The sequence below is a fragment of the Cupriavidus sp. FW305-F7 genome, from assembly GCF_058782875.1.
Genome location: NZ_JBYSYC010000048.1, coordinates 1 through 54,829, shown reverse-complemented (window position 1 = coordinate 54,829; position 54,829 = coordinate 1). Strand labels below are relative to the sequence as shown.

57 protein-coding genes and 4 pseudogenes (1 of these 61 cut by a window edge) are annotated in these 54,829 nt (G+C 66.1%); 19 read left to right on the top strand and 42 right to left on the bottom strand.

Going from position 1 to position 54,829, the window contains the following annotated elements:
* The 3 genes from prpF to AC3WL8_RS32610 form a co-directional block, all read left to right on the top strand.
* Nucleotides 1-61, top strand: partial view of a 2-methylaconitate cis-trans isomerase PrpF gene (gene prpF / locus AC3WL8_RS32620; RefSeq protein ID WP_013956857.1) — the 3' end only. It extends 1,130 nt beyond the left edge of the window; only the last 61 of its 1,191 coding nucleotides appear in the window; its start codon lies off the left edge, out of view; it ends in the stop codon at nt 59-61.
* A gap of 26 nt (nt 62-87) precedes the next feature.
* Entirely contained in the window at nt 88-1,542 is a 1,455-nt protein-coding gene (locus AC3WL8_RS32615) for a bifunctional 2-methylcitrate dehydratase/aconitate hydratase (protein WP_153955944.1), read from the top strand.
* A 226-nt stretch (nt 1,543-1,768) separates the two neighbouring features.
* Nucleotides 1,769-2,893: an asparaginase gene (locus AC3WL8_RS32610; RefSeq protein WP_013956859.1), complete on the top strand. Its 1,125-nt coding sequence runs from the start codon at nt 1,769-1,771 to the stop codon at nt 2,891-2,893.
* 28 nt (nt 2,894-2,921) lie between these two features.
* On the opposite strand, the pseudogene AC3WL8_RS32605 reads toward AC3WL8_RS32610, so the two are convergent.
* The 3 genes and pseudogenes from AC3WL8_RS32605 to AC3WL8_RS32595 form a co-directional block, all read right to left on the bottom strand.
* Nucleotides 2,922-3,359: pseudogene (locus tag AC3WL8_RS32605) on the bottom strand (helix-turn-helix transcriptional regulator); the annotation flags it as partial.
* A 67-nt stretch (nt 3,360-3,426) separates the two neighbouring features.
* Nucleotides 3,427-3,705, bottom strand: a complete 279-nt coding sequence (locus tag AC3WL8_RS32600; RefSeq protein WP_153955946.1) for a cation diffusion facilitator family transporter — start codon at nt 3,703-3,705, stop codon at nt 3,427-3,429.
* A 225-nt stretch (nt 3,706-3,930) separates the two neighbouring features.
* Nucleotides 3,931-4,401, bottom strand: coding sequence for a PaaI family thioesterase (locus AC3WL8_RS32595; protein WP_013956862.1), 471 nt, complete (start codon nt 4,399-4,401; stop codon nt 3,931-3,933).
* A 211-nt stretch (nt 4,402-4,612) separates the two neighbouring features.
* Here AC3WL8_RS32595 and AC3WL8_RS32590 point away from each other — a divergent pair, with 211 nt between their 5' ends.
* The gene (locus AC3WL8_RS32590; protein ID WP_013956863.1) at nt 4,613-4,864 is read left to right on the top strand and encodes a DUF1289 domain-containing protein; all 252 of its coding nucleotides are present in this window, start codon (nt 4,613-4,615) and stop codon (nt 4,862-4,864) included.
* An 11-nt stretch (nt 4,865-4,875) separates the two neighbouring features.
* Here the strand turns inward: AC3WL8_RS32590 and AC3WL8_RS32585 are convergent, their stop codons facing one another.
* The 4 genes from AC3WL8_RS32585 to AC3WL8_RS32570 form a co-directional block, all read right to left on the bottom strand.
* Nucleotides 4,876-5,595, bottom strand: coding sequence for an MOSC domain-containing protein (locus AC3WL8_RS32585; protein ID WP_492379696.1), 720 nt, complete (start codon nt 5,593-5,595; stop codon nt 4,876-4,878).
* Nucleotides 5,592-6,299 (bottom strand): glutamine amidotransferase, encoded by a 708-nt coding sequence (locus AC3WL8_RS32580; RefSeq protein WP_153955948.1) that lies wholly within the window; start codon nt 6,297-6,299, stop codon nt 5,592-5,594. The genes AC3WL8_RS32585 and AC3WL8_RS32580 overlap by 4 nt, the downstream gene beginning before the upstream one ends.
* A 121-nt stretch (nt 6,300-6,420) precedes the next feature.
* A complete protein-coding gene (locus tag AC3WL8_RS32575; RefSeq protein WP_492379695.1) occupies nt 6,421-8,883 on the bottom strand; it encodes a penicillin acylase family protein in 2,463 nt (820 codons plus the stop codon).
* A gap of 122 nt (nt 8,884-9,005) precedes the next feature.
* Nucleotides 9,006-10,439 carry an aldehyde dehydrogenase family protein gene (locus AC3WL8_RS32570; protein ID WP_153955949.1) on the bottom strand — a complete coding sequence of 478 codons (1,434 nt, stop codon included), beginning with the start codon at nt 10,437-10,439 and terminating at the stop codon, nt 9,006-9,008.
* A gap of 206 nt (nt 10,440-10,645) precedes the next feature.
* Here AC3WL8_RS32570 and AC3WL8_RS32565 point away from each other — a divergent pair, with 206 nt between their 5' ends.
* A complete protein-coding gene (locus AC3WL8_RS32565) occupies nt 10,646-11,275 on the top strand; it encodes a hypothetical protein (RefSeq protein WP_211979760.1) in 630 nt (209 codons plus the stop codon).
* A gap of 46 nt (nt 11,276-11,321) precedes the next feature.
* Here AC3WL8_RS32565 and AC3WL8_RS32560 read toward each other — a convergent pair whose 3' ends face one another.
* The 6 genes and pseudogenes from AC3WL8_RS32560 to AC3WL8_RS32535 all read right to left on the bottom strand — a co-directional run.
* Nucleotides 11,322-12,944, bottom strand: coding sequence for an ABC-F family ATPase (locus AC3WL8_RS32560; protein ID WP_013956869.1), 1,623 nt, complete (start codon nt 12,942-12,944; stop codon nt 11,322-11,324).
* Between the two features lie 274 nt (nt 12,945-13,218).
* Nucleotides 13,219-14,178, bottom strand: coding sequence for a muramoyltetrapeptide carboxypeptidase (gene ldcA / locus AC3WL8_RS32555; RefSeq protein ID WP_013956870.1), 960 nt, complete (start codon nt 14,176-14,178; stop codon nt 13,219-13,221).
* Nucleotides 14,175-14,777 (bottom strand): tRNA adenosine(34) deaminase TadA, encoded by a 603-nt coding sequence (gene tadA / locus AC3WL8_RS32550; RefSeq protein WP_013956871.1) that lies wholly within the window; start codon nt 14,775-14,777, stop codon nt 14,175-14,177. Before tadA ends, ldcA begins: the two co-directional genes overlap by 4 nt.
* 9 nt (nt 14,778-14,786) lie before the next feature.
* Nucleotides 14,787-15,263 carry a 6-pyruvoyl trahydropterin synthase family protein gene (locus tag AC3WL8_RS32545; protein ID WP_013956872.1) on the bottom strand — a complete coding sequence of 159 codons (477 nt, stop codon included), beginning with the start codon at nt 15,261-15,263 and terminating at the stop codon, nt 14,787-14,789.
* A 123-nt stretch (nt 15,264-15,386) separates the two neighbouring features.
* Nucleotides 15,387-16,022 carry a 7-carboxy-7-deazaguanine synthase gene (gene queE / locus AC3WL8_RS32540; RefSeq protein WP_013956873.1) on the bottom strand — a complete coding sequence of 212 codons (636 nt, stop codon included), beginning with the start codon at nt 16,020-16,022 and terminating at the stop codon, nt 15,387-15,389.
* 286 nt (nt 16,023-16,308) lie between these two features.
* Nucleotides 16,309-16,547, bottom strand: a pseudogene (locus AC3WL8_RS32535) (hypothetical protein); the annotation flags it as partial.
* Between the two features lie 137 nt (nt 16,548-16,684).
* On the opposite strand from AC3WL8_RS32535, the gene AC3WL8_RS32530 reads away from it, so the two are divergent.
* From AC3WL8_RS32530 to AC3WL8_RS32520, 3 genes and pseudogenes are all read left to right on the top strand, one after another.
* On the top strand, nt 16,685-17,893 hold the full coding sequence (locus tag AC3WL8_RS32530) for an MFS transporter (protein ID WP_013956875.1): 1,209 nt from the start codon (nt 16,685-16,687) through the stop codon (nt 17,891-17,893).
* A 3-nt stretch (nt 17,894-17,896) separates the two neighbouring features.
* A pseudogene (locus AC3WL8_RS32525) lies at nt 17,897-18,136 on the top strand (aldo/keto reductase); the annotation flags it as partial.
* A 289-nt stretch (nt 18,137-18,425) separates the two neighbouring features.
* On the top strand, nt 18,426-18,653 hold the full coding sequence (locus tag AC3WL8_RS32520; RefSeq protein ID WP_080569570.1) for a hypothetical protein: 228 nt from the start codon (nt 18,426-18,428) through the stop codon (nt 18,651-18,653).
* 517 nt (nt 18,654-19,170) lie between these two features.
* Here AC3WL8_RS32520 and AC3WL8_RS32515 read toward each other — a convergent pair.
* The 7 genes from AC3WL8_RS32515 to AC3WL8_RS32485 all read right to left on the bottom strand — a co-directional run bounded on the left by AC3WL8_RS32515 (nt 19,171) and on the right by AC3WL8_RS32485 (nt 23,043).
* Nucleotides 19,171-19,656, bottom strand: a complete 486-nt coding sequence (locus AC3WL8_RS32515; RefSeq protein ID WP_013956877.1) for a hypothetical protein — start codon at nt 19,654-19,656, stop codon at nt 19,171-19,173.
* 135 nt (nt 19,657-19,791) lie between these two features.
* Nucleotides 19,792-20,565, bottom strand: coding sequence for an anti-sigma factor family protein (locus AC3WL8_RS32510; RefSeq protein ID WP_211979764.1), 774 nt, complete (start codon nt 20,563-20,565; stop codon nt 19,792-19,794).
* Complete coding sequence (locus AC3WL8_RS32505) at nt 20,562-21,083, bottom strand: sigma-70 family RNA polymerase sigma factor (protein ID WP_013956879.1); 522 nt, start codon at nt 21,081-21,083, stop codon at nt 20,562-20,564. The genes AC3WL8_RS32510 and AC3WL8_RS32505 overlap by 4 nt, the downstream gene beginning before the upstream one ends.
* Before the next feature lie 37 nt (nt 21,084-21,120).
* Nucleotides 21,121-21,279 (bottom strand): hypothetical protein, encoded by a 159-nt coding sequence (locus tag AC3WL8_RS32500; RefSeq protein ID WP_153955951.1) that lies wholly within the window; start codon nt 21,277-21,279, stop codon nt 21,121-21,123.
* Between the two features lie 211 nt (nt 21,280-21,490).
* Nucleotides 21,491-21,997: a DUF1993 domain-containing protein gene (locus tag AC3WL8_RS32495; RefSeq protein WP_013956880.1), complete on the bottom strand. Its 507-nt coding sequence runs from the start codon at nt 21,995-21,997 to the stop codon at nt 21,491-21,493.
* Nucleotides 21,998-22,100: 103 nt separating this feature from the next.
* Nucleotides 22,101-22,844, bottom strand: a complete 744-nt coding sequence (locus tag AC3WL8_RS32490) for a LysR substrate-binding domain-containing protein (RefSeq protein WP_319609857.1) — start codon at nt 22,842-22,844, stop codon at nt 22,101-22,103.
* Nucleotides 22,831-23,043, bottom strand: coding sequence for a LysR family transcriptional regulator (locus AC3WL8_RS32485; RefSeq protein WP_319609856.1), 213 nt, complete (start codon nt 23,041-23,043; stop codon nt 22,831-22,833). Before AC3WL8_RS32485 ends, AC3WL8_RS32490 begins: the two co-directional genes overlap by 14 nt.
* Before the next feature lie 93 nt (nt 23,044-23,136).
* Here AC3WL8_RS32485 and AC3WL8_RS32480 point away from each other — a divergent pair, with 93 nt between their 5' ends.
* Both AC3WL8_RS32480 and AC3WL8_RS32475 read left to right on the top strand, forming a co-directional pair.
* On the top strand, nt 23,137-23,271 hold the full coding sequence (locus AC3WL8_RS32480; protein WP_492379694.1) for a hypothetical protein: 135 nt from the start codon (nt 23,137-23,139) through the stop codon (nt 23,269-23,271).
* A 168-nt stretch (nt 23,272-23,439) separates the two neighbouring features.
* Nucleotides 23,440-23,841 carry a hypothetical protein gene (locus AC3WL8_RS32475; RefSeq protein ID WP_013956882.1) on the top strand — a complete coding sequence of 134 codons (402 nt, stop codon included), beginning with the start codon at nt 23,440-23,442 and terminating at the stop codon, nt 23,839-23,841.
* Nucleotides 23,842-23,859: 18 nt separating this feature from the next.
* On the opposite strand, the gene AC3WL8_RS32470 is transcribed toward AC3WL8_RS32475, so the two are convergent.
* The 6 genes and pseudogenes from AC3WL8_RS32470 to AC3WL8_RS32445 form a co-directional block, all read right to left on the bottom strand.
* Nucleotides 23,860-24,480: a DUF2239 family protein gene (locus tag AC3WL8_RS32470; RefSeq protein ID WP_211979765.1), complete on the bottom strand. Its 621-nt coding sequence runs from the start codon at nt 24,478-24,480 to the stop codon at nt 23,860-23,862.
* Between the two features lie 94 nt (nt 24,481-24,574).
* A complete protein-coding gene (locus AC3WL8_RS32465; protein WP_153955954.1) occupies nt 24,575-26,188 on the bottom strand; it encodes an ABC-F family ATP-binding cassette domain-containing protein in 1,614 nt (537 codons plus the stop codon).
* 182 nt (nt 26,189-26,370) lie between these two features.
* The gene (locus tag AC3WL8_RS32460) at nt 26,371-28,143 is read right to left on the bottom strand and encodes an alkaline phosphatase D family protein (protein ID WP_013956885.1); all 1,773 of its coding nucleotides are present in this window, start codon (nt 28,141-28,143) and stop codon (nt 26,371-26,373) included.
* Nucleotides 28,144-28,322: 179 nt separating this feature from the next.
* Complete coding sequence (locus AC3WL8_RS32455) at nt 28,323-29,264, bottom strand: nucleotidyl transferase AbiEii/AbiGii toxin family protein (RefSeq protein WP_013956886.1); 942 nt, start codon at nt 29,262-29,264, stop codon at nt 28,323-28,325.
* The gene (locus tag AC3WL8_RS32450; RefSeq protein ID WP_013956887.1) at nt 29,248-30,069 is read right to left on the bottom strand and encodes a type IV toxin-antitoxin system AbiEi family antitoxin domain-containing protein; all 822 of its coding nucleotides are present in this window, start codon (nt 30,067-30,069) and stop codon (nt 29,248-29,250) included. Before AC3WL8_RS32450 ends, AC3WL8_RS32455 begins: the two co-directional genes overlap by 17 nt.
* A 117-nt stretch (nt 30,070-30,186) precedes the next feature.
* A pseudogene (locus AC3WL8_RS32445) lies at nt 30,187-30,378 on the bottom strand (Zn-dependent oxidoreductase); the annotation flags it as partial.
* 19 nt (nt 30,379-30,397) lie between these two features.
* On the opposite strand from AC3WL8_RS32445, the gene AC3WL8_RS32440 reads away from it, so the two are divergent.
* Entirely contained in the window at nt 30,398-30,979 is a 582-nt protein-coding gene (locus AC3WL8_RS32440; RefSeq protein ID WP_371827372.1) for a TRAP transporter substrate-binding protein, read from the top strand.
* 137 nt (nt 30,980-31,116) lie between these two features.
* Here AC3WL8_RS32440 and scpA read toward each other — a convergent pair whose 3' ends face one another.
* The 9 genes from scpA to AC3WL8_RS32395 are packed head-to-tail and all read right to left on the bottom strand — an operon-like array spanning nt 31,117 to nt 39,821.
* Nucleotides 31,117-33,210 (bottom strand): methylmalonyl-CoA mutase, encoded by a 2,094-nt coding sequence (gene scpA, locus AC3WL8_RS32435; protein ID WP_153955955.1) that lies wholly within the window; start codon nt 33,208-33,210, stop codon nt 31,117-31,119.
* Entirely contained in the window at nt 33,207-34,043 is an 837-nt protein-coding gene (locus AC3WL8_RS32430) for a Pnap_2097 family protein (RefSeq protein ID WP_153955956.1), read from the bottom strand. Before AC3WL8_RS32430 ends, scpA begins: the two co-directional genes overlap by 4 nt.
* A 1-nt stretch (nt 34,044) precedes the next feature.
* Entirely contained in the window at nt 34,045-35,331 is a 1,287-nt protein-coding gene (locus AC3WL8_RS32425; RefSeq protein ID WP_153955957.1) for an MSMEG_0569 family flavin-dependent oxidoreductase, read from the bottom strand.
* A gap of 35 nt (nt 35,332-35,366) precedes the next feature.
* The gene (locus tag AC3WL8_RS32420; RefSeq protein WP_153955958.1) at nt 35,367-35,654 is read right to left on the bottom strand and encodes an MSMEG_0570 family nitrogen starvation response protein; all 288 of its coding nucleotides are present in this window, start codon (nt 35,652-35,654) and stop codon (nt 35,367-35,369) included.
* Nucleotides 35,655-35,662: 8 nt separating this feature from the next.
* On the bottom strand, nt 35,663-36,658 hold the full coding sequence (locus tag AC3WL8_RS32415) for a sll0787 family AIR synthase-like protein (protein ID WP_211979767.1): 996 nt from the start codon (nt 36,656-36,658) through the stop codon (nt 35,663-35,665).
* Entirely contained in the window at nt 36,655-37,209 is a 555-nt protein-coding gene (locus AC3WL8_RS32410) for an MSMEG_0567/Sll0786 family nitrogen starvation N-acetyltransferase (protein ID WP_211979768.1), read from the bottom strand. Before AC3WL8_RS32410 ends, AC3WL8_RS32415 begins: the two co-directional genes overlap by 4 nt.
* Nucleotides 37,206-38,309 carry an MSMEG_0568 family radical SAM protein gene (locus AC3WL8_RS32405; protein WP_013956895.1) on the bottom strand — a complete coding sequence of 368 codons (1,104 nt, stop codon included), beginning with the start codon at nt 38,307-38,309 and terminating at the stop codon, nt 37,206-37,208. The genes AC3WL8_RS32410 and AC3WL8_RS32405 overlap by 4 nt, the downstream gene beginning before the upstream one ends.
* Nucleotides 38,302-39,318, bottom strand: a complete 1,017-nt coding sequence (locus AC3WL8_RS32400) for a Nit6803 family nitrilase (RefSeq protein WP_013956896.1) — start codon at nt 39,316-39,318, stop codon at nt 38,302-38,304. The genes AC3WL8_RS32405 and AC3WL8_RS32400 overlap by 8 nt, the downstream gene beginning before the upstream one ends.
* A gap of 20 nt (nt 39,319-39,338) precedes the next feature.
* On the bottom strand, nt 39,339-39,821 hold the full coding sequence (locus AC3WL8_RS32395) for an MSMEG_0572/Sll0783 family nitrogen starvation response protein (protein WP_013956897.1): 483 nt from the start codon (nt 39,819-39,821) through the stop codon (nt 39,339-39,341).
* A 414-nt stretch (nt 39,822-40,235) separates the two neighbouring features.
* Between AC3WL8_RS32395 and AC3WL8_RS32390 the strand changes: the two genes are divergently transcribed.
* Nucleotides 40,236-41,627, top strand: coding sequence for an aminotransferase-like domain-containing protein (locus tag AC3WL8_RS32390; protein WP_492379693.1), 1,392 nt, complete (start codon nt 40,236-40,238; stop codon nt 41,625-41,627).
* Between the two features lie 87 nt (nt 41,628-41,714).
* On the opposite strand, the gene AC3WL8_RS32385 is transcribed toward AC3WL8_RS32390, so the two are convergent.
* The 6 genes from AC3WL8_RS32385 to catA all read right to left on the bottom strand — a co-directional run bounded on the left by AC3WL8_RS32385 (nt 41,715) and on the right by catA (nt 47,314).
* Entirely contained in the window at nt 41,715-42,410 is a 696-nt protein-coding gene (locus AC3WL8_RS32385; protein WP_013956899.1) for an alpha/beta hydrolase, read from the bottom strand.
* A 96-nt stretch (nt 42,411-42,506) separates the two neighbouring features.
* Complete coding sequence (locus tag AC3WL8_RS32380; protein WP_211979770.1) at nt 42,507-43,292, bottom strand: 1,6-dihydroxycyclohexa-2,4-diene-1-carboxylate dehydrogenase; 786 nt, start codon at nt 43,290-43,292, stop codon at nt 42,507-42,509.
* A 17-nt stretch (nt 43,293-43,309) separates the two neighbouring features.
* Nucleotides 43,310-44,329: a benzoate 1,2-dioxygenase electron transfer component BenC gene (gene benC / locus AC3WL8_RS32375; protein WP_211979771.1), complete on the bottom strand. Its 1,020-nt coding sequence runs from the start codon at nt 44,327-44,329 to the stop codon at nt 43,310-43,312.
* Nucleotides 44,330-44,350: 21 nt separating this feature from the next.
* Nucleotides 44,351-44,866, bottom strand: a complete 516-nt coding sequence (gene benB / locus AC3WL8_RS32370) for a benzoate 1,2-dioxygenase small subunit (protein WP_013956902.1) — start codon at nt 44,864-44,866, stop codon at nt 44,351-44,353.
* Nucleotides 44,863-46,287 (bottom strand): benzoate 1,2-dioxygenase large subunit, encoded by a 1,425-nt coding sequence (benA, locus tag AC3WL8_RS32365; RefSeq protein WP_492379692.1) that lies wholly within the window; start codon nt 46,285-46,287, stop codon nt 44,863-44,865. Before benA ends, benB begins: the two co-directional genes overlap by 4 nt.
* Nucleotides 46,288-46,390: 103 nt before the next feature.
* The gene (catA, locus tag AC3WL8_RS32360) at nt 46,391-47,314 is read right to left on the bottom strand and encodes a catechol 1,2-dioxygenase (protein ID WP_041227938.1); all 924 of its coding nucleotides are present in this window, start codon (nt 47,312-47,314) and stop codon (nt 46,391-46,393) included.
* A 147-nt stretch (nt 47,315-47,461) separates the two neighbouring features.
* On the opposite strand from catA, the gene AC3WL8_RS32355 reads away from it, so the two are divergent.
* The 5 genes from AC3WL8_RS32355 to AC3WL8_RS32335 all read left to right on the top strand — a co-directional run bounded on the left by AC3WL8_RS32355 (nt 47,462) and on the right by AC3WL8_RS32335 (nt 51,639).
* Nucleotides 47,462-48,379 (top strand): LysR family transcriptional regulator, encoded by a 918-nt coding sequence (locus AC3WL8_RS32355; protein ID WP_010811734.1) that lies wholly within the window; start codon nt 47,462-47,464, stop codon nt 48,377-48,379.
* A gap of 113 nt (nt 48,380-48,492) precedes the next feature.
* Nucleotides 48,493-49,638: a muconate/chloromuconate family cycloisomerase gene (locus AC3WL8_RS32350; RefSeq protein ID WP_013956905.1), complete on the top strand. Its 1,146-nt coding sequence runs from the start codon at nt 48,493-48,495 to the stop codon at nt 49,636-49,638.
* Between the two features lie 45 nt (nt 49,639-49,683).
* The gene (gene catC / locus AC3WL8_RS32345) at nt 49,684-49,962 is read left to right on the top strand and encodes a muconolactone Delta-isomerase (RefSeq protein WP_153955966.1); all 279 of its coding nucleotides are present in this window, start codon (nt 49,684-49,686) and stop codon (nt 49,960-49,962) included.
* 13 nt (nt 49,963-49,975) lie between these two features.
* The gene (gene pcaD, locus AC3WL8_RS32340; RefSeq protein WP_013956907.1) at nt 49,976-50,758 is read left to right on the top strand and encodes a 3-oxoadipate enol-lactonase; all 783 of its coding nucleotides are present in this window, start codon (nt 49,976-49,978) and stop codon (nt 50,756-50,758) included.
* A gap of 26 nt (nt 50,759-50,784) precedes the next feature.
* Entirely contained in the window at nt 50,785-51,639 is an 855-nt protein-coding gene (locus tag AC3WL8_RS32335; RefSeq protein WP_013956908.1) for a 3-oxoadipate:acetyl-CoA acetyltransferase, read from the top strand.
* A 241-nt stretch (nt 51,640-51,880) separates the two neighbouring features.
* Here the strand turns inward: AC3WL8_RS32335 and AC3WL8_RS32330 are convergent, their stop codons facing one another.
* Entirely contained in the window at nt 51,881-52,576 is a 696-nt protein-coding gene (locus AC3WL8_RS32330; protein WP_013956909.1) for a TetR/AcrR family transcriptional regulator, read from the bottom strand.
* Between the two features lie 291 nt (nt 52,577-52,867).
* Between AC3WL8_RS32330 and AC3WL8_RS32325 the strand changes: the two genes are divergently transcribed.
* Both AC3WL8_RS32325 and AC3WL8_RS32320 read left to right on the top strand, forming a co-directional pair.
* The gene (locus AC3WL8_RS32325) at nt 52,868-54,592 is read left to right on the top strand and encodes an AMP-binding protein (RefSeq protein ID WP_153955967.1); all 1,725 of its coding nucleotides are present in this window, start codon (nt 52,868-52,870) and stop codon (nt 54,590-54,592) included.
* A 70-nt stretch (nt 54,593-54,662) separates the two neighbouring features.
* A partial coding sequence (locus AC3WL8_RS32320) for an acyl-CoA dehydrogenase family protein (protein WP_492379698.1) occupies nt 54,663-54,829 on the top strand: 167 nt, incomplete at its 3' end.

The following is a 54,829-nucleotide window of genomic DNA, read 5'->3' as shown; positions in this document are numbered from 1 at the left end:
GAGCCGCAGCGCGCGCGTGCTGATGGAAGGCTGGGTGCGCGTTCCCGGCGACGCGTTCTGAGCTGAGCCGCACCCGCGAGGCCGTTCATGTCCACCGACACACCGTCCGCGCAACGCCCCGATCCGGACCAGGTGCTGGTCGACATCGTCGACTATGTCACCCGGTACGAGATCAAAAGCGGCCTCGCCTACGACACCGCCCGCAACTGCCTGATCGACACGCTCGGTTGCGGGCTCGAAGCCCTCTCCTACCCGGCCTGCACCAAGCTGCTGGGTCCCATCGTTCCGGGCACGATCGTGCCCAACGGCGCGCGCGTGCCGGGCACCCAGTTCCAGCTCGATCCGGTCCAGGCCGCGTTCAGTATCGGGACGATGATCCGCTGGCTGGACTTCAACGACACCTGGCTCGCGGCCGAATGGGGTCATCCGTCGGACAATCTCGGCGGCATCCTGGCCACCGCTGACTGGATCTCGCGCAACCACATCGCCGCCGGGCGCAAGCCGCTGACGATGAAGACGGTGCTGGCGGCGATGATCAAGGCGCACGAAATCCAGGGCTGCATCGCGCTGGAGAATTCGTTCAACCAGGTCGGGCTGGATCACGTGGTGCTGGTCAAGGTGGCTTCCACCGCCGTGGTCGCGCAGATGCTCGGCCTCACGCGCGACGAGATCCTCAATGCCGTGTCGCTGGCCTGGGTCGACGGCCAGAGCCTGCGCACCTACCGCCACGCCCCCAACACCGGCAGCCGCAAGAGCTGGGCCGCCGGCGACGCCACCAGCCGCGCAGTGCGGCTGGCGCTGATCGCCCGCACCGGCGAGATGGGCTATCCGTCGGCGTTGACGGCAAAGACCTGGGGCTTCTACGACGTGCTGTTCAAGGGGCAGCCGTTCCGCTTCCAGCGGCCGTACGGGTCGTATGTGATGGAGAACATCCTGTTCAAGATCTCGTACCCGGCTGAATTCCACGCGCAGACCGCGGTGGAGGCAGCGATGCAGCTGCACGGTGCGCTGGCGCTCGCGGGGCGCAGCGCGGCGGATATCGCCGCCATCACCATCCGCACCCACGAGGCCTGCCTGCGCATCATCGACAAGCAGGGTCCGCTCAGCAATCCGGCGGATCGCGACCACTGCATCCAGTACATGGTGGCCGTGCCGCTGCTGTTCGGCCGCCTGACCGCCGCCGACTACGAAGACAAGGTTGCAGCCGACCCGCGCATCGACGCGCTGCGCGGCAAGATCACCTGCGTGGAAGACCCCGCACTGACGCGCGACTACCACGACCCCGGCAAGCGCTCGATCGCCAACGCGCTGACCGTGACGCTGGCAGACGGCACCGTGCTGGACGAGGTGCTGGTCGAATACCCGCTCGGCCACAAGCGCCGCCGCGCCGAGGGCGTCCCGCTGCTGGTGGAAAAATTCCGCACCAACCTCGCCCGCCGCTTCCCGCCGAAACAGCAGCAGGCCATCCTGGCCGCGTCGCTGGACCAGGCGCGGCTGGAGGCCATCCCGGTCAATGAGTACCTCGATATGTATGCGATTTGAGTTATCGCCCAGGCATCTTCATGCCGAATCGGCATAACCCTTGCAGCGCCCCTCCCGCGCCAAATTCTCCTCACGTATAGTCACTGCCGCTGCCTGAACGGGCCCTGCACCACAGGCCCCGTTCAGGCAGCCACCGACTGAACACGGACGGCACCATTCCACCCATAAGGTATGTCGTGCCGATTCCAGTACGGGCCACACGTTCGTATAAATACCGAGGAGAAACATGAAACACTTCGCCCGCGTCACCACGCTGGCCGCCGCCCTGCTGTCGGCGAGCCTGATCACCGGCACTGCCCACGCGCAGCTCGCACCCGCCGCACAACCAGGCGTCGCACCCGCCACGGCCCAGGCCGAAGCCCGCAAGGCCAATATCGTCATCATCGGCACGGGCGGCACCATTGCCGGCGCCGGCGCATCGGCGACCAACACCGCGGCCTACCAGTCCGCCGTGGTGCCGGTCGACAAGATCATCGCCTCGGTGCCCGAGATCTCCAAGGTGGCCAACGTCAAGGGTGAGCAGATTTTCCAGATCGGTTCGGAGAGCTTCAATAACGAACGCCTGCTGAAGCTGGCCAAGCGCGTATCGGAACTGCTCAAGCAGCCGGACGTGGACGGCATCGTCATTACGCACGGCACCGATACCATCGAGGAAACCGCTTACTTCCTGAACCTGACGCTCAAGAGCGACAAGCCGGTGGTGGTGGTGGGCTCGATGCGCCCGGGCACCGCGCTGGGCGCCGATGGCGCGCTCAACCTGTACGACGCCGTGCTGGTCGCGTCCAACCCTGCCTCCAAGGGCAAGGGCACGCTGGCCGTGCTGAACGACGAGATCCACACCGGCCGCGACGTCACCAAGAGCAACACCTTCAAGACCGAGACCTTCCGCTCGCCGTTCGGCCCGCTGGGCTACGTGGTCGAAGGCCGCACGCTGTTCTATCGCCTGCCGGCGCGTCCGCACACGCAGCAGACGCAGTGGGACATCGACAAGATCGACAAGCTGCCTGAAGTGGCAGTGCTGTACGCCTACGGCAACGCCAATCCGGCCGCGGTCGACGCCGCGGTGAAGAGCGGTGCCAAGGCCATCATCTATGCCGCCACGGGCAACGGCAGCGTCGGCGACTACATGGTCGAGTCGCTCAAGGCCGCGCGCGCCAAGGGCGTGCAGATCGTGCGCGCCTCGCGCACCGGCAGCGGCGTGGTGGTGCGCAATGCCGAGCAGCCGGACGACAAGTACGACTGGATCGTCACCGACGACCAGCTGCCGCAGAAGGCACGCATCCTGATGGCGCTGGCGCTGACGCAGACTAACGACTCCAAGGCACTGCAGCAGGTCTTCTGGAAGTACTGATGGGGTCGTGGAGCAAGCGGTATCGCCGCTAGACGCTCCTGCCCTCTCCCCCCGCCCCTCTCCCGCACGCGGGAGAGGGAAGCAAACCGGCGGCTGCATCGGCTGGCACCAGTTTCCCGGCCTCCTCCCCTGCGTTTTCCCCTTCTTCCCGTTCCAGCCATTGCCTTGGCGATTGGCCCATCCGTGCCGTAAACGCGCGCGACAGCGCCGACGCATTGGCATAGCCCAGCTCCAGCGCCACGGATTTAACCGGGCGGCCCAGCCGCAGTTGCGCCTGCGCCAGCGTCAGGCGCCAGTCGGTCAGGTAGTCGGCCGGCGGCTGCCCCACAGTGCGCCGGAAGCTCGCGGCAAAGGCGCTGCGCGACATGCCTGCGCGCGCCGCCATGCGCGGCAGGTCCCACGGCTCGCCCGGCGCCTCGTGCAGCGCCACCAGCGCACGTGCCAGGCGCGGGTCGGACAGCCCGGCTGACTGGACCGCGGGGTCGTCCAGCACGATCTGGCGCATCGCCACCGCCATCTCCTTGTCGATTCCCTCACCCACCAGCAGGCAGGATCAGCAGCGTGGCCACGCCCGCCAGCAGCAGCCCGATCAGCAGTGATGGCGCCCCATCCAACACCGGCATATTGAGCCGATGGCTCACATACACCCCCAGTGCGGCGATCACCAGGCCGGCCAGCGCCGTGGCGTCCTCGGCCAGCACGGTCACCGTGGTCGGATCCTTGCTATTGCGCACTGCCCGCCAGAACGGCACATCACGCTTTTCCTGCAGGAACGCGCGCAGCGCAATGCTGAAGCTGATGCTTTCGAACACCAGCGCAAAGCCCAGCGCGATGTAGTTCCAGTACGGCTCATAAGCCGAGATGCCGCCGCCGTTTCAGGCCCATGCTGCATCGCTTTCCTCCAGGAAGCTGCCCCTTTGCATTGGAAGCAGTTCGCGCCAGCGTACTGGCGCGCTTGGGTGTGAAGGTGAAAATACGGCGGTTAATTGCGTTTTATGGACTGAAAAAAACGGACCTCCGATGCATCCACTCCGGAATCAGAACATGGCGCTGCTCATCAATGCCTTGGCCACCAGAACGCCCTCGTCCGGGGCTTGCGCATAGACCGACACGTCCGTGACCACCTGCCGGCGCCCACGCCGCACCACCATCGCCACCGCGCGCAGCGCCGCTCCCTGTGCCGGGGCCAGGTACTGGATAGACAGCGAACTGGTCGCCCCGCCCTTCACGTCGTCGGCACTGGCGCCAGAAGCTGCCGCCGCGGCGCCGGCGATATCGATCAGCGTGGCAATGACGCCGCCATGGACGATGCTGCCGTGGGTCACGTTGGTCGGCAGGAACGGCATTTCCAGCTCGACATGATCGGGCGCCAGGCTGGCCAGCCGCACGCCGAGGGCGCGCGCCACCGGGGAGCCTATCAGGACGTTGTCGATCATGGCACGCATGCGGGGGGCAACGGAGGCTTGGCGATCACATTGGCGAGGGAAGCTGGCAAGGGCTTGGGACATGGCTGGGCTCCTGGTTCAGGGTGGAGCGTAGCGAGTGAGAGGAACTCGCTCAATTACGTAAGACGTAGTTGTCCGTCCATGCATGCCAGCCGTTGGCAGCTCTCACCACATAGACGACGGGACATTGCGGGCGCAGTAGCGACCCCAGAGAGCCGCCCCCTTCCGACCCCGTATAATATCCCCCCGTTTCACCCCAATCCCTCCCGCCATCATGCCGTCGCCCTCAGAATCCGCCCCGCTCCGCTCTGAACCGGATCACGGCACCACGGATTCCACGCTGTCCGAGCGCCCGGACAGCCCCTGCATCGGCATCTGCTCGACGCTGTTCGACGATATCTGCCAGGGCTGCGGCCGCACCGCGGCCGAGGTCAGCAACTGGGTGTTCTTCAGCGAAGAGGAAAAGCAGGTGGTCTGGGAGCGCATTACCCGCGAGGGCACGGGGAAGCGGTTCCGCCAGGGCTGAGGCTGCGGCATTCAGCCGCCCGCCAGCCGCCGCTCCATATCTTCGATTTCGCGCCGTTCCACGCGCTGCCGGGCAAGCTTGCGCCAGTTCTCGGCCAGCGGTGCCAGCTCTGACATTTCCGCGAGCGCGGCATAGTCCAGCCGGTCGACATACAGCACCTGCAGCAGGCGCTGCAGCGACCATCGCGGACAGGGGCGCGCCACCAGTTCCAGCGTATCCCCCGCCGCCACGTCGCCAGTCTCCAGTACACGGTAGTACCAGCCGGTGCGCAGGCTTTGCTGCACGGCGCGCGACATGCCTGCATAGCCGAATCGATGATTGAGCTTCCAGCATGGCTGGCGCGCCTGCGATACCTCCACCAGCGCCGTGCCCAGACGGAAGCGGTCGCCGATGCAGACGGCGGCCTCGGTCAGCCCGGTGGTGCTCAGGTTCTCGCCGAAGGCGCCCGCAACGTCAAGCACACCGTTGCCTTGCGCACCCTGCGCAGCCAGTTCCTTGCGCCATGCCGGGTAATGATCGAAGGCGTAGTGGTGCAGCGCCTTTTCCGGGCCACCGTGATGGCGCGGATCGCCCTGCCCATCGCCTTCAAGTCCAAGCGCAGTCACGCGAATCCGATCGAATGCCGCGGTCTTGGCGATGCCGCTGGGCACGCCCTTGGGCCCGAACGGGCGCACCTGTCCCATCAGCACAGCGCCGATCACCGCGCGCACGGGCGATGCCGGCTGGCTCATAGCCCGGCTTCCTCCAGCCAGCGCGCGAACATGCGCTCGCCCGCGGCCGCCACGGTGGCGCCGACTTCGGCAGTACGCGCGCGGATGGTGCGCGGATCGACGCCGGCCTTGGCCAGCTCGACGGTATGGCCGATCAGCCAGGCCTCGATATCGCGCGGCATGACCTCGGGGTGGAATTGCAGCGCCAGCACCTGGTTGCCGATGGCATAGGCCTGGTTCTGTACCGCGGCGGTGGACGCCAGCAGTTGCGCGCCGGGAGGCAGGTCGAAGGTATCGCCATGCCAGTGCAGCACCTCCCAGTGGGCGCTGGCCAGTTCGGCCAGCGCGGAATCCTGTCCCGCCGGCGTGGGCAAAATCGGCGCCCAGCCGATCTCGCGCGTGCCCGCGTAGACCCGCGCGCCGGCAGCACGCGCGATCAGCTGCGCGCCCAGGCAAACCCCGATCATCTTGCCGCCAGCCGCCAGGCGTTGGCGGATCAGGGCGATCTCGGCCTCCAGCCAGGGATAGGCATCGGTTTCATAGACACCGATGGGGCCGCCGAGGATCAGCAGCAGGTCGGCCGGATTATCCGCGATGGGTGCCAGGTCATCGACACCGGCCTGAAACACCTGCAACGTGTGCCCGCGCGCGCGCAAGGCATTGCCGATCACGCCCGCATGTTCGAATGCGACGTGCTGGATCACATGAGTGGTACGCGTTGCCATCCGGGACTCCTGCCGGTCGAAAGGGGTCCCCATGGTAGCGTCAATTGCTGCGCCCCGCGAAGACCATGGCAGGATCTCGCCAATTTGCGAGCATTCTCAGCACGGCATGTCATGCCCTGCGCTATTTTTTCGCAGCCGGCACCAGGATCAGCGTATCCGGCGCAGCCTGCTGCGGCAGCGATGGCACGGGCGGGATGGTCACGTACTCGACCGCCGCCCATTTTCCGGTCCAGTCGCGGTAGCGCGGCAACAGCGCGTTGCCTGACTGCCCGGTGGAGTCCATGAACCGCGACGCCTCCAGGTTCGCCAGGTCATAGAGCGCACGCACGCTGGCCGCGTGGGTGTTCTCGAACGGCGCCTTGTCGTCGCGCAGGTTATGCCGGCCGACATTGACCGTATAGGTATCGCCGCCGGTCGGCACGCGCAGGTTGAACAGCGGCGACAGGTGCGCGATCTTGCCGAAGGGCTTGTGCTCGGAGCGGGCCGTGTGCGCCTCGCCCCAGCGCCAGCGGGCGGCGTCGTCGCCGTAGCGGCGCGACAGGTCCGCCATGGCCTGGGTCCAGGCGTCTGCGATGGCGTCGTCGCAGGTCTCGGCCGGGCGCGTATGCTGCCGGTCGCACCAGAACGCGCCCAGTGTGCGCGGATCGCGCAGGATGTTGAGCATGGGCTGCTGGACGTTACGCTGCTCCCACAGGCGGACAAAAATCGCCTCGCCCGCTTTCTCCTCGAACAGCCGCCGCGACAGCTCGCGCAGCCAAGCGGTGACCACCAGCGGCTCGGCGCGCGCCGGGTCCATGGTGCCGTCCCACTTGCGCAGCGCTTCCAGCAAGGCGCGTTCGCGCTCGGGCCGCGCTGCGTCCCGGCCGACGGGCGCGGCCAGCAGCAGCGGCAAGGCATCGCGCACGGCCAGCGAGACTACGTCTTTCTGGATCGCCGCAAAGCTGTCGAAGCTGTGCCTGGGCGTGGCCGCCAGCAGCGACTGGATCCGGTCAAAGCGATACGGCACGGTCCATTCGCTGGTGATGAAGTACGGGTAGTCCGGCGCAACGATGCGCTGGTTGGCCGTCACGATCACGCCGTCGGCCGGGTTGTAGCGGTGCGGCAGTGCCTCGAACGGAATAAAGCCGGTCCAGTCGTAGCGCGCATCCCAGCCGGGCGCCGGAGCCAGCCCCTTGAGGTCGTTGTCGGCACGGCGCAGCGGCACGCGTCCGGGCGCATAGAAGCCGATATTGCCGTCGACATCGGCATAGACAATGTTCTGCTGCGGCGAATGGAAGTCGCGCAGCGCCGCGGTGAAGCCGGCCCAGTCGCGCGCTTCGTTCATGCGTAGTCCGGCCTGGAAGGTGCGGTCGTCCGGGCGCAGCGCGGTCCACTGGAAGGCCACCACATACTGTGCGCCCAGCGGTCCTGCGGCAGCCGAAAGCGGCTCGGCCACATCGGAAATCACCGGGCCGTGGCGCGTGGCGCGGACCTTCAGCACCACGTCCGGGGCGCCCTTGACGCGGATGGTCTCGGTGCGGGTCTCGAATGCAGCCCAGCCGTCCGGGGTCTGGTACTGCGTGTCGTTGCCGGGGCGCAGCCGTTCGATATACAGGTCCTGCACGTCGGGCGCGGTATTGGTCAGCCCCCAGGCGATGCGGTCGTTGTGTCCCAGCACCACCAGCGGCATGCCGGGCAGCGTGGCGCCGGTCACGTCCAGGCCGGGCGCCGTCATCCTGGCGAAGTACCACAGCGCGGGCGCCTGCAGCCCCAGGTGCGGGTCATTGGCCAGCATCGGCTTGCCCGATTGCGTATGCGCGCCCGACACCACCCAGTTGTTCGAGCCCATGCCCTCGACATAACCCGGCGGCGCCTTGTCGCCGACGCTGGCCATGGCATTCGCCAGCGGTGCCAGTTGCTTGTAAAGGTGGCCGTAATCCATGGTGCGCACCGGCTGCTCGCCCGGATACGGCGCCAGCAACTCGCTGATGCGGGCCACCGGCAGCACTTGCGCCAGCCGCATGCGCAGGGTTTCCTGGGTCCAGTTGCCGCCCAGGTCCCAGGCCATCATGGTCTGCCAGCCCAGCGTATCGGCCGGCTCCCAGCGCTCGGGCTGCGCGCGCAGCAGCAGGAATTCAGGCGGCAGCGGGCCCTTGCGATGGTCGATCCAGGCATTGACGCCGTCGGCATAGGCCTGCAACGCGGCACGGGTCTCGGGCGAGGCATGCGCCAGGATGGCCTCGGCATTGCGCCGCACGCCCAGCGTTCGCAGGAACTTGTCGGTATCGAGCGCGGACGGCCCCAGGATCTCCGCGAGCCGGCCTGCCACGACGCGCTTGTTCATCTGCATCTGCCACAGCCGGTCCTGGGCATGGACGTAGCCCAGCGCAAACCAGGCGTCCGCCTTGCTGGCGGCGCGGATATGCGGCACGCCATGGCCGTCGCGCACGACCGCGACCTGGCCGCGCAAACCCGCCAGCGCTTCCTGGCCGGAAGCCGGCGGCTGCGCCGCATGGCGATACCAGACCAGGGCCCCGACGGCGCCGGCCACCGCCAGCACCAGCAGCCCCACCACAAACCTGGCCAGCCGACCAAACCAGCGCATCGTTGCTCCCCCAATGACTTTTGTCGTTATGTTTTGCGTGTTTTCCGTGCATTATCCGCACGAAAAAAATGCCCGGGCCAGCCGGGCATTTCCCATATTGCATCAACGCGCTCAGCGCCGCATCAGGCTGCCGGCTTCTTCAGCTGCAGCGACTTGTACTCCAGGAATTCCTCCAGGCCGTACTTGCCCGCTTCGCGCCCGTTGCCGGACTGCTTGTAGCCGCCGAACGGCGCCTGCATATTGAACGGACCGCCGTTGATATCGACCTGGCCGGTGCGGATACGGCGCGCCACGCGGATCGCGCGTGCCTCGTCACCGGACCAGACCCCGCCGCCCAGGCCATAGATGCTGTCATTGGCGATGCGCACCGCGTCTTCCTCGGTGTCATAGCAGATGATCGACAGCACCGGCCCGAAGATCTCTTCCTGCGCCACGGTGGCACGCGGCTCCACGTTGCCGAGCACGGTCGGCTTGACGTAGAAGCCCTTGTCCAGCCCTTCCGGGGTGTCCGGACCGCCAGCCACCAGTTCGGCACCCTCATCCAGGCCCCGGCGGATATAGCCGGTCACACGGTCCTTCTGCACCGCGGAAATCAGCGGTCCCAGCTTGCTGGTTTCCTGCAGCGGATCGCCCACGGTAAAGCCCGCGACCACCTTCTGCGCGATCGCCTTCACTTCATCGTAACGGGCCCGCGGCACCAGCATGCGGGTATGCGCCGAACAGGTCTGGCCGGAATTCAGGAAGCAGGCATTGATGGTGCCCTTCACCGCCGACGGCAGGTCGGCGTCGTCCAGGATCACCGAAGCGGACTTGCCGCCCAGCTCCAGCGCCACGCGCTTGACGGTCTGCGAGCCCAGTTCCGAGACGCGCTTGCCGGCGCGGGTCGAACCCGTGAACGACACCATGTCGACTTCCGGATGGCTGGCCAGCACCTCGCCCACCACCGGGCCATAGCCGGTCACCAGGTTGAACACGCCCGGCGGCAGGCCGGCGGCCTCGATCACCTCGGCCAGCACGAAGGCATTGAGCGGCGCCACCTCGGAGGGCTTGAGCACCACGGTGCAGCCGGCGGCCAGGGCCGGCGCCACTTTCAGCGTGATCTGGTTGAGCGGGTAGTTCCACGGAGTAATGGCACCCACCACGCCCACGGGCTCGCGCACCACCAGGGAGTTGCCGACCTCTTCCTCGAAGCGGAAACCGTCCAGCAGCTTGGCGGCCTGGCCCCAGTTGTAGACCGGCCCGCCCACCTGGATCGCGCGCGCCAGCTTGATCGGCATGCCGACTTCGCCGGCAATCAGCTGGGCCAGCTCTTCGCTGCGCGCCTTCAGGCCTTCGGCGATCTTGGCGATATAGCCGGCACGCACCGCCGGCGGCGTGGCCGACCAGCTGTCGAAGGCCGCGCGGGCCGCCTGGATGGCATCCTCGGCGTCGCGCGCCGAGCCTTCGGGGATGGTGCCCATCACCGCCTCGGTGGCGGAGTGGATGACGTCGATCTTGCCGTTGCCGTGGGGAGCGACCCACTTGCCGTTAATAAAGAGTTTGTCTCGTTGTTGCATGGCCACAGTTCTCGGTTTGGTGAATTGGCGATTGCAATTTTTTGTTACTTTTATGGTGCACGCACATTGTAGAGCGGATTCGGGACTATGTTTTTGCGCCGCGGAAAGCCGCGCATACCGCTCTGGACAAGAAGATGGCGATAATCGGCCGCAGCACCTGACGGGGACTCTCGCCAAAGGCGGCCGGACATAACAAGGGGTGAGACATGGTCGATCCGATCTACCGCAAGACGGATGCGGGACAGGACGAGATCCGGACGCGTGCACGCAAGCTTGACCACAAGCTGCGCGCGCTGCTGCTGATGGTCAACGGCGAGCGCCGCGGGCAGGAATTGCTGGCGCAGGTAGCCGGCATGGGGGTGGCCCCCGAGGCCATGGACACACTGGTGGCACAAGGCCTGGTCGAAGCCGTCCCGGAGCCGGCACGACCGCCCGCTGCAGTGGCACAGACGCAGGCACCGGCGCGTGTCACGCCTGCCGCCGACACCAATATGTTCTCCGTGTACGCAATGCGGCACGCGCCCGCCACCGAGGTGCCGGAGGCACCGCAACCGGCCGATACCGCGACCCATTCGCCCGCAGACATCGCGGCCTTCGAGAGCCTGTATCACTTCTATACCGACGTGATCGGGCAGCATCTCGGCCTGCGCGGCTACATGATGCAGGTGAAAGTCGAAAGGGCCACCGACCTGCCCGCGCTGCTGGCGCTGCGCGAACCGCTGCATGCGGCGCTGCTCAAGGCCAAGGGCGACATCACCGCGCGTGCCATCACGAGCCAGCTCGACCAGATCGCCGATCGCATCGCCGCTGGCTGGCATTCCGGCGCAGCAATGTAAAAGGCCGCCCGGAGGCGGCCTTCTTGCATCATCAAGGTCCCGACGCTCAGCCGTCGATACCCTGCGACTGCAGGTACTCGTCATACGTACCCAGGTAGTCCGTCAGCGTGCCGTCCGTGCGCACTTCAATCACGCGCGTCGCCAGCCCGCTGATCAGCTCGCGGTCGTGCGAAACGAAGATCAGCGTGCCCGTGAACTTGTCCAGCGCGATCTGCAGGGATTCGATCGACTCCATGTCCATGTGGTTGGTCGGCTCGTCCATGGCCAGCACGTTGTGGCGGCCCAGCATCAGCTTGCCCCAGATCATGCGGCCCTTCTCGCCGCCGGACAGCACCTTGACCGACTTCCTGATGTCGTCGGCCGAGAACAGCAGGCGGCCCAGGGTGCCGCGCAGCGAGGTCTCGTCGTCGCCGGCCTGCGTCCACTGGCTCATCCAGTCCATCACGTCACGGTTGTCCGGAAATTCCTCGTAGGTATCCTGCGGCATGTAGCCGACGTTGGCGTTCTCGGCCCACTTGACCGTGCCGCGGTCCACTTCCACGCCGCGCTGCACGCCGGTCTGCACCGCGCCGTTGAGCAGGCTGCGCAGCAGCGTGGTCTTGCCGGCGCCGTTTTCGCCGATGATCGCCACGCGCTCGCCGGCCTGGATCGCAAGCGACAGGCCGTCGATGATCTTACGGTCGTAGGTCTTGGTGATGTTCTCCACTTCCACGGCCAGGTTGTGCAGCTTCTTCTCGAACTCGAAGCGGATGAACGGGTTCTGGCGCGACGACGGCTTGATGTCGTCGACCTTGATCTTCTCGATCTGCTTGGCGCGCGAGGTGGCCTGGCGGGCCTTGGACTTGTTGGCCGAGAAGCGGCGCACGAAGTCCTGCAGCTCGCTGATGCGCTCCTTGGCGCGCGCGTTGGCGGCGACTTGGCGCTCGCGGGCCTGCATCGACGCTTCCATGTAGTCGTCGTAGTTGCCCGGGTAGACCTTGAGCGTGCCGTAGTCCATGTCGGCCATGTGGGTGCAGACCGAGTTCAGGAAGTGGCGATCGTGGGAGATGATGATCATGGTGGAGTTGCGCTCGTTGAGCACGGTCTCCAGCCAGCGGATCGTGTTGATGTCCAGGTTGTTGGTCGGTTCGTCCAGCAGCAGCACGTCCGGGTTCGAGAACAGTGCCTGTGCCAGCAGCACGCGCAGCTTCCAGCCGGGGGCCACGTCGCTCATGTTGCCCTGGTGCTGAGTGGTGGGGATGCCCACGCCCAGCAGCAGCTCGCCAGCGCGGGCCTCGGCGGTGTAGCCGTCGTATTCGGCGTACTTGGCCTCCAGCTCGGCGGCCTTCATGTAGTCTTCGTCGGTCGCTTCCGGGTTGGCGTAGATGGCGTCGCGCTCCTGCGCGGCACCCCACATTTCGGTGTGGCCCATCATCACCACGTCCAGCACACGCATGTCTTCATAGGCGAACTGGTCCTGGCGCAGCTTGCCCAGGCGCACGCCCGGCTCCAGCATGACGTTGCCCGACGACGGTTCCAGGTCGCTGCCCAGGATCTTCATGAACGTGGACTTGCCGCAACCGTTCGCGCCGATCAGGCCGTAGCGGTTGCCCTCGCCGAACTTGACCGAGATATTCTCGAACAACGGCTTGGGGCCGAACTGCATGGTGATGTTTGCGGTAGAAAGCACGTCTTGAACCTTGTCTGGAGATTGTGGCGCCGCGGCGCTGGCCGCGGCTTGCCGGTTTTGCACACGAGGCGCACCCCATGCCGCTCAGGGACGGGCCTTGCCGGAGATGCATCGCGCTGGCTCGGAGTATTCCGGCGGCCATGGCTGGCGATGCGGCACGGGCCGCGCCCGGTTCATGTGAGAACCCGGCAGGAAGTCAGGAAATAACCGCACATTCTATCATCCGGACGCATTCCTTGCGACCCGGATGCGCGGCATCGGACGATGCGGCCGGTCAGGCCAGTGGCGGCAGCACCGGATAGCCGGAAAACGCCATGCTGAAGCCATCCGCACGTGCGGCCAGCCGCACCTGGGCGCCGACCGGCAGCGTCAGCTTGCGCGCGCAGTGGCCGAACGGCAGCCCGGTCAGCACCGGCACCGGCAGCTGTTCGTGCAGGTAGGCCACCACTGCGTCCATGTCGTAGCCGTTATCGTAGTCGGTGACGCGGTAATTGGAGAAATCGCCCAGCACGATGGCGCGTTGCGCGCCCAGCACGCCGGCCTGCTGCAACTGGATCAGCATGCGCTCCACCCGGTACGGCGGCTCGTTGATGTCTTCCAGGAACAGCACCCCGCCCTCCACCTGCGGCATGAAAGGCGTGCCCAGCAGGCTGCACAGCATGGCCAGGTTGCCGCCCCAGAGCGTGCCTTCCACGCTGCCGGAGAACGGTTGGCCGCCCGGCTGCGGCGCTGCCACGTCGACGCTGTACGCAGGGTTGCGCAAGATGCCTTCGAAATGCTCCCACATGAAGGGATCCACCACCTCGGCACCAAAATCCGCCAGCAGCATCGGCCCGGCAAAGGTGACGCCACCCGTCGCCGCCAGGTAGGCCAGTTGGAACGCGGTGAAGTCGCTGTGGCCGACGATGGGCGTGCCGCTGGCACTGGCCTGCGCGGCGATGCGGGCAAAGTCGACTTGCGCCAGCAGCCGCGCGATGCCATAGCCGCCGCGCACCGCCAGCGTCAGCGCGTGCGGCGCGCCAGTGCCGATGGCATGCAGATCGGCCAGCCGCTCCGCATCCGTGCCGCCAAAGCGCAGGTAGCGCCGCGCCAGCACGTCGGGGTTGGTCATGTGGTAGCCATGATGCTTGAGCCAGGCACAGCCGCGCGCGGCGATGGCGACGTCGTGCGGATATCCGGACGAGGCGATCAGTCGGACTTCGGTATGCGGCGGCCTGCTGTTCGGCGTGCTCATGCTTCAATATCGTTGTTCTTGTCGGGATCGGTGACAGGCGCGGCGGCGTCCTGCTGTGCCGCCTTCTGCGCGGCTTTCTGGGCCCGGCGGCGCGCGCCGAAGAAATCCTTCAGCATCTGGCCGCAGGTGTCGGCCAGCACCCCGCCGGCAATGGTGGTCTGGTGGTTGAGCTGCGCCTGCTCGAACAGGTTGAGCACGCTGCCGGCCGCGCCGGTCTTGGGGTCGGTTGCACCGAACACCACGTGGCGCAGCCGCGCGTGCAGGATCGCGCCGCTGCACATGACGCACGGTTCCAGCGTCACGTACAGCTCGCACTCTGGCATGCGGTAGTTACCGATCACCTGGGCGGCGGCGCGCAGTGCCTGCATCTCGGCATGGGCGGATGGGTCCACCGAGCGGATCGGCAGGTTGTGGCCGCGCGCGATGATGGTGTCGTTCCAGACCACCACCGCGCCCACCGGCACCTCGCCGGCGGCTTCGGCCAGGCGGGCTTCTTCCAGCGCGGCGCGCATGTAGCGCGCATCGCGCTCGGCAGCCTCGACCGGGTCTTCAGGCAGGGCGCGCAGCGCGCGCAACGGCAGCGGTGGCGTCTCTGTCATCGTCCCCGCTCAGTCCTGCGCCGGCAGCACGGCGGGCGCGCTCACTTCCGCCCAGCAGTTGGGCGTTTCGAACAGCACCAGCCTGGTCAGCTGCAGCTGGTGGCCGAAGCAGTCCTTGAACACCGGCGCCAGGATGTCGAACGCGACCTGGGCCAGGTTCTCGACCGTCGGGATCGCGTCCAGCACCACGGTCTTGTGCCCTTCCATCGATTGCAGGAAGTTCAGCAGCGCGGTGTCGCCACGGTAGATCAGGAAGGCGTGGTCCCACTTGTTGACCAGGTGCTCGTTGGCCAGCGCCTTGATGTCGCCGAAGTCCAGGATCATGCCGTCATCCGACGCGCCCTCGCGGTGCAGGACCTCGCCCGACAGCGTCAGGTCCAGCCGGTAGCGGTGGCCGTGGATATTGCGGCACTGGCCGCAGTGGTTCGGGATGCGGTGGCCGGAGTCAAACTCCAGCCGGCGGGTAATGGAAACTTGTTTGCTCATGTGTACCGGCGCCGGTGCCGGCCGCCTGCGTTGGAACGGACGCTGCGCGCGCGCCCGAAGCCTGTATTGTGTACGTTTTGCCGCCCCTTGGGCGACCTGTCGATACCGTCGATGCCGCGCCGCTCAGCGGATGCCCAGCAGCTTGTGGGTCTGCAGCGACAGCCGCCAGCGCGGATGGCGCTGGCAGAACGCCACCGCGGCGGCGGTATTTTCCCTCGCCAGCGGGCCATCCATGGCCTGCACCAGGAAATGGCGGAAATCAAGCTGCTCGTATGCGGCAAAGTCCTGGCCCTCCTGCGGGATCACGACCTTCAGCTCGTCACCACGCGTGACCACCAGTTCCGAGCCCATCTTGGGGCTGACGCAGACCCAGTCGACCCCCGGCGGCACGGCGATGGTGCCGTTGGTTTCGATCGCGATCTCGAAGCCCTGCGCATGCAGCGCGTCGATCAGCGGCGCGTCGAGCTGCAGCAGCGGCTCGCCCCCGGTGCAGACCACCAGCGGCTGGCCGCCGGCGCCCTGCGGCCATTCCGACGCGACCACCGCGGCCAACTCTTCGGCCGTGCGGTACTTGCCGCCGCGGGTGCCATCGGTGCCGACGAAATCCGTATCGCAGAACTGGCACACCGCGCTGGCGCGGTCGTCTTCGCGGCCGCTCCACAGGTTGCAGCCCGCAAAGCGGCAGAACACCGCGGCGCGGCCGGCGTTGGCGCCTTCGCCCTGCAGCGTATAGAAGATTTCCTTGACGGCGTAAGTCATGCGTGGGGGTCTCTCTGGGACCGTTCTGGGACCGTTTTTGGACCGTTAACGGGCATTCGGCCGCCCTTGGGCTGGCCGGGGTTTCAACAGGTATTGGGCAAAGGCCGGATAACAAGTATCACGGATCCGGGCTCGGGCTCCCGGATCGGCGCCGCAGGGCTGGCAGCGCGGGCGGTGTGCACCGGGTTTTCCGTGCAGGGCTCCGGGCACTGCCGGAGGAACCGCCTGAGGCCTGTCGCAGGCTGCGTCCGGCCGGTCCGGACGTAGCGCAAGTATACCAGAGGGGTCAGGGTTTTCGCTTAGAGGCTGGCGGGATGCGGTCCCCACCGCCGGCCAGGGCCAGGTGGCGCAAGGTTTCGCCGCTGGGTGCCGCCAGATGTGGCCGGATCGGCAGCTCCAGGCCGTCGTCGGTACGCAAGGGCAGCGGTTGAGCCCCTCCGGCTGCGTAAAGCCCAGCAGCGCATGCAGCGTTGAATCGCGCAGCCTGCCGATGCGGATGGCGACATCGGTGCGGTGCTCGATCAGGCATGGTCAGCTTCATTCTTGAATTTTAGTCAAATATCTTCTGCAGATCACCGGGTTTTTCTGCAAAAGCATCCCAGGCACACTCCGCCCTGTTCCTGGCTCCTTTTGCCATTGTTGCCCTTACCGGAGACTGCATCATGCCCATTGCCCTGTTCGCGCTGACCATCAGCGCCTTTGCCATCGGCACGACCGAGTTCGTGATCGTTGGCCTGATTCCCACCATTGCCGCCGACCTGCATGTTTCCCTGCCATCGGCCGGGCTGCTGGTCAGCCTGTATGCGCTAGGTGTCGCGATCGGCGCCCCGGTGCTGACCGCGCTGACCGGCCGGCTGCCGCGCAAGCTGCTGCTGTTGTCGCTGATGGCGCTGTTCACCCTCGGCAACCTGCTGGCGTGGAAGGCGCCCGGCTATGAATCGCTGGTGCTGGCGCGCGTGCTGACCGGCCTGGCCCACGGTGTGTTCTTTTCGATCGGTTCGACCATCGCCACCGGGCTGGTGCCGCGCGAGAAGGCCGCCAGTGCCATCGCCATCATGTTCACCGGCCTGACCGTGGCGCTGGTGACCGGCGTGCCGCTTGGTACCTTCATCGGCCAGCACTTCGGCTGGCGCGAGACCTTCCTGGCCGTCTCGGCGCTGGGCGCGGTGGCCTTTGTCGGCAGCCTGCTGTTCGTGCCGCGCACCATCGCGCATACGCCGCCGGCGTCGCTGCTGCAGCAGGCGCGCGTGCTGGCCGAGCCGCGGCTGCTGCTGGTCTACGCCAAGACCGCGATCGGCTATGGCGGTTCGTTCATCCCTTTCACCTTCCTCGCCCCGATCCTGCAGGACGTGTCCGGCTTTGACGCCGGCGCGGTCGGCCTGGTGATGCTGGTGTATGGTGTCTCGGTCGCCGCCGGCAACATCTGGGGCGGCCGCCTGGCCGACCGCCACGGGCCGATCCCGGCGCTGAAGCTGGTGTTCCTGCTGCTGGCCCTGGTGCTGTTCGTGCTGACCTTCACCGCGCCGCATCGCTGGCTGGTGGTGGCGACCGTGCTGGCCTGGGGTGCCGTGGCCTTCGGCAACGTGCCCGGCCTGCAGGTCTATGTGGTCAAGCAGGCGGAGCGCTTCACGCCTGACGCCGTGGACGTGGCTTCGGGCCTGAATATTGCCGCCTTCAATCTCGGCATTGCCGGCGCGGCATGGGCCGGCGGGCTGATCGTGACCCACCTGGGGCTGATGCAGACCCCGTGGATTGGCGCGCTGGTCGTGCTGGTGGCACTGGCCCTGACCGAGCTGAGCGGGCGCCTGGACCGCGCCGCCGGCTTCGATGCCCGCAGCGGCGGCGTTCCGGCCAGTGCCATGACGCACTGATAGCAGATCGAAATGCCCCCGTTCCTGCAGAACCGCAAGCTTGCCGACTTCACCCGCGCGCAAGGCATCCACATCACCGCATACGTGCCGCTGGCCTACGCCAAGGTGATGCACGACCCGGTGCTGCAGCGGATTGCACTGGCGCACGACGCATCTCCCGCGCAGGTCGCGCTGGCCTGGCTGCTGCAGCAGGGCTGTGCGGTGATTCCGTCGTCGACCAGGCGCGCCAAACTGGAGAGCAACTGCCGGGGTTCGCGCCCCCGCGGCGTGGGGCATTGTCAATGCTTTGCAAGCGCATGATGCGCTGTCGAATGTACTTCGCGTCGACACCAGTGGGCTGTTAAAAGGCAAGGGTCAACCTCCGGCAAATTCTGGCCGTTACCCCGATGGGAGCATGACGATTTGTGCTCGGTCGCACATTCCGCATGCATCAATACAGCGCCCTGGAGGCGCATGGAGGGTGCGATTCTGACAATTGTTGGGCGCTCTAGGAATGCTGCGACAGACAAGAACCGGGGTAATGGAGGGGGACATGAAAAGCACAAATGAGCAGTCACTGCGCTTTCAGGTCGATAAATGGCTCGCGCCTAGCCCAACGTCGTCCATCCACGTAGTCGAATTCAGTCGCACCCTATCGGGCCGGCGACGCTACGTATGCGTTGAGACCGTGCATCCGGCCGGTTTGCGCGCGTTGTTCTTCTTTAGGCACGATGACGGCTGCTGGCACGTGTTTCCGCCTGCAGTCGATGCCTGCCAATGAGTACTGACATTGTGCCGTTGTGAGCAGCCATTGCCAGTTCGTTTCAAATAGTCCGCCTCTGGTCGGCCGAATTGCCGCGCGGCAACTCGTACTGGACCGGGGCATGGTTGCGCACCACATCAAGGTCTCCCTCGGCTGGCTCGACGGGCGTACAGCTTGCTTGCGCCAATCCAGGTGCGCGAGAAATTCCTATGCTTGAAGCGTCCCCTCTAGTCTCGTTCACTTTGGCAGGACAATATGAAGCCGACAATTCACTATTTCCATACGCATCCACCCCATCACGGTGCACGGTACTACTTGACGCTAGCAGCTTGTCTTCTGATGCCCGCCGCTATCTACGCGCTCGTGGCGCTTTGGTCAAAGCTCTAACGGGCTTCCACGCTGGAATCACCAGGCACCGGGTTCACATCTGAACCGATACGCGCCTCGCGGACGGGAGAATGCCATCGGCCCTACAACCTGATCTCAGCGTTGGTTGGCCGTGCCGGCCAGGCGCTCAGCGCGCTGTGGATAGCCATCAGTGGTGCATGCCGCCGCCATGAAAGCCACCATGCGAGCCACCATGCGAGCCACCTCCACCCCCACCGTGGAACCCCCTATGGAAACCGCCATGGGAGCCGGAATGAAAGCCGCCATGGAAACCACCACGAACGATCACGCCCGGCCTGCGGACGAACACATGGTGCATATGGTGGAAGTGATGGAAGCGGTCAACAAAGATCACGCTGGCACCAAAGCCCACGCCGACCGGCGCCCAGTACCAGGGATCATAGTAATAGGCCGGGGCCGCATAGGTGACCACCCCGCTTGCTCCGTCGACCAACTGCCACGTCCCGTCCGGCTGCAAGCAAGCCACCCCCGAGATCACCTGCAGCACGCCGTCAATCTCGGCCTGTCCAACCACTTGCTGGCAGGGCGCCGACACCAGTTCCTCGGCCGGCGCCGCCACGCCAAAGCTGAGGCCTGCGCACACGGCCGCTGCGGCCGCCAAAACCTTGCCCATGATTGTCACCCTGACCTCAAAGTCCCGACGTATGTCCTCGCGGAGCGCATGGCACATCGGTTTGCCGCCGGCCCGCACTGCATGAAGTAAACGGATTAGCGGCACGTTTTATTCCACAGGCGGTGAGGTTGCGCCTCACTGCCATCCCTGCGGATTTCCGCCCACGCTGCTGCAGACGTCCATCGCGATCTCGCGCAGGCGCGGCTCGCTGCGCTGGCCCGAGAGCGCGTAACCGGCACCCGCGCTGGCCCAATAGAACGTGCGCCGGTCCTCCTGGCGCAGCAAACGGAAGGAGGCGTGCTGCGGCGCAGCCTCGGTGATATACAGCGTGAGGCGCCTGCCCGCCTGGTTCTGATACATCAGCTGTGCCGCCGGGCCGGCCGCGCCGGGCAAGAGCCGCCCACCCATCAGCGTGTAGCCGTATTCGTTCAGCGCTGGAATCGTCAGCGTGCGCGCCAGCCGGCGCGACAGCCACTCCACCAGGTGCGCCTGATCGGTGGCAGCCACTTCTACCGGGTGGCGCTGCTCCGGCGCGTAGACCGCGTAGGCAAGGTCGGCATGGCGGGAGAAAGCCCAGGGATCGGCCTCGCGCGTCGACAGCCACACGCCGCCGGTGCCGAGGATCATCCCCGCGCCGGCCCAGGCCAGCGCAGCCGACACGCGCCGCCACCACGTACGGCGCGGCAGCACCAGTACATAGCGCACATCCGTCGGCAACGGAAACAACGACCTGAGTGCGGCACCCTGACGCCGGTAATCCTCCACACGTGCGGAGGCCTGTACATCGTGCGCCAGCGCGGCCGCGACCTCGGCCTGCTCGTGCGGCGCAAGCTCGCCATCGACCAGAGCCGAGAGCCGCTCCAACTCCGGGCCTGTCGTCAGCGCGGTGGAACTTCGATCATCAGTCATGGCCTCTGCCTCACGACTTTGAAAATCCCGGGCCGGCTTCCAGCATCGCTGCCGAGCAGCACGCGCAGGTGCTCGCGTGCCCGCGACAGCCGCGACATCACCGTCCCCACCGGCACCTGCAGGATGGCGGCAGCTTCCCGGTAGCTCAGTTGCTCCAGCGTCACCAGCAGTAGCACGTCGCGCTGCTCCAGCGGCAGGCGGTACAGCGCGCGCTGCAAATCGAGCAGCAGCAGCCCACCGACCTCCCCGACCGGCGCTTCCAGCCTCTGCCACACAGGGTCATCGGCATCAAGCGCTAGCTCGCGGTGCTTGCGCAACTGATCGATATAGAGGTGACGCAGTATGGTCATCAACCAGGCGCGCGTATTGCTGTGGGCGCGCAGCATCGAGGTGCGCGCGAGCGCGCGCTCGAGCGTGTCCTGCACCAGGTCATCCGCCCATGCGGCATCACCCGTCAGCGCGCGCGCGTAACGGCGCAGCTGCGGCAGGCAGGCGGCGAGGTCGTCGCGCAAGCTCACCGGGATGGATACTCCTCGGGCTGGCGGCCAGGACCAATTAGTAGCCGCCGCGATACATTGCGCCGCCAGAGCTCCGGCTACTGCCACTGCGAGATGAGGACGAACCGCCCGCCGGATCCGTGCCACTGTCGGTGGAGCACGCCGCCACCGCCATCATGGCAAGCAGCAGGCCAGAAATCAGATGGGGCACTTTCATTTCAGTCTCCAGGAGGCAGGCCGCGGCGCAGCATTCTCCACGTCGGGAACGCCGCGCCCGGGCAGCGCGATGTTGCTGCCGCCGGAGCCTGTCAACTGAGTAAACGCGCCGCGGCGGCGCTTTATTCCACTGTCATGGATTTTGTCCCACAAGCCCCGCCGCGTGGGAGGCTTCGCGCCCGGCATTTTTCCTACTGGCCCTGCTCGGCTTCTTACTTCAGCCCCAGATAGTCGCGCTTGCCGATCTGCACACCCTTATGGCGCAGGATGTCGTAGGCCGTGGTCACGTGGAAGTAGAAATTGGGCAGCGCAAAGCCCAGCAGGTAGGACTTGCCGTCGAACGTCATCGGCCCCTGGCGCAGCTTCAGCTCGATCGCGCGCTGCTCGCTGCCTTCCAGCTGCTCGGGCGCGATCTGCTCCAGGAACACGATGGTGCGGGCGATGCGGTCCTGCAGTTCGGCAAAGGTGGTTTCGGTATCGGCGAACGACGGCACCTCGATGCCTGCCAGCCGCGCGGCACAGCCCTTGGCGGCGTCGCTGGCGCGCTGCACCTGTGCCGGCAGCGCATCCATGTCGGCGATCAGGCGGGTCTGGATCAGGTCGGCCGGGTCCATGCCCTGCGCCTGGGCGTGGGCCGCGCCCTTGTCCAGGATCTCGGCCAGGTTGGCGAGTGCGCGGATGAACGGGGGAATCGAAACGTCGTACATCGAGAGTGCCATGGGGGATCTCCTGTGCAGGCCTTGGTTGGAAATTCTCATCGTCGGGGGCCGTCGGGCCGCACCGCTGCCGCGAGCATAGACCGGATCGGCATTTGCTGCCGGACTACCCCTGCGCACACGCGGCAGGCGGCTGGATGTCGCGCAGCACCTTGCCGACCGCGGCCAGGAAGCGGCGCCCCGCCAACGGCAACGGCGCCAGGCTGAAATGGGTCGCCCAGATTTCCAGGCCGACCGCGGGCAACACCGGCCGCACCGCCAGGGCCGCGCGCATGGCTGGCGTCACGCTCCACGCATCCACCAGCGCCAGCCCCAGGCCCTGCTGCACAAAGGCGCATGCCGTGACCGGGGAATGCACCTCGATGGCGGGCGCGCCGCTGTCGCTGTCGCCGAAGAAGCCGGCCAGCGCACGGCCCAGCGGCGTGTCGGGCGGATAGCCGATCCACGCGCTGCCGGCGAAATCCTCCGGCGTCACCGCCTCGCGGCCTGCCAGCGGATGGTCCGGCGGCAGGACACACAGCATCGGCTGGCGCCCGAGCAGCGTGGACGACAGCGTCAGATGCCCGGCCGGCACCATCGACACGCCGACATCGGCCCGACCGCTCAGGAAAATGCCGACCAGTTCGTCGAAGGTGACGCTGCGGTAGTCAATGCGCGTGGGCACGCCGCCCGCGCGCAGCTGCGCCAGCGCACGCGGCACCAGCTGCTGCGCGAACGCGGCGCTGGCCACTACGCGCAGCGTGCCGGCGCCTTCGCGGTGCAACGCCGCAGCCAGCTCGTTGACGCGCCGTACGCCGCTGTAGACCTGCTCGACCTCGGCAAACAGGCGCCGCGCTTCAGGCGTCGGCAACAGCTTGCCGCGCGCGCTCGAACAAGGGGTAGCCGAGCCGGCTTTCGGTCAGCGCCAGCACCCGGCTGACCGCGGGCTGCGACACAAGCAGCATGCGTCCGGCACCGCTGACCGAGCCCGCCAGCATGATGGCCTGGAACACCTCGATCTGGCGCAAGTTGAGCGGCCGGCCCGATGGCGCAGCCACCCCTGCTCCCATGCACTCGCCTGTGCCTGCCACTGCGTCCGACCGTCCGCGCTGCCTCATGCCAGCCCTAACGCAGCGCTGCAAGCTGCGCTGCAGGCATCGGACGTGCGCAAGGGCCTGGCGGCGCTGGGCGCCGAGCCGGCCGGCGGCTCGCCCGCGCAGTTCCGGAAGCTGATCGATGCCGAGACCGCCAAATGGCGTGCCCTGATTAAGTCGGCCCATATAGAGCAGCAGGACTGAACCATGCCCGCGCGGCCAGGCCAGGTGCCGCGGCCGGGGACCTGAGGGGCGCCTGAGGGGCGGCGGGCAAGATGGCGCACCCGCAGCGGGCAACCGGCGACCGGCAACCTGAATTAACATATCCGGTCATCGTCCCCGCTATCTTGCGGCCTTGTGGCCGCGCCCCACATGAATGCGCCGCTCCCTCTTCGCACGGAATGCCCGCCCGGCGCCTGCATCTGCGGGCGCGAAGCCTTGCTGAGTGACCCCAACGCCGACTTGCGCGTGCTGCGGCTCACCCGCGCCGAGGAAAAGCGGCTGGTCGAACGGCTTGAGAGCCTGACCAGCCTGGCGGAATTGCAGCGCATGGAAAGCCTGATGCAGGCCCAGCTGGGCATCGTGCTGACCATCACCCCCAGCGCCCGCGGCGTGCGCACAGTGCGCGGCATCAGCATCCAGGTGCAGGAGCAGCCCGGCCTGTGCCGCAAGATCCGCCAGTCGATCCCCGCCGCCATCCGCCGCAGCATGGAAGAGCATCCCGAGATCGCCTATGCGATCGTGGATGCGCATGACCTGCTGGGCGGCATCTGAACGGGACCGCGCAGCCGTTCAGGCGTTGCTGTCCGCAAGGCGCATCACGTGCTCGCGGATATCCACCGGCCATGTCTCGAGCCGCTGCGCAAAGCCCGCCACATCGCCCGCGAACAAGGCCCGCGTAGCTTCCTCGAAGCCGGGCAGATCTCCCGCCATCACCACCATGAAGTGGTAGGCGCGTTCGCTGGCGCGGCGGCCGCGGTCCTTGTCCGCGTTGTCCCGGCGCGCCTGCTCGACCAGCTTGCGCAGGGCCACGGATGCCCCGCCTGGCTGGGCGGCCAGCCATTCCCAATGGCGCGGCAGCAGCGTCACCTCGCGCGATACCACGCCAAGCTTCGGGCGCCCTCGGCCCCGCGGCTCGGCCACATCCGCTGCTTCGTCGTTGTCGCCGGCTGGCTGCCGCGGGGATTCGAGCTGCGCGGCGCGCTCGGCAGTCCGCTCAAGTAAGGCGGCCTCCGTCCCGCTCGTATCCAGGTCGATCGAGCGCCCGCTGCTGTCGTCGAAAACCAGCACGGGTCCGCCCGCGCCGGCTTCCAGCGCGCGCTTGAGCGCCAGCGCATTGGCTTGCAGCGAGCCCGTGGCGATACGCCGGTGGCCGTCGAAGGTGGTGTAGTTGTGAAGCGTTGCGTTCGTCATGGGGATGTCCCTTGGAGACGATTCCCGAATATTACCCGGATAAAATAAGATGTCAATATCATCCGGGTATAAATAAAACCACCCCGCTGTCGGGTCACCAGGGTTCCAGGTTCCAACCATCCGACGTAGCCGCCAGGCGATGGGTCAGCCCCAGGCTGCCCATGAACACATCGTCGTGGGACACCACCACCAGTGTGCCCTGATAGCCGCGCAGCATCGTTTCCACTGCCTGCACAGACGCCAGGTCCAGGTGGTTGCTGGGCTCATCGAACAACAGCAGCTGTGCCGGCGGATCGGCATACAAGGTACAAGCCAGCGCGGCCTTCAGGCGCTCGCCGCCACTGAGCAGGCCGCTGGGTGCGGTGACCTTCTGCGCATCGAGATCCAGCAGCGCAAGCCGCGTGCGCAAGGCCGCCTCCCCGGCGGTGTGGTTGGCGGCCAGCATCTGTTCGATGGCTGAGCGCTGCGGCAGCAGGCCGGCCAGCTGCTGGTCGAGGTAGGCGTTTTCGACATGCACCGCGCAGCGGCCAGCCAGCGGCTGCAACTGGCCGGCAAGCAGCTTGAGCAAGGTGGATTTGCCGCAACCGTTGGGGCCGACGACGCCCACGCGCTGCTGGCCAGTCAGCACCAGGCTGATGCGGCGCGTGGCGGCCGGCACGAACGGCAGATCGACCTCCTCCAGTTCAGCTACGCGGCGTTGCGCGGTCTGGCTGACAGGCAAGGCGAGCAATACGATCGCGGCATCGTCCTCCACCTGTTGCGCGGCGTCGCGCACGCGCGCATCGAGCGCTTCGCGCGTGGCGGCTTGCTGCAGGCGCAGCCTGCCTGCCGATGCCTGGCTGCGCTCCTTCTGCCGGCCCAGCAGGATGCTGGCCTGGTTGGCATCGTGCGCCTGCCGGTTGCCACGGGCCTGCCGCCGCTCCTGGCGTTCACGCTGCGCACGCAGCGACTGTTCTTCCCGCTTGCGTTCGAGCTTGCGCTGGTCCAGCTGCCGCAAGGCGTTCTCTCGCTCCTGCGCCTTGCATTGCGCATAGAACGAATAGCCGCCGCCATAGCTGCGCAACCCGAGCGACGACAGCTCGACGATGCGCGCCATGCCCTCCAGCAACCGCCGGTCATGGCTGACCACCAGCAGGCCGCGCTGCCAGCGTTGCAGTTGCGCGATCAGCGCCAGCCGGTTCGGCCGGTCCAGATGATTGCTGGGTTCGTCGAGGATCAGGAAATCGGCATCCGACAGCAACGCGCCGATCAGTGCCACGCGCATGGCTTCGCCGCCGCTCAGGGTGCTCGCCGGGGTATCCGCCTGCAGGTGGCCCAGGCCATTGCGTTCCAGCTCCTGCCGCAGCCGTTGCGGCATGTTCCAGTGCTCGCCGACGTCATCGAAGTCTTGTGCCGCGGTGCTGCCGGCCTCAAGGCGTTGCAGCGCATCCAGCACCGGTTGCACGCCAGCCAGCCCCGCCACCGACGTCTGCACGGCATGCGCAGCCTGCTGAGACAGGTAATGCAAGCTGCCCGACCGCACGCAACGCCCCGCGGAGGGCTCAAGCTCCCCGCCCAGGATGCGTGCCAGCACGGACTTGCCGATACCGTTGCGCCCGACCAGGCCGGTGGGGCGAACGTCGAATTGTTCGGACAGTTCAGAGAAGAGCGTCCGGCCGTCGGGCAGGACATAGGAAACGCTTTCCAGCGTCAGCTTGGGATTTGACATGCAAGATTCCAGGGATGCCAGGAACTCCCCCTGCTTTGGGGGCGGTGGAGACTGGCCGTCATGCAGACGGCGGCATCAATGGCGCATGGCTTGAATCCTCCGCGGATGGGGTTTGAATCGGCGAGGCATGGGGACGCATGCCTGAGTACGTCGCCCCGCCCTACTCTCTGACTCGGCTAAAACTATAAGTTCACCGGATCGGTAGCCAGCAGGTGATTGGAGAATGCTGCCTTGGTCTCGCACCGCCACGTCGCCCACAGCTTGCAGCCGTTCGGGTTGTCCGTGCCCCGGTCCAGCTCAATGGCAAGCCAGTTCCTGGCCGGCATCACGTACCGGTTGGATCCGGGAAAGAGCATCATTTCCGCAGACAGGTTGACATCCAGCGCCTGCTTCGACTGGGCAACGTTGTTCAGCACATGGAAGAACAGACGCTCCATGACCCCGACCAGCGAGGGATGCACCACGGCAGTACTGGTCAGCTGCTGTATCTGCGCCCAGTTGTCCTTCGGCCCCACGTCTTTCCTGTAGGCGACACCCCAGGCCGCGACATGGACATCACCAGAGATGATCGTCACGCGCAGCTGCTTCTGGCTGGCTGTCTTGAGCAACGTCTCTACCAGGCGCTTCCTCTCGCCCTCGTGATCGTCGTGGGTCCAGTGGTCCTTCAGGTCATCGGCACTGCTGTCGAGCACATGATCCTGGCCAAAGTTGTCCAGGAAGGCTTCGGCCAGCGACAGCTTGGGATGGACCACCGGCACGGAGGACAGCAGCAGCAGATGCTGGCAATTGATGCCGCCAGGGTTGACGGCGTGGCCCGATTCGACACCCGACAGCCACCGCTGCAGTGCGCCCCAGGTACCGGGTCCAAGCACCTGCTCCTGGGATCGTTCGGTCCTCAGGTCAGCAACGATCAGACTGACTGGGCCAGCCGAATGCGTGAACGTGAACCCCGGCTGCTCGTCCAGCAACGGCAGCGCAAGCTTGTCACCGGACAGCACCTGAGACCACTTGACCGGTTCGAACAATGGATCGTCAGACCGGACCCTGACGTCAGTGCGCGGCACCAGGTCGGGAAGCTGTTCGACAGCATGCTGCATCTGGAAGACCCAGAACGCCCGGCGCGCATGGAAGAACAGCCGCTGGAACAATGGACTGCGCTGCATCTCGGGGCTATAGGAACCCCAGCCGTCGAAGATGTCATGGTCATCCCACATCATCACCGTGGGGATCCGTGCCATGGCCTGGGCAGCGTCGAGCGGCTTCTCTGCACTACCCCACCCTGACCTGGCATGAGGCAGCCAGCGCTCGCTGTAGAGCTTGAAATAGTAGTCCTCGATTTCTTTCTCGAGGTCAGCGTCCACCGGGTACTGCAGCTGCTCCTCCCGCGTCAACCCGATCCAGCGCTTCAGCAGCTTGATGTCTTCCCAGATCGAATCGAAGTAGATCTGGTCGCCGCCCATCAGCATCAGATGGAAGCGCTGATTGCCCTGGTCATGGGTACGCGCCTCGTGCCAGAGCTGCTCCTTGTCCAGCTCATAGCCTGGCGGACGGATTTCCTTGTCGTGGTTGCACAGCAAGTCCGCCCATACCGCGTTCTCGGCCTTGACCAGCTTGCGCATGCCGCCCGGGTCGGAGAATCCGTTGCACGAAACATAGGCCATGCGCGGCGCGTAGCCCTTGCCGGGCACGGTAAAGTGCCACGCCTCCCCGACACCTTCGATGCTGTACGGTACCCGCCGTTCGTTCTTGCGCAGCTTGCAGGACAGGTCGTAGCGCAGATAGGTGCGGCCCGCATGCTGCAGCAGGGTCACCGGCTTGCCGGCCTTGCGGCCTTCCACGGTGACCTGAGGAACCCTGGCTTGATCTTCTATGCCAACGAGCGCCGTCACCTTCCATGAGCCATCCGTTCCGAGGCCACGAAACGACAGCACGGGTCCGAGCAGTAGCTTGCTCATTTGTGATGGTCTCCCTTTGGTCACCTTTTGTTGTTCGCCCGCGGGCTGCGCTGGCGCGATCGCCGCGAAAGGCCTGGCGCCGGCAATGGGACGCCTGGCCATCCATGCCGGGGACATAAGGTGAACGAAGAGAGAATGCGCGTCAAGCGCCACCTGCTGGCTCGCCAGGGGCCTGTGCTTCAGGCACCCCGCCCTGTGAGCCGCGCCAGCGTCTGTTCCAGCTCGCGACGATCCGCCTGCCGCTTGGCTGGCGAGCGCTGGGCCAGGTTATGCAACTTGCGCCGTATGCCCGGCAACTCAACTGCGTGAGGAAGCCCGATGAGCCCGAAATCCGGCTTTTCATCCTCCACGGATCCAAGAAACGCACGGGATGGCTCATCCAGCCACTCCGCCACTCGCGCCAGCAGGCGCTCGCGGCTTTCCAGCAGCGCTTCCGCACTGACAGGCTCGGCAGTCATCCCTTTGAAATGCGCGTCGAACGTTGCCGCGAAATCCGCCGGCGCGCGAGGGGCCAGCATCTCCCAGGCAGGTTTGGGGCTGCAGGTCAGGTACACCAGGAAAGTCCGCCAAAGCCTCTCATCCGCACGTTCGTCCTCCAGCAGCAGACTGACATCAAACAGATCGCGCGGATGCTGCCTCGACAACGCTGCGGCCAGCTTGCCGGCATAAAGATCGGCGAAATCAAGCACCTGCACGGAGGCGAAGCCAAAAGCCTCCTCCACCTTCGGCCTGACCACCATGCTGCGCACCGGATGCACTGTGCCGCGCATGACCGGTGTTGTCTCGACCTGCACGCGCGCGCGGCCACGGCTGGCCACCAATCGCGTCACCGACCGCGTACCCTCGCCCGCCGACGACTGCACCTGCAGTTGTAGCGGGCGGGCGCGCAGTGCATCGGCCAGTTGCTCCAATGCCGCAGCAATCGAGGCCGCATCCTCGGCGAAGTCATGCACGGGCAACCAGGCCAGGTCGATGTCCACCGACAACCGCGGAAGGTCATGCTCGAACAGGTTGATCGCCGTGCCCCCTTTAAGTGCGAAGCGCGGCTCTTTCGCCAGGACCGGCAGGATCTCGACCAGCAATTGCACCCGGTCGGTATAGCGCTTATCCCAGATGCTCATCCAGGTCTCCAGGCAAAGTAATCTGGTAGGTCGGATGCAGGCGTCCACCGGGCACCAGCGCGCGCTTGCCCCGGCCCAGATCGACGCCATCGAGTGGCACATGCGCTAGCCATGCATGCCGGTGGCGTTCGGCCAGCGCCAGGAACAGGCGCTTGGCCTTGATGCTGCGGCAATGGCGCAGCATCATGCCGACCCGTTGCGGCCGCAGCGTCGTCATCGCCTGCATCAGCGCATCGACCTCATAGACCAGGGCCGCATTTGCCACGCCATCGCACAGTTCCAGCATGGCCCGCTCCGGCGTGGAACAGGCCAGGGCATCGGTGCCTGGGCTGACCTCGTGCCATGTCAATCCCTGATCGAGCAACGCCTTTTCCGGCAGCTCGGGCATGAAGTGCAACGCAGTCAGTTCGAAAGGCCCCTTGCCGTGAAACTCGAAGTGTTCGTTCAATGGCAGCTTGCCCACCCAGCCTGGCAGCCGTTGTGGCCCGTAAAGCGTGATCGTGCCCGCTTCGCCCAGGCGCAGGTAGTGCTCATGCCCCTGCATGGCCAGCGCAAAGCGCCCACCGACGTGCACAGCCAATGCCTCGTTGGCCTGAAGGGAATGGACCACGCCTTGCCACTGCAGGCGCCCGCCCTGCCTCATGTAGACACCACGCGCTGGCGAAACCAGCCAGCCACTGGCCACATAGCGTGCGACAAGGCTGTTGGAATACCCATGCGCGCGCAGCCATCGGCTGGATACCAAGGTGGTATCACCAAGCCTTACCAGAAGCTGGTTTAGTTTTCCGTGATTTTGATCACTCATGGTGTTCAAAATACACGCTTAGCAAACCCTTGCCAACGAAAGGTTTATCCCGATGCCGATTTGAGCACTATAAGTGATCTTTTTTCAACAATTATAAACCAGCGTCGTTGTGCAATGTCAGCCACCATGGCCAAAATCAAGCAGCACCTTGCAGCATTCGCCCGGATTGCCCTCGGCCAGTGCAAACGCGCCGGCAACATCGCGAAAATCGACGTGGTGCGTGACAATTTGCCCGGGATTGACCAGGCCTTTCGCGATCTAGTCAATCACCGTCGGGAACATCGCGCAGTTCAGCCGCGAGGCCGGCAGTCTCGCGCTCGCATTGCCGGTGCGCCATGGCTTTGCCCAGGCTGCCAGCATCCGGCTCAAATACGGCACGGCATTTCTGGCGGACCACCCTGGCACGTTGCGCATCAAGGAAGCCGCGGAAGCCATCCGCAAGGACACCGGCGGCAAGGTGGATCTCCAGGTATATCCCGCCAGCCAGTTGGGCACCGAGCCCGACATGATCTCGCAGACCCGCGCCGGGGCCATGGATTTCATGTCCACCGCCGGTACCAACCTGCAGACACTGGTGCCGACCGCCGGCATCAACGGCGTTGCCTTTGCCTTCAAGGACTACGACACAGTCTGGGCGGCCATGGATGGTGACGTCGGCGCGCACGTGCGGGCAGCGCTGGGCAAGGTCAACCTGCACGTGTTCGACAAGTGCCTGGACAACGGCTACCGCAATATCACCTCGGCCAGCCGGCCGGTTCAGACACCTGCGGACCTGAAGGGCTTCAAGATCCGCGTGCCCGGCATCCCGCTCTGGATCTCGATGTTCAAGGCGCTTGGCGCCTCGCCGACCGCCATTGCGTTCGGCGAGCTCTACTCCGCGCTGCAGGCGTCTATCGCCACCCACTTCTAGGGATTGGCTGTGAGGCCTTACCGTCACTCTTACCGCCAACTGCACTGAGGATTTGCTGGCGCGGGAGGTGGCGCGATTTGCGGGGCGACGACTCCTGGACGCATGACGGAGGCGCTTGCCCACCGAACGCGCCGGTGTCAATGAAAGGGCGCGGACGCGGTAGGCATCCTAGACAACGTGAGCGCAGCCACGATGGTGCTCACGATGATCTCCATCGGCGTGCCCGGTCCGAAAATTCCCTGCACACCGCACTGGCGCAGCAAGCGCCTGTGGTCTGCCGGAACAATGCCGCCGACGAAGACCGGCACATCGAGCGCGCGCTGCCGCAAGGCGTGTAGCAACGCCGGCAGCAGTTCCAGATGCGCGCCGCCCAGCGTGGAGATGCCGATCGCATCGAAGTCGCCATCGCAAGCAGAAGACGCAACCGCCTCGGCGGACTGGAACAGCGGTGTCAGTTCGACCACGAACCCGGCATCGGCAAGCCCGGCCGCCACCGCCCTCGCACCACGGTCGTGGCCGTCCTGGCCGAGCTTGGCCACGAGGATCCGGGGCGCGCGGCCAAGCCGCTCGTGCAGCGCACTGACGCAATCGCAGGCCGCCAGCCATTCCGTGTTGCCGGCGCGAGCCGTGCCATACAGCGCTGCGTCGTAGGACGACTGGACAGTATGGCGCGGCCAGACCTGGAGCAGCGCCCGGGTACATTCCCCGACCGTGGCGCGGCAACGCATGGCGTCGATCGCACAGGCCAGCAGGTTGCGCTTGCCCCGCCTGGCCGCCTCGGTCAACGCCGCCAGCGCATGCCGGACCGCCCCGTCATCGCGGCGGCTGCGCAGCGCGTCCAGGCGGCATGCCTGTTTCACGCGCACCTGGGTACCGTCGATCTCCAGGCATTCCTGACCATTGTCGTCGGGCTCCTGGTAGCGGTTGACACCCACCACGACCTCTTCCACCGCATCGAGCCGAGCCTGCGTCCGCAGCGCGGCCTGGTGGATGCGCCGCTGCACCCAGCCGGATTCGAGGGCTGGCAGGATGCCACCCTGGGCATCGATGTGCGCCAGCACCGCGCGAACCTCCGTCACCATGCGGCCGGTCAGCGACTCGATCAGGTAGGAGCCCGCCCACGGGTCCGCCACCTCGCACAGGCCAAATTCATGCTGGAGGATCAGCTGCGTGTCGCGGGCCAGCCGCGAGGCCTGCGCGCCCGGCAATGCCAATGCCTCGTCAAAGCCGTTGGTATGCAGCGACTGCGTACCGCCAAAGATCGCAGCCATCGCCTCGACCGTGGTGCGCGCGATATTGTTGAGCGGCTGCTGCGCGGCGAGCGTCCAACCCGAAGTCTGGCAATGCATGCGCATGGCGGTGGCGCGCGCGCTGGTGCCGCCCAGCTCGCACACGATGTCGTGCCACAGGAGCCGCGCGGCGCGCAGCTTGGCGATTTCAACGAAGAATGGTTTGCCGACGCCGAAGAAGAAGCTCAGTCCGCCGCAGAACGCATCGACATCAAGGCCGCGCTCACGCAGCAGGCCGACATAGGTCCTGGCATTGGCCAGTGTCAGCGCCAGTTCCAGCACCGGATCGGCGCCCGCTTCCTGGAAGTGATAACCCGAGATCGACATGCCGTTGAATTTCGGCGCATGCGCGGCCAGCCATTCGACCACGTCGGTGGCGATGCGCAGCGACGGCTGCGGCGCATGGATCCAGGTGTTCCGGACCATGAACTCCTTGAGGATGTCGTTCTGGATGGTGCCGCGCAGCTGTTCGAACGGGACGCCCGATTCCTCGGCCGCGACAAAGAACGCTGCCAGTACTGGGAGCACCGCACCACTCATGGTCATCGATGCTGACACACGGTCCAGCGCAATGCCTTTGAACAGGCGCCGCATATCGTCGACCGAGTCGATGGCCACGCCGGCCATGCCGACATCGGCCTGCGCCTGAGGGTCGTCGGAATCGTAGCCGCGATGGGTCGGCAGGTCGAAGGCCACCGACAAGCCCTGCGCGCCCTGCTTCAAGGCCTCGCGATAGGCGAGATTCGACGTCGCGGCGTCGCCGTATCCCGCGTACTGGCGGATGGTCCATGGCCTGCCGCGGTACATGGTGGAATAGGGGCCGCGAACGAACGGGGCCTCGCCGGGCATGTCGCCCAGGTGGCCAAGGCCAGTCAGATCGTCGGGCCCGTAGACCGGCTTCAGCTCCAGGGCGCCTGCCAGGTCGATCCGGTTCGCGTTCATCGTTGCCTCCAGCGTTTCTGCGTGACCACATCGGCGATCTTCTCGCCGTCGCGGCTGCGCCGGATCTCACACCAGTGCGTCAATCCCTCCTTGTCCTCGCGCAGTGCGGAAATGGTCAGCTCCAGCGACTCGCCGACATTGGCGTTGCCATGGAAGAACAGGTCCCGCGCGAACACCGAGGGCGGATCCGCGTCGCGGCGCCATTGCCATTCCGCGCGATCGACCATGGCCTGGAAGCTGGCGAAGTACAGCAGGTCGGCACCATTGAAGTCGTTGCAGGGGCACGGCAGGTATTCGGCCGCGTGGCAGACACGATGCCGGGCCTGATCGAGCCCGAGATGCGTGCCCCAGTCCCCGCAGCGAAACCGCCGTGCTAGCAGCGACAGTTCCGCCGCCTGTGCCGACGGGCCGGCGCCGGCCCACTTCGCGGCCACGGTCGGCATGGTGCGCACGACCGAGCGGTTGTCCCGCTCACGCGTGCGACGGATGAAGGTGGACAGCATCGTCACGCTGGCGCGGCGGTCCCCCTGCATGTCGACCGCATGTTCGCTGAGGTGCTTCACGCCGCCCGCTGGCAAGATGCGCGAGTCGATGCTGAACTCGGCGTGCTCGCCGACCGTTTGCGGCGCGGCATCGCGCACGCGGATCGCGGTGAACGCCGCATACACCGGATTGCCCTCGGCATCCCGGAAGTCCGGCACCGCCAGGCCGACGCCGGCGGCCAGCAGGCGCCAGTGCAGGTCGCCGCAGGTCTTCAGCAGCCAGTTCTCTGACAGGCCGGTGTATGCCAACTGGGGCATGCCGGCGACATGGCGCGAGACAAGGGCTTCCATGTCAGGCGGCCAGCGCGGTGTCGCTCTCGCCCGCGGCAATCAAACCCGCGAGGTATTCGGCGTCGCGCGCGATGCCGGAGAATCGCCCCGATCCCCACGTGTGCAACCACGGCAGCCCGAGGAAATACAAACCGGCGTGCGCTGTCACGCCACGTTCATGGCCTGGATAACCGCGGCCGTTGAATACCGGCACTTCGAGCCAGCTGAAATCCGGTCGGAAGCCGATGCACCAGATGATCGAACCGATGCCGGCTGCCTTGGGATCGAGTTCGGTGCGCTCGGCCGGTGGCGCCCATACGGGCGCATAGACGCTCGGCGGCGGCGCCTCCATGCCTCGCTCCGCGATGAACTTGTCGATGCTCGCGTTGATGCGGTTGTAGGTTGCATCGGCATCGTCCAGGTTGTGACGAAGGTCCGGCGCAAAACGAAGCTGGCCGTCGCGGTAGTCGCCCAGCACGCCGTAGAGCTCCATCCCCTCGGTGGCGAACTTGCGCAGGTCGATATCGCGGCCGCCGTCGCGACCGGTGACGTAGTGATTTGTGTTATCGCGCACGCCCTCGCGCAGCGGATGCTCGGTAACGGGCAGATCGTAGTACTTCATGTCCGCGAGCCAGTCCACGACGTCCCGCCCGCGATAGAAGCGCGCGCAACGCGGCGCCTCGCCGACGGCCAGATACACCTTGCGCCCGCCCAGGTGCAGGTCTTCGGCAATCTGCGCGCCCGACTGGCCCGAGCCAACCACGAGCACCGCACCCTCGGGCAGCGACCCGGGATTCCTGTATTCGGACGATTGCAATTGCCGGATCGACGTCGGCAGGCGCTCGGCCATGCGCGGCACGATCGGCGTGTGATAACCACCCGAGGCCGCCACCACCTGGTCCGCGGTGAATGCACCCTGGCTCGTCACCACGGAAAATCCCCCCTGGGCGCGCGCCTTCACTTGCCGCACCTCGGTATGCTCGAGTACCGGCGCGCCGACCGTCCGGATAAAGCCATCGAGATAGGCCGTGATTTCATCCTTCTTCATGAAGCCGTGCGGATCATCTCCCTGGTAGGGATAGCCCGGCAGCGCGCATTGCCAGTTCGGCGTCACCAGGCAGAACGCATCCCAGCGTTGCGTGCGCCAGGCGTGCGTGACGGTGTGCTTCTCGATGAGCAGATGGTCGATGCCGGCCTGCTTCAGGAAGTAGCTCATCGATAGTCCGGCCTGGCCGCCGCCGACAATGATGACGCCGTAGTGCCTGGGCTCTGCGGCCTGGCCCGGATTGGTGTTGATGATGTGGGACATGTTGGATCCTTTGAGGCGAGAAATTTGAAGAACGGTTAGCTGCCAAAGCCGAGAAAACGGACGGTGGCGCCGTCCTGGCCCCGGAACCGCTGCGCGGCAATTTCCAGGATGCGGAGCTGATCCATTGCGGAGGAGCAGGCGTAGCCATACCTGGCCCGCACCCGCTCGGATGCGGCGCCCAGCGCGGTACGCGCACGCTCGACGAACTCGTCCAGCGGATACGCTGTCCCTTCGACAAAGTGCTCCGTGACGATGGAGGATGGGGAATAGCAGGCCATCTCGGTCTGGTCAGGCCAGCGGATGCGGAAATGGGTAACCGGCATGGCAGTTCTCAGGTTGGGGAATCGATCGGCGTGGCCAGGCGCGTCGGCAGGATGAACCCCGCCTCGCGCAAGTCCCACAACGTGGCCCGTTCGCCGGCGTGCGTGAGCGTGGCGACACGGGAATCGTCGATGGCGCCGATCTGGGCGCAGGCAATGCCGCGATCGAGGAAGCGGCGTTCGACCGCCTGCGCATCGTCGTCATCGACGGCCAGCAGGAAGCCATAGCTCGGGAATGCCGTCAGCCATCGCTCCAGGGGCACGCCAGCGGGCCGGGGAATGCGCTCCAGCGCGATGCGGGCGCCCACCCCGGAGCATTCGAGCAGCATCAGCGCGGTGCCAAGCGGACCCGCCATGCTGATGTCCTTGGCTGCGGCGCAAAGGCCCTCTTCGGCCAGCACAGGCAAGAGTTCGAGATCCGCACGCAGTCGTTCGCCCGGTGCGCCCGTGGAGGCGTTCCAGAACGGAAATGGCTCCGCGAATGCGCCGCGCAGGTCCACGGCCATCAACAGGCGCTGGCCGGGACGCGCGGCGAAGCTCGACAGCAGCTTGCGCGCACGGCCGAGGATGGCCACGGCAAGCTGGCTTTGCTCGCTGCGCGCGTTGCTGTGACCGCCGACGATCGGCACGCCATAGGCGGCAGACGCCGCGGCCATGCCCTTGAGCACCTCGGCGGCGTCGGCGGCGCCATCGCTCCATAGCGCATCGACCACGGCCGTCGGCCTGCCGCCCATCGCATAGATATCGCTGATGTTCACCATGACCGCGCTGTAGCCGGCGAACCACGGCATGGTGCGGATGAAATCGCTGACCAGTCCTTCGATGGCGAACAGCAGGTAGCCGTCGCCATCCCGCAATGCCGCGCAGTCGTCGCCTACGCCCACGGCCATGGCCGCGTTGCGTCCGGCGGCCGCTGCGCCGAGCGGCGACAGCATGGCCGGGATATCGGTCTTATGCGCAAAACCGCGGCTGCTGCGCAGAGTGTGTACGAAATCGTCGAGGCTCATCTCACGGCCCTGCCTTCGGTAATCAGGCCCGCGTGCGGGGTATGGCAAGGCGGGTAATGGTTCAGGTCAGCCTGCATCAGGTGGTGAGGCCGCCCGAGCAGCGTCTCCTCGGCCAGGACGTTCCAATGCAAGCGCCTGAACAAGGGCACGTTCTGGCTCTGCACGTGTGCAAGGAAGCGCCGGCAGCCGATCGCGTGGGCGCTGCTCACCGCCAGGCGGATCAGCGTCGCACCGATCTTTCCCTGGCTTCGGTATGCAGCATCCACCGCAAGCCGCGAGCCGAACCACACGCCCGGCTCGCTTTCATGGATGCGCACGGTGCCGACCACGGTCCCGGGATGACCCGGCAACTCCGGCTCGAAGCGCACCGCCACCAGCAGTTGCGCCACATCGTCCACCGCGTCCCGGTCGTCGCCCGCGAAGATGCCCTGCTCCTCGCAGAACACGACCTGGCGCAGGCGATAGGCCTGCTCCGCCTCCCAGGCGTGCTCGGCCCAGCGGATGCGGAATATCGGGCTGCCCGGCACCTCGACGCAGAGATCGCTTTTCATGATGTCGCTCCGTCGGTCGCCAGTGCCGCCTCGCGCTCGTAGGTCGCCAGCGACGAGCACGCGCCGCACTTGCCGCAACCCGCCTTGATATCGGACGAGCGCATGCCGGCGGCGCCCAACATGGCGCCGAGCGGCTGCAGGATCGACTGCATGAAGGCCGGCGAGGGAGCCGGGTGGTCCTCCAGCGGCGTGCCGGAGATCGGCACGAAAGGCACCACGAACGGATACACCCCGAGTTCGATCAGCTCGCGCGAGAGCGACAGGATGGCTTCTGCGGTGTCGCCGAGTCCCGCGAGGATGTAGGTGCTGACCTGCCCCCTGCCGAACACGGCAACGGCGGCCCTGAAGGCTTCAATGTAACGGCTCGGCGGCACCGACGCCTTGCCCGGCATGATGCGCTCGCGCACCGCCGGCGTGACGACCTCGAGGTGCATGCCGAGCGTGTCAATGCCGGCGGCCTTCATGCGCTCGAACCAGCGGTCGTCATCGGGCGGCTCGCACTGCGCCTGGATCGGCAGGTCGACCGCGGCCTTGATGGCGAAGGCGCTCTCGCAAAGAATAGCCGCGCCCCGGTCCTGCGTCGGCGGCGTGCCGGTGGTCAGCACCATATGCCTGACGCCATCGAGCAGCACTGCGGCGCGCGCCACTTCGGCCAGTTGCTCCGGCGTCTTGCGCGCCACCGTACGGCCTGCCGCCAGCGACTGGCCGATCGAGCAGAACTTGCAGGTCTTCTTGCGGCTCTCGTACCGGATGCAGGTCTGCAGGACGGTCGTGGCCAGCACGTCGGCGCCATGCAGCGTGGCGATATGCGAGTATGGGATGCCCTCCAGGGTCTGCAGCGCATAGAAGCGCGGCGCCTTCGGAAAGCTGATGCTGGCAATCGGGATGGTGCCGCGCATCAGCGCGCTGCGCCCCGTTCCATCGGGCGCCTGCGCCACGAACGGCGAGTGCCACGCGGTGCTGGTATGCACCGGCACCATGATGGTCACGCCGTCGATGGTGACCGCCTTGTGGTCGGACGGACCGGCCCCGCCGCGCCGGCTGGCTGCGCCGGCATTCGGGTCTTCCAGGCGCAGCCCGACGGACTGCAGCTCAGTCATCAATTGCCGGCTCGACGCCGGCACGGTCGCGCTGGATGTCATCGCGGATGCTCCCATGGAAGTTGGAGAAGGCGCCTGCCATCGGCACTGCCGTCACCGCCGGCCGTTCATTGATGGCCAGGCTTAGCAGTTCCGGGCGCGCGTAGTGGCCCACCGAATCCATCATTCGCTTGCGCTTGGTGATGAGCGACATGTCGAGGTCGGCAATGACCATGCCCTCGCCCTCGCGCAACGGCGGCGCCAGGTGCTGGCCCTCCGGCGAGATGATTGCGGTGTTGCAGCCGCCGCGCAGCGCCTTCTGCAGCGCCGGATCGGTGGTCACGGAGGCGATCTGCGCTTCGGTCAGCCAGCCGGTGGCGTTGACGACGAAGCAGCCGGATTCCAGCGCGTGATGCCGGATGGTGACCTCGATCTGCTCGGCAAAGATCGGCCCGACCAGCGAGCCCGGGAACTGGCTGCAGTGGATTTCCTCGTGCTGGGTCATCAGCGCGTAGCGGGCCAACGGGTTGTAGTGCTCCCAGCACGCCAGTGCGCCGACGCGGCCAATCGAGGTCTCAGCGACTTTCAGCCCGGCCGCGTCACCCTGTCCCCAGATCATGCGTTCGTGGAAAGTGGGCGTGATCTTGCGGCGCTTGACCGCGAGGTTGCCCTCGGTGTCGAAGATGAGCTGCGTGTTGTACAGGCTGCCGTGGTCGCGCTCGTTCACGCCGAGCACCACGACCATGCCGTGCCGGCGTGCGCGCCCGGCGACGGCATCGGTGACCGGGCCGGGCACCACCACGGCCTGCTCGTATAGCCGCATGTGGTCGCTGCCGGAGTGCACCGGCGGCCGTACGAAGGAGAAGTACGGGTAGTACGGCACGAAGGTCTCAGGGAAGACGATCAGCTGCACGCCTTTCCCGGCGGCCTCGTCGATCGCCTCGCAGACCTTGGCCAGCGTGCCTTCGCCGCTCTCGAGGTCGGGCGCGATCTGGACCGCGGCCGCGCGCACAATGCGTTTCTGTAACATGGTGGCACCTGCCCTTTTGCTCAAACCGTCCAGGTGTCGATGATCAGCGCGTTCTCCTTGCGATGCAGGAGCTTGAGGTCGAGCACGTCGAGCGGATTGATCGGGCGGATGCCCTCAATCAGCGAGGCCTCGCCGTGGCCGTACAGGGCCTGCAGGGCGAAGCGGCAGGCGTAGACCTTGCCGCCCTCTTCCATGAACTTGGTGAGCTGCTTGTTGAAGTTCATGTGGCCGGGGAACGCCTCGTCGCCAAGCGTCGGGAAGCCGCGCTGAACGCCAAGGTTGACGCCGGGGCCGTACAGCAGGATCGAAGTCTCGAAGCCCTTGCGCAGCAGGCGTGTGGCCTGGAGCAGGTTGACGAAGCCGATCGAGCCTTCGAAGGCGACGGTGTGGAATGTCACCAGCGCCTTCTCACCGGCTTCTGCCTTTACGTCCTCGAATACCTTCTCTTCATAGTCGACCAGGAAATCGCCCTTCTTGTGGGCCGGTTTGCTGACAGCAGGCATGCTTCTCTCCTTTGCGTTGATGGGGCAGTGCGGTCGCTCGATCCCATGCCGATCGACCGTTCGGCGCCAGGCCGAACACGCCAACATCCGCAACCGATGTGCCACTCAATGCCCGCAGTCATGCGATCAATCTCCAATCAAGCCGAAGCCGACCAAATGATCGGCCCAATGATCGCAACGGCTTTGGCCATGGATGCCACCAAAGGCGCACAGCGCACGCCATGACGGCTTCGCCACAATGCACGTTTTTGAACGGGAGCAAGCCGCCTGGGTGCGCACGCGTGGTGCACGAGCGTTGATATCGCACCATCATTGAGAACTTCATATGCAATCGCTTGCGCGGCTTGGTGAGCGATCATTCGGATGCTACCCTCAGGCACTGAATTCCATCGCATCGCGCAGCGGGAGACCACGGTGTCCAACCTGACCAGCCATTGGGTAAAACGTATCGCCGGCAGTGCCAAGCCTGCCTATCTGCTGATTCCGGACCTGATCGAGGAGGCACTGGCCGACGGCCAGCTGCGCGCGCGCGACCGGCTGCCGCCGCTGCGCGACCTGGCCGAAGCGCTGCAACTGAACTACACCACCGTGGCGCGCGGCTACAGCGAAGCAAGGAAGCGGGGATTGATCGACACCAAGACAGGAAGTGGCACTTACGTGCGCGGACGTGCGCCCGCGGTGCCGCTGCGCGGCGGCACGGGTGCGGAGATGACCATGAACATGCCGCCGGAGCCGCCCGCGATGACGGAGCGGCTTCGTGCCACCATGGCGCAACTGCTGGAGGCCGCCGACCCCTACTCGCTGCTGCGCTACCAGGACTTCGGCGGCACCCCGGCCGATCGCTCCGTCGCCGCGAAATGGCTGCGCCGCTGGGTGCCGGCATGCAGCGCGGACACCGTGCTGGTCACGCCTGGCATCCACAGCGCGCTGGTCGCACTGCTGTCGCAGCTCGCGCGCCCGGCGCAGACGATCTGTGCCGACGCGCTTGCCTACCCCGGCATCAAGGCTATTGCCGCGCAGCTCACTATCCAGCTACAGGCGCTGCCCGGCGACGAGGACGGCCCGTTCGCCCACGCCTTTGAAGCCATGTGCAAGACACAGAAGCCCGCGGCGCTCTATTGCAATCCGACCATCCAGAACCCGAGCACGCGCACCATGCCGCAGGCACGCCGCGGGCAACTCGCCGAAGTCGCGCTGCGCTACAGCGTGCCGATCATCGAGGACGATGCCTACGGCATGCTGCCGCTGCGGGCACCGCAGACGTTTTCCGCGCTCGCCCCGGAACTCACGTATTACGTCACCGGCTTGTCCAAATGCCTGGGCGCCGGGTTGCGCATAGCGTTCCTGCACGCCCCCACTGCCCGGCAGGCGCAGCGCCTGGCTGGCACCCTGCGGGCAACGACGGTGATGGCGAGCCCCATCAACACATTGCTCGCTACATCCTGGATCAAGGACGGAACGGTAGACGACATGCTCAAGGCCATCCGCGCCGAAAGCGCAGCGCGGCAGCTGATTGCGCGCCATGTGCTCGAGGGCCTGGCCTATGACGCGGACCCGGAAGGCTTTCACCTGTGGCTGCCGATCCCGGCGGCTTCAGCGTGGAGCCCGTCGGAACTGGCGCTCCACCTGCGCTCGCGCGGCATCGGCGCGGTGTCGGCCGCCGCCTTCTCGACCGACGGCAACCCGCCCGATGCGATTCGTGTCTGCCTGGGCGGCCCGGGCGAGCGCGATGAGATCGAGGAGTCGCTGCGGATCATCGCGGAAACGATCGACAATCCGCATCATTTGCATTCAGCGATGCTGTAGCCGGGGGGCTCCCCTTGATTCCCGCGCAGCTTTCCGCTGTTCGGCGCACTGCGCAGCCTGGTCCGGCGGGCGCCGGCGTTCAGGGCGCTATCCTTTGACCGAGTCGGTCGCGGCTTCGTCGATCAACGCTGCAACCTCGGCGGGCTTCGAAGCCAGCGAAGCATGGCTTGCCGCCAGAGTAATGACCTTCCGGGGATTGAGGCGGGCCGACATCTTCAGTTGGTTTTCGGGGGCGATCATTCTGTCTTCGCTGGAAATCTGGTACCAGGACGGCTTCTTTTTCCAGGCCGGCGTCGTGATGATGTCGCCGAAGGTGCTTGCAAGCGGCGCCTTCTGCGTCACCGCCATCACCAGCGCGTCGTCGGGCGAAAGATCCTGGCAGAAGCTCTCATGGAACTTATCGGACTTGAGCCACAAGTAGCCGTCGCTGTCGGGTTCGAGATTGGGAGCCGCAACCGGAAGATGCTGCTGCGTAAGGCCACCAGGGCTCTCCCCCGCATCTGGCGCAAACGCCGCGATATACACAAGCCCCACCACATTGGGCTGGTCACCCGCCTGGGTTATCACAGCACCACCGTATGAATGCCCCACTAGGAGGACCGGCCCTTTCTGCTGGGCAATCATCTTGCGGGTACGCTCGACGTCGTCAGCAAGCGATGTCAGCGGCATTTCAACGGCGCGGACGCTCGTATACCCCTTTCGCGCCAGTTCAACGATGACTTTTCCCCAATGCGCGGCACCTCCCCAGAAGCCGTGCACCAGAATGATCGAGGGCTTGCTCATGATCTGACTCCTATCTGCTAATGAAAGCTGTAAGCCGAGCAATGCAACACGCTGCAGTCCCTCGGCGGTTGGACTGCGCTCCAATCGATGCCACCGTCAACCCTGATCCCCGCCGCCGACCGGCAGGACCGTGCCGGTAATGTACGAAGCCTCGTCCGAGGCCAGGAACAAGATGGCATGCACCTGTTCGTCGATCGTGCCATAGCGGTGCATCAGGCTCGAGGCCCTGGTCTGGTCGACGATGGCCTGGTACCAGATGGCCTCCTGCTCGCTCTGAGCTGCCATGTTGCGCGGAATCCTGCGCGGCGGTGCCTCAGTGCCGCCGGTGGCCACTGCGTTGACGCGCACGCCTTCGTGCGCATGCTCGAAGGCGAGGCTGGCCGTCAGTGCGTTGACGCCGCCCTTGGCCGCCGCGTAGGGCACCCGGTGGATGCTGCGCGTGGCAATCGACGACACGTTGACGATGACGCCCTGCCGGCGCGCGACCATGCCGGGCAGCACCGCTCGGCAGCACCACAGCGTGGGGAACAGCGAGCGCCGGATCTCGGCTTCGATCTGCTCCTCCTCATAGGCCTGGAAGGGCTTGGCCCAGATTGTGCCGCCCACGTTGTTGACGAGGATGTCGATGCGGCCGAAGGCTGCTTCGGCCGCTTGCGCCATTTGCGCGGCGCCGGCATAGCGCTCCAGGTCAGCGTGCACTGCGATGGCCTGCCCGCCTGCGGCAACGATCTGCGCCGCGACTTCATCGACCAGCGCCGAGCGGTCGACCAGCGCTACCGAGGCGCCCTCGGCGGCGGCGGCCAGTGCGACGCCGCGGCCGATGCCTTGCGCGGCCCCGGTCACGATCATGGCTTTGCCGGCAAAGCGTGTAGCAGTTCTCATGTTGTCGTGCTCCTTGCTCATGCCGCGTTGCTGGCCGAGAACTTCTCATAGTAGAAGCCGGCGGGCGTGATGCCGCTCTGCTGCAGCCAACCGCGCACGGCCTCCACCATCGCCACGGGGCCACACAGGTAGATGTCGACATCGCCGCCGTTAAGCCATTCCGGGTCCACATGGGCTGTGACATAGCCCTTGCGGGCGTGATTGCTGGCGGCGTCAGCAACACAGGTACGGTATTCGAAGCCAGGCAAGGCATCCTGGGCCGCATTGATGCGCGACAGCACCACCAGGTCGATGTCGTTGGTGACCCCGTAGACCATGCGCACCGGCTGCGCACAGCCGCTGGCGGCCAGTACATCGAGCATCGACAGGAAGGGGGCGATGCCGGTGCCCCCGGCCAGGAACAGCACCGGCCGCGCCACCTCGCGCAGGTAGAAGCTGCCGTAGGGGCCCGAAATAGCCACGCGCTCGCCGGCCTTCGCCTGGCTGGTCAGCCACGTACTCATCCGCCCTTCCGGCACGTTGCGCACCACGAAGCCGGTGCGCGCGCTGCCGGGCGCCGAGCTGAAGGAATAGGAGCGCGTCTGGCTGGTGCCCGGGATCTCGACATTGACATACTGGCCGGGCAGAAAATCCAGGCCGGCGGCCCCGTCCAGGTCGATGGAAAAGCCAATGGTCGAATCGGAGAGCTGTTCCAACTCGGCCAGCGTCCCCTGGTAGGTGGTGACGCCGGTCTTGCACGCGGCCGACGAGGCGGGCACGCGAATGACGCAGTCCGAACGCGGACGGGTCTGGCAGGCCAGCACGTAGCCCTCGGCAGCTTCCTCTGCGGTCAGTGCATCCTCGATATAGCTCGAGGCCGGCAGGTCATAGCTGCCCGACTCGCACAGCCCCCGGCAGGTACCGCAGGCGCCGTCGCGGCAGTCCAGCGGGATATTGATCTGCTGCCGGTAGGCGGCATCGGACAGGGTCTCGTGCTCGCCGCAGGTGATGAAGCGGGTGACGCCGTCCTCGAATTGCAGGGCGATGGTGTGTTCCATGGCGCGGTCCTCCAGCCTGGATCAGATGTGATAGATGTCGATGACCTGGTTGATGTAGTCGTTCTTGAGCACGACATACTTGTCCAGGATGCGCGGCTGCCCGCCGGAGAGGTCGAGCGTGTAGCGCGACATGCCGAAGTAGCTGTAGGTGGTCTGGTAGCGATGGCTGAGCGTGTGCCAGTTGAAACGCACGGTGCAGGTGTCGCCCTCCACCCCGAGCACTTCGACGTTGCTCAGGTTGTGGCTGGTGCGAGTGTCCGGAATGGTGGCGCTGGAGCGCTCGGTCTTGATGCGAAACACGCGATCCTCCAGGCCCTGGCGGGTCGGGTAATAGATCAGCGAGATCTCGCGCTGCGGGTCGGTAATCAGCTTGCCGTCGTCATCCCAGCAGGGCATCCAGAACTTTGCGTCGGGGTGATAGCACTCAATCCATGCGTCCCACTCTTCGTCATCCAGCAGCCGTGCCTCGCGGTACAGGAAGGACTGGATGGCGGCCACGTCGACCGGTTTGTCGAAGGTGATGTCGGCGGTGCTCATGCTGCGCTCCCTGCGGCGGCGTCGGTGGCTTCATTCGCGGCTTCGGCGGATTGCTCTGCCACGGCCTTCTTCATCACGTCCAGCCAGTAGCGGTGCTGCACTGTGTAGAGGCCCTCGTCCTCGGTACGCACCCCGCTCATCACGGGCTTGAGTCCGATGCGCTGCGCGGCCTCGTCGGCACCGTCGATCCAGTGCTTCGCGCCGCGGCACATGTCGTTCCAGGCCAGTGCCTGCCCGGCGTAGCCCTGCTGGCAAGCGCGGAACTCCTCAAGGTCGTCGGGCGTGGCCATGCCGCTGACGTTGAAGAAATCCTCGTATTGGCGGATGCGGCGCGCGCGCGCCTCGTCGGATTCGCCCTTCGGCGCGATGCAGTAGATGGTGACCTCGGTCTTGTCGACGGCCAGCGGACGCAGCAGGCGGATCTGAGAGCCGAACTGGTCCATCAGGTAGACGTTGGGGTAGAGGCACAGGTTGCGCGAGTTCTGGATCATCCAGTCCGCGGTCTCCGCGCCGCAGCGCTCGGCGAATTCCTCGCGGCGGCTGAAGTTGGGGCGGTCCTCCGGGTTGGCCCAGCGCGTCCACAGCAGCATGTGGCCGTGCTCGAAGGCGTAGAAGCCACCGCCCTGCTGCCCCCACTTGCCGGCGTCCATGGCGCGGATCTTGTCTTCCTGCGCGTTCTTCTGCTTGCGCTGGCTGGTGGTCGCAGCGTAGTTCCAGTGCACCGCCGACACATGGTAGCCATCGGCGCCGTTCTCGGCCTGCAGCTTCCAGTTGCCCTCGAACGTGTAGGTGGACGAGCCGCGCAGCACCTCGAGCCCGTCGGCCGACTGGTCAACGATCATGTCGATGACGCGCGCCGCTTCGCCGAGGAAATCCTGCAGCGGCGGCACGTCCGCGTTCAGGCTGCCGAACAGGAAGCCGCGGTAGTTTTCGAAGCGCGCCACCTTCTTCAGGTCGTGCGAGCCTTCCTTGTTGAAGCAGTCAGGATAGCCGGCGTTCTCGGGATCCTTCACCTTCAGCAGCTTGCCGCTGTTGTTGAAGGTCCAGCCGTGGAACGGGCAGGTATAGGTGGCCTTGTTGCCGCGCTTGTGGCGGCACAGCATGGCGCCACGGTGGCTGCAGGCGTTGATGAAGGCGTTCAGCTCGCCCTGGCGATTGCGCGCGATCACCACCGGCTGGCGGCCGATATGGGTGGTGTAGTAGTCGTTGTTGTTCGGGATCTGGCTTTCGTGCGCCAGGTAGATCCAGTTGCCCTCGAAGATGTGCTTCATCTCGAGTTCAAACAGGTCTTCGTCGGTAAAGGCCTGGCGGTGCAGGCGGTAGTCGCCGCTTGCCTTGTCTTCCACCAGGAAGGCATCGAGGTCGAGGCGCCTGGCGCTGGGGCGAACGGGGGCCTTGCCCTCCGGATAGATGGGGATCATGGAGTTGTCTCCTGCCGATGTCTGTCTGCGGGACGGCGCTGCGCATGGCGCTGCCGCCCGGACTGGATCTGCCGGCCCGCGCGGCGGGCGGCACTACGGAATATCAGGCAGCGGCGCGCTGGCGCTCCACCTCGGCGGCGGGGGCGCCGGCCTGCTCCGGCAGCAGCCGGAAATCGAAGTCGATCGAGGCAAACGGCTTGTCCACGCCGTGTTTGTCGAGCGCGGCGGCGTCGGTGACGCGGGTCACCGCCGGCACCAGCCCCTCGCGGCTGGCGAAGGCGAAGTCGTCCCACAGGTATTCGTCGCCGTCGATGTTGATCTGCGTGGTCAGCTTGCGGTGGCCGTCCGCCGACACGAAGAAGTGGATGTGGGCCGGGCGCCGGCCGTGGCGCGCGAGCTGGTCCAGCAGGCGCTGGGTGGTGCCTTCCGGCGGGCAGCCGTAGCCGTTTGGCACGTTGCTGCGGAACTGGTAGCGGCCGTTGGCGTCGGTGACGATGGTGCGGCGCAGGTTGAAGTGCGACTGGGTCTTGTCGAAGAACGAGTAGTTGCCCATCAGGTTGGCATGCCACACCTCGACCCTGGCACCGGGCAGCGGCTTGCCGTCGGCGCCGTACACCGTGCCTTGCATGAACAGGACCTCGCCCTTGCCGTCGTCGCTGCCGTCGTCGAGCCGGGCAAAGCCGGTGCTTTCCGGGGCGCCGGCCACGTAGAGCGGGCCTTCGATGGTGCGCGGCGTGCCGCCGGTCAGGCCGGCGCGGGCTTCAGCCTCGTCGGCGCGGACGTCGAGGAAGCGTTCCAGCCCCAGGCCAGCGGCGAGCAGGCCCAACTCCTGGGTGGCGCCCGCCTCGGCGAAGTACTCAATGCCCTTCCAGACCTCGCTGGCGCTCAGGTCGAGGTCCTCGATCGCCTTGAACAGGTCCGCGGTCAGGCGGACTACCACCTGCTGCACGCGCGGGTCGGGGGTGCCTTGCGTGCCGGTGGCGACGATAAAGCTGTGGACCAGGGCGTCGATTTCCGAGTGAGTCATGGGGGTCTCCATAGTTGTGGTTGCGGTCCGGGTTCATGCTTTGCAGGTATCGAGCTTGTCTTCCGGGCACGGATGGAGCATAGTCAACGGCAGTTTTGGCAGTCCAACACTGATTTAGTATCCGCTCGATACTCAGGAGGTATAGTCTTGGAATTGCGGCACCTGCGTTACTTCGTGGCCGTGGCAGAGGAACGCAACTTCACCCGGGCGGCCGAGCGGCTGCATATCGCACAGCCGCCGCTGTCGCGCCAGATCCAGCAACTGGAGGACGACCTGGGTGTGCAACTCTTCGAGCGCCACTCACGCCCGCTGAAACTGACCGACACCGGGCGCTTCTTCTATACCCACGCGCTGCAACTGCTGGCCCAGACCGCGGAACTGCAGGCGATGACCAAGCGGGTCGGCAAGATCGAGCACAAGATGTCGGTTGGCTTTGTCGGCTCCACGCTGTACGGGATGCTGCCGCGGATCATCCGGCGCTTCCGGCAGATGCACGCCGATCTCGAACTGAGCCTGCACGAGATGTCGACCATGGACCAGATCAAGGCGCTCAAGGAGGGGCGCATCGACGTGGGCTTCGGGCGCATTCGCCACGAAGACCCGTCGGTGCGGCGCGTGGTGCTGCGTGAGGAGCGCATGATCGTGGCGCTGCCGGTCGGCCATCCGCTGGCTGACGCCAAGCCCGAGCTCGCGCTGCACGACCTGGTCGGCGAGCCGCTCATCATCTTCCCCAAGGCGCCGCGCCCGAGCTTTGCCGACCAGGTGCTGGCCGCCTTCCACGACCGCGCCCTGAAGCCGCGCCGCCTGCACGAGGTGCGCGAGCTGCAGATCGCGCTCGGGCTGGTGGCGATGGGCGAAGGCATCTCGGTGGTTCCGAGCAGCGTCTACGGGCTCAAGCGGGGCGACGTGACTTACAAGGAACTGGACGATCCCAAGCTGGTGTCGCCCATTATCATGAGCACGCGCATGCTGGACGAGTCGGCCGACCTGCGCTCGCTGCGGGACATGATCTACCAGCTCTACGAGGATGAGGGTATGGCCTACCTGCCGCCGCCGAAGGAATAAGGCGCAACGGGCGGTCCATACTCTGGAGGTATCGAATCAGATGCCAACGGTCTTGGACACCCAAAAAATAGCCATCCATACTCCGATGCAACATCCAACTGCATCAGGAAGGTATGAAAGTGGCGACGCAGCAAAGCATCACGGCCATCGAGTCCATCGAGGCCATCCTGGTCGATCTTCCGACCATCCGGCCGCACCAGCTCGCCATGGCGACCATGCAGCGGCAGACGCTGGTGATCGTCCGCCTGCGCTGTGCCGACGGCATCGAAGGCCTCGGCGAGGCGACCACCATCGGCGGTCTTTCCTACGGCGACGAGAGCCCCGAGGGCATCAAGCTGACCATCGACAGCTACCTTGCACCGGCGCTGCTGGGCCAGGATGCGGCCAATGTGCATGGCGCCATGGCGCGCCTCGCCAAGGTCGCACGCGGTAACCGCTTCGCCAAGTCGGCGCTCGAGACCGCGCTGCTGGACGCGCAGGGCAAGCGTCTCGGCGTGCCGCTGGCGACACTGCTGGGCGGCGCCGTGCGCGACACCCTGCCGGTGCTGTGGACACTGGCCAGCGGCGACACCACGCGGGACATCGACGAGGCAGAGCGCCTGCTCGCCGAGCGCCGCCACGACACCTTCAAACTCAAGATCGGCCGGCGCAGCGTGCGCGAGGACGTGGCACACGTTTCCGCGATCAAGCGCGCGCTGGGCGAGCGGGCGCGCGTCACGGTGGACGTCAACCAGGCCTGGAACGAAGCGGATGCCGCCACCGGCATTGCCATGCTGGAGGCCGCCGGCATCGACCTGATCGAGCAGCCCACGCCACGCGAACAACGCGCCGCGCTGGCGCGCCTGGCGGCGCGTTTCGTGGTGCCCATCATGGCCGACGAAGCCGTGTGCGGGCCCGAGGACGCGATGGAACTGGCCCGCATCGGCGGCGCCGACGTGTTCGCACTGAAGATCGCCAAGTCGGGCGGCATCTTCGGCATGCTGCGTACGGCCGCGGTGGGCGATGCGGCCGGCATCGCGCTGTATGGCGGCACCATGCTCGAAGGCAGCATCGGCACCATAGCCGCCGCCCACGGCTTTGCGACCTTGCCGCAACTGGCATGGGGCACCGAACTGTTCGGCCCGCTGCTGCTGAAGGACGACATCGTGGCCGAGCGCCCCGTCTACCGCGAATTCGCGTTGCACCTGCCGCAGGGCCCTGGACTCGGCATGGCCTTGGACGAGGACAAGCTCGCCCACTACCGGCGCGACCGTGCCTGAATACCTGCAATCAGACCCCATCAGAATCGAAGCGAGGAGACACCAATGCTGTATCTGGTACGAATGGACGTAAACTTGCCGCACGACATGCCCGCCGCGCAGGCGGAGGACATCAAGGCGCGCGAGAAAACCTATGCGCAGGACCTGCAGCGCCAGGGCAAGTGGCAGCAGCTCTACCGCGTGGTCGGCGAGTATGCCAACTACAGCGTGTTCGACGTCGAGTCCAACGAGGCGCTGCACACACTGCTGTCGGGGCTGCCGCTGTTCCCATACATGAAGATCGCCGTCACGCCGCTGGCGCCGCATCCTTCATCGATCCGCTGAGGGAGCCCACGTCATGCGCTTTGCCACCCGCGACGGGCTTCGCCTTCACTATGAACTTCACGGTCCGGCCGGCGCGCCGGTGCTGGTCCTGTCCAACTCGCTGGGCACCACCCTGTCGATGTGGGATCCGCAGATGCCGGCGCTGCTGGAGCGCTTCCGCGTGCTGCGCTACGACACGCGCGGCCATGGCGCCTCCGGCGTGCCGGCAGCGCCGTTCGGCATGGCCGAGCTGGGCGCCGACGTGCTGGCGGTGATGGACCATGCCGGTGTCGAGCACGCCCACTTCTGCGGCCTGTCGATGGGCGGCATGACCGGCATCTGGCTGGCACGCCATCACCCCGAACGCTTCGGCCGCTTCGTGCTGGCGAATACCGCGGCGCTGATCGGCCCGGCGTCCGGGTGGAACACGCGTATCGAGCGCGTCCGCAACGAGGGCATGGCGGAGATTGCCGGGGGCGTGCTGGCACGCTGGTTTACGCCGGCCGCGCTGGCAGGCGATCCGGCGCGTATGGCACCCGTCCTCGACATGCTCGCAACTACGGATGCCGACGGCTATATCGCCAACTGCGCCGCCGTGCGCGATGCCGACCTGCGCGGCCTGCTGCCAGGCATCCGCTCGCGCGTGCTGGTGATCGCGGGTGCGCAGGATGCCGCTACCACGCCGGAACAGGGCCGCGAGCTGGCGCAAGGCATTGCCGACGCCGAATACCTCGCGCTCAACGCCGCGCATTTGTCCAACTGGGAGTTGCCCGAGGCGTTTTCGCACGCGGTGATCCGCTTCCTGTCACAGGCGTGATGCCATACATCCTTACCGGAGCCGACATGACCCAGCCCTGCATCATCTCCGTCGCCATCACCGGCTCGCTGCCGCGCAAGCGTGACAACCCTGCCGTGCCGATCACGGTCAGCGAGCAGGTCGAATCCACCCAGGCCGCCTTCGAGGCGGGCGCCACGCTCGTCCACCTGCACGTGCGCAATGACGACGAGACGCCCTCCTCCGAGCCGGACCGCTTTGCCCGCGTGCTGGAGGGCATCCGCAAGCATGCGCCGGGCATCATCACGCAGGCCTCCACCGGCGGCCGCTCCGGCGCGGGAAGGGAGCGAGGGGGGATGCTGTCGCTGCGGCCGGACATGGCCTCACTTGCCACCGGCTCGGTTAATTTCCCGACACGCGTCTATGACAATCCGCCAGATCTGGTGGACTGGCTCGCCGCGGAAATGAAGGCCTACGCCATCAAGCCCGAGATAGAGGCCTTCGACCTGTCGATGATCTTCCAGGCAGTGGCCATGCAACAGGCCGGCAAGATCGACGGCGCGCTGCATATCCAGTTCGTGATGGGGATCAAGAATGCGATGCCGGTCGATCGTGAGGTGCTCGCCTTCTACGTGCACACCCTGCGGCGCCTGGCACCCGATGCGACCTGGACCGGCGCTGGCATCGGCCGGGACCAGTTGACGATGGCGCGCTGGTCGCTCGAACTGGGCGGCCACTGCCGCACCGGCCTCGAAGACAATGTGCGGCTTGACAAGCAGACACTGGCGCCCTCAAACGCCGCCCTGGTCAGCCAGGTGGCGGCCTTGTGCGAGGAATATGGGCGCCCCGTGGCGACAGTGGCCCAGGCGCGCGCGCTCCTGGGGCTGCCATCAATGGAAATCGGCGGACGTTCGCCCTTGTAGATTAACGCCTATTCGAAGACGTGCAGGGCCGCTGCGCCTTGCTGGCAGACCAGCAACCCCGCCGCGTAGCTCGACACGCGGGTTTCCCGTTCAACGCGCCCCCGTTTCTCTGCAGAGAGGTGTCGCGCTCACGGCGCTTCCAGCAGGCGATCGCGCATGGCGGCGCATGAATCCGGCAAGGGTCCCTCGCAAGAACTAGATCAGTGGATTAGTGGACCGCCGCTTCAAGGCGCGCCGCACGTCAACCGTTGCCCGCCCGTCTCAACGCCGCGCCGACTTCTCCATAGAATGCGCGCAATTTCTCCACCTCGACGTCTACAGGCAGCAAGGCGGGCCACAACAACGCCACCATATCCCTGGCCGTCTTCTCGATATCCACTTGCCGCTGCCGGGCGATCGCGTCCCACAGGATGTGCTCCATCGGGCCGAGGATTGCCGAGCGCAGCAGGCTCAACGGCAGGTCATCCCGGATCTCGCCGTTGTCCCGCGCCCGCGCCAGCAAGTCCATCAACGGCGCCGTATAGCGGCGCTGCAGCGGTACGAACACCTCTCCCAGCCCCGGCCCTTTGGCACGCCCCTCCGACAACACCAGCGCACACAAGCCCGTTCCCTGGATCAGGAACAACCTCAGGTGTGTCCTGACATAGAACTCCAGCTGCACCTTTGTGCTCTGCCCGTGCGGCATGCCTTGTTCCACGGTGCCGATGATCTCGTCATACCAGTCCTCGATCACGCGTGCGCATAGCTCGCGCTTGCCATGGAAGTAGGTGAACACCGTGCCCTCGGAGATGCCCAGGCGCTGGGCGATCTCGGTGGTCGTGGTCCGCTCATAGCCGAGTTCGGCGAATACCTCGCGGCTGACGCGCAGGATGTCCCGGATGCGTTGTTCCGCCTTGGCGCCCGCCGGCACACGGCGGGGCGATGTGACGTCTTCCATCTTGATTGAGTCCTTGCTTGCCCGAAGGCGAGATTATAGGGCCGGCTCAACCCTGACTTGAGCTTTACTCAATTTTAGGTTGCCATTTCGATTGGCACCATGTATTTTTCGATTATCGCAGCAACGAGCGTCAGGCGAACGTCGAAGGAATAGCTCAAAATAAGACAACCGCGCCGCAAATATCCGGGAAAACCCGGGGACGCCACCCCAGAATCCATCGATACGCTGTTTATTGAGTAACACTCACAAATATCCGACGTGACGAACCACAACCGGGCTTTGGAGACAAGTATGACGATGCAGGCCGAGTCCTCTCCCACCATCCTGCCGATTGGCGGGCTTTCGCATGTGAGGGGGGACACCACCATTCCGCTGTCGGAACAGACCGTGCCGGAGTTGCTGGCGCAAGCGGTGGCTCGCTACCCCGAGCGGGATGCCGTTGCCTTTCGCGAGCAAGGGGTGCGCTGGAACTGGCGCGAATTCTGCGATGCCGTGGACGCGCTGGCGGCAGGCCTGCACACGCTTGGGCTGGCCAGAGGCGACCGAGTCGGCATCTGGTCCCCCAACCGGGTCGAGTGGCTGGTCACCCAGTTCGCCACGGCGCGGCTGGGGCTGGTGCTGGTGAACATCAATCCCGCCTACCGCCTGTCCGAGCTGGAGTACGCGCTGAACAAGGTGGGCGTCAAGGCGATCGTCGCGGCGGAAGCCTTCAAGACCTCACGGTACCTGGAGATGCTCCAGGTACTCGCCCCGGAACTGGCCACCTGCGCGCCGGGCGAACTGCAGGCGGCGCGGCTGCCGGCACTGCGCTGCGTCATCCGCATGGGCGACGACCATACACCCGGGATGCTCCGCTATGCCGATGTGATTGCGCGCGGCACGGGCGTGGCGCGGGCAACGCTGGATGCCATCACGGCACAGCTGGATCGCCATGACCCGATCAACGTGCAGTTCACCAGTGGCACTACCGGTGCGCCCAAGGGCGCCACGCTGACCCATCGCAATATCGTCAACAACGCACGCTTCATTGCCATGGCGATGCGTTTCTCCGAGCAGGACAAGCTCTGCATCCCGGTGCCCTTCTATCACTGCTTCGGCATGGTCCTGGCGGTGCTGGCCTGCGTGTCCTCGGGCGCGGCAATGGTGTTCCCCGGCCAGGCCTTCGAGCCGGAAGCCACCATGCAGGCAGTCAGCGAAGAACGCTGCACGGCACTGCATGGCGTGCCGACCATGTTCATTGCCCAGCTCGATCACCCGAATTTCTCGCAGTACGACTTCTCTTCCCTGCGCACCGGCATCATGGCAGGGTCACCCTGCCCGATCGAAACCATGAAGCGCGTGGTGTCGCAGATGCACATGTCCGAGGTGACCATCGCCTACGGCATGACGGAGACCAGTCCGGTTTCCTTCCAGAGCAGCACCACCGATCCGCTGGACAAGCGCACCACCACGGTGGGCCGCATCCAGCCGCACCTCGAGGTCAGGATCGTGGACGCGACAGGTGCCACGGTCCCGGTAGGCGAAACCGGCGAGCTGTGTACCCGCGGCTATTCGGTGATGCTGGGCTACTGGGATGACGAGGCGCGTACCGCCGAAGCCATCCGCGACGGCTGGATGCACACCGGCGACCTCGCCACCATCGACGCGGAAGGCTACTGCAACATCGTTGGCCGCGTGAAGGACATGCTGATTCGCGGCGGCGAGAACATCTACCCGCGCGAGATCGAGGAGTTCCTGTTCCGCCACCCCAAAGTCCAGGCGGTCCAGGTGTTCGGCGTTCCCGACCAGAAGTACGGCGAAGAGGTTTGCGCGTGGATCGTGCTCAAGCCGGGCGCGAGCGCGATGGAGGATGAGATCCGCGATTTCTGCCGCGACCAGATCGCGCACTACAAGATCCCGCGCTACATCCGCTTTGTCGACGAGATGCCCATGACCATCACCGGCAAGGTACAGAAATTCGTGATGCGCGAGCGCATGACGCAGGAACTGAAACTCAGCGAATCCAGGACGGCCTGACGCGCCGGCGCCGGTGCACGGCGCCAGCCATTCCCCCGATCCCACAGACAACACCAGAGACGACACCGCTATGAACACCCTCCCCGGCCTCAAGTTCGACCTTGGCGAAGACATCGAAATGCTGCGCGATTCCGTGCGCGACTGGGCCCAGGCCGAACTGGCCCCGCGCGCCGCCGAGATCGACCGCACCGACCAGTTCCCGATGGACGCCTGGAAGAAGATGGGCGACCTGGGCGT

Coding starts and splice junctions, on each gene's coding strand:
- AC3WL8_RS32330 (WP_013956909.1), bottom strand. CDS start 52,576: ATGGAAGACGTCACATCGCCCCGCCGTGTGCCGGCGGGCGCCAAGGCG.
- pcaD (WP_013956907.1), top strand. CDS start 49,976: ATGCGCTTTGCCACCCGCGACGGGCTTCGCCTTCACTATGAACTTCAC.
- queE (WP_013956873.1), bottom strand. CDS start 16,022: ATGACTTACGCCGTCAAGGAAATCTTCTATACGCTGCAGGGCGAAGGC.
- AC3WL8_RS32615 (WP_153955944.1), top strand. CDS start 88: ATGTCCACCGACACACCGTCCGCGCAACGCCCCGATCCGGACCAGGTG.
- AC3WL8_RS32325 (WP_153955967.1), top strand. CDS start 52,868: ATGACGATGCAGGCCGAGTCCTCTCCCACCATCCTGCCGATTGGCGGG.
- AC3WL8_RS32570 (WP_153955949.1), bottom strand. CDS start 10,439: ATGCAACAACGAGACAAACTCTTTATTAACGGCAAGTGGGTCGCTCCC.
- AC3WL8_RS32585 (WP_492379696.1), bottom strand. CDS start 5,595: ATGAGCCAGCCGGCATCGCCCGTGCGCGCGGTGATCGGCGCTGTGCTG.
- AC3WL8_RS32455 (WP_013956886.1), bottom strand. CDS start 29,264: ATGAGCATCTGGGATAAGCGCTATACCGACCGGGTGCAATTGCTGGTC.
- AC3WL8_RS32610 (WP_013956859.1), top strand. CDS start 1,769: ATGAAACACTTCGCCCGCGTCACCACGCTGGCCGCCGCCCTGCTGTCG.
- AC3WL8_RS32425 (WP_153955957.1), bottom strand. CDS start 35,331: ATGTCCCACATCATCAACACCAATCCGGGCCAGGCCGCAGAGCCCAGG.
- AC3WL8_RS32575 (WP_492379695.1), bottom strand. CDS start 8,883: ATGCGCTGGTTTGGTCGGCTGGCCAGGTTTGTGGTGGGGCTGCTGGTG.
- benA (WP_492379692.1), bottom strand. CDS start 46,287: ATGATCCCCATCTATCCGGAGGGCAAGGCCCCCGTTCGCCCCAGCGCC.
- AC3WL8_RS32410 (WP_211979768.1), bottom strand. CDS start 37,209: ATGAAAAGCGATCTCTGCGTCGAGGTGCCGGGCAGCCCGATATTCCGC.
- AC3WL8_RS32450 (WP_013956887.1), bottom strand. CDS start 30,069: ATGAGTGATCAAAATCACGGAAAACTAAACCAGCTTCTGGTAAGGCTT.
- scpA (WP_153955955.1), bottom strand. CDS start 33,210: ATGAACGCGAACCGGATCGACCTGGCAGGCGCCCTGGAGCTGAAGCCG.
- AC3WL8_RS32335 (WP_013956908.1), top strand. CDS start 50,785: ATGACCCAGCCCTGCATCATCTCCGTCGCCATCACCGGCTCGCTGCCG.
- catA (WP_041227938.1), bottom strand. CDS start 47,314: ATGACTCACTCGGAAATCGACGCCCTGGTCCACAGCTTTATCGTCGCC.
- AC3WL8_RS32515 (WP_013956877.1), bottom strand. CDS start 19,656: ATGGGCAAGGTTTTGGCGGCCGCAGCGGCCGTGTGCGCAGGCCTCAGC.
- AC3WL8_RS32565 (WP_211979760.1), top strand. CDS start 10,646: ATGGTCGATCCGATCTACCGCAAGACGGATGCGGGACAGGACGAGATC.
- AC3WL8_RS32460 (WP_013956885.1), bottom strand. CDS start 28,143: ATGAGCAAGCTACTGCTCGGACCCGTGCTGTCGTTTCGTGGCCTCGGA.
- benC (WP_211979771.1), bottom strand. CDS start 44,329: ATGGAACACACCATCGCCCTGCAATTCGAGGACGGCGTCACCCGCTTC.
- AC3WL8_RS32430 (WP_153955956.1), bottom strand. CDS start 34,043: ATGGAAGCCCTTGTCTCGCGCCATGTCGCCGGCATGCCCCAGTTGGCA.
- AC3WL8_RS32400 (WP_013956896.1), bottom strand. CDS start 39,318: ATGTTACAGAAACGCATTGTGCGCGCGGCCGCGGTCCAGATCGCGCCC.
- AC3WL8_RS32415 (WP_211979767.1), bottom strand. CDS start 36,658: ATGAGCCTCGACGATTTCGTACACACTCTGCGCAGCAGCCGCGGTTTT.
- AC3WL8_RS32470 (WP_211979765.1), bottom strand. CDS start 24,480: ATGACGAACGCAACGCTTCACAACTACACCACCTTCGACGGCCACCGG.
- AC3WL8_RS32530 (WP_013956875.1), top strand. CDS start 16,685: ATGCCCATTGCCCTGTTCGCGCTGACCATCAGCGCCTTTGCCATCGGC.
- tadA (WP_013956871.1), bottom strand. CDS start 14,777: ATGACAGAGACGCCACCGCTGCCGTTGCGCGCGCTGCGCGCCCTGCCT.
- benB (WP_013956902.1), bottom strand. CDS start 44,866: ATGAGCACCGCCGACATCACCTTCGACAAACCGGTCGACGTGGCCGCC.
- AC3WL8_RS32595 (WP_013956862.1), bottom strand. CDS start 4,401: ATGTCCCAAGCCCTTGCCAGCTTCCCTCGCCAATGTGATCGCCAAGCC.
- AC3WL8_RS32520 (WP_080569570.1), top strand. CDS start 18,426: ATGAAAAGCACAAATGAGCAGTCACTGCGCTTTCAGGTCGATAAATGG.
- AC3WL8_RS32485 (WP_319609856.1), bottom strand. CDS start 23,043: ATGGGAGCAGGGGTGGCTGCGCCATCGGGCCGGCCGCTCAACTTGCGC.
- AC3WL8_RS32465 (WP_153955954.1), bottom strand. CDS start 26,188: ATGTCAAATCCCAAGCTGACGCTGGAAAGCGTTTCCTATGTCCTGCCC.
- AC3WL8_RS32395 (WP_013956897.1), bottom strand. CDS start 39,821: ATGCCTGCTGTCAGCAAACCGGCCCACAAGAAGGGCGATTTCCTGGTC.
- AC3WL8_RS32580 (WP_153955948.1), bottom strand. CDS start 6,299: ATGGCAACGCGTACCACTCATGTGATCCAGCACGTCGCATTCGAACAT.
- catC (WP_153955966.1), top strand. CDS start 49,684: ATGCTGTATCTGGTACGAATGGACGTAAACTTGCCGCACGACATGCCC.
- ldcA (WP_013956870.1), bottom strand. CDS start 14,178: ATGAGCACGCCGAACAGCAGGCCGCCGCATACCGAAGTCCGACTGATC.
- AC3WL8_RS32420 (WP_153955958.1), bottom strand. CDS start 35,654: ATGCCGGTTACCCATTTCCGCATCCGCTGGCCTGACCAGACCGAGATG.
- AC3WL8_RS32475 (WP_013956882.1), top strand. CDS start 23,440: ATGAATGCGCCGCTCCCTCTTCGCACGGAATGCCCGCCCGGCGCCTGC.
- AC3WL8_RS32500 (WP_153955951.1), bottom strand. CDS start 21,279: ATGAAAGTGCCCCATCTGATTTCTGGCCTGCTGCTTGCCATGATGGCG.
- AC3WL8_RS32510 (WP_211979764.1), bottom strand. CDS start 20,565: ATGACTGATGATCGAAGTTCCACCGCGCTGACGACAGGCCCGGAGTTG.
- AC3WL8_RS32405 (WP_013956895.1), bottom strand. CDS start 38,309: ATGACTGAGCTGCAGTCCGTCGGGCTGCGCCTGGAAGACCCGAATGCC.
- AC3WL8_RS32380 (WP_211979770.1), bottom strand. CDS start 43,292: ATGAGAACTGCTACACGCTTTGCCGGCAAAGCCATGATCGTGACCGGG.
- AC3WL8_RS32545 (WP_013956872.1), bottom strand. CDS start 15,263: ATGAGCAAACAAGTTTCCATTACCCGCCGGCTGGAGTTTGACTCCGGC.
- AC3WL8_RS32590 (WP_013956863.1), top strand. CDS start 4,613: ATGCCGTCGCCCTCAGAATCCGCCCCGCTCCGCTCTGAACCGGATCAC.
- AC3WL8_RS32495 (WP_013956880.1), bottom strand. CDS start 21,997: ATGGCACTCTCGATGTACGACGTTTCGATTCCCCCGTTCATCCGCGCA.
- AC3WL8_RS32350 (WP_013956905.1), top strand. CDS start 48,493: ATGAAAGTGGCGACGCAGCAAAGCATCACGGCCATCGAGTCCATCGAG.
- AC3WL8_RS32385 (WP_013956899.1), bottom strand. CDS start 42,410: ATGAGCAAGCCCTCGATCATTCTGGTGCACGGCTTCTGGGGAGGTGCC.